General features: G+C 42.2%; 45 protein-coding genes, 13 tRNA genes, 1 rRNA gene and 1 pseudogene (2 of these 60 cut by a window edge). 11 read left to right on the top strand and 49 right to left on the bottom strand.

Annotation, left to right across the window (positions count from 1 at the left end):
- Together psd and EEL30_08865 are read right to left on the bottom strand one after the other, a co-directional pair.
- Positions 1-484, bottom strand: the 5' portion of a protein-coding gene (psd, locus tag EEL30_08870) for a phosphatidylserine decarboxylase (protein QDX92431.1). 365 nt of this gene lie to the left of the window's left edge; only the first 484 of its 849 coding nucleotides appear in the window; it begins with the start codon at positions 482-484; the stop codon falls past the left edge of the window.
- An 89-nt stretch (positions 485-573) separates the two neighbouring features.
- Positions 574-2,067 (bottom strand): methyl-accepting chemotaxis protein, encoded by a 1,494-nt coding sequence (locus tag EEL30_08865; GenBank protein QDX92430.1) that lies wholly within the window; start codon positions 2,065-2,067, stop codon positions 574-576.
- 461 nt (positions 2,068-2,528) lie between these two features.
- On the opposite strand from EEL30_08865, the gene EEL30_08860 reads away from it, so the two are divergent.
- Complete coding sequence (locus EEL30_08860; protein QDX92429.1) at positions 2,529-3,785, top strand: helix-turn-helix domain-containing protein; 1,257 nt, start codon at positions 2,529-2,531, stop codon at positions 3,783-3,785.
- Positions 3,786-3,998: 213 nt separating this feature from the next.
- On the opposite strand, the gene pruA is transcribed toward EEL30_08860, so the two are convergent.
- The 8 genes from pruA to EEL30_08820 form a co-directional block, all read right to left on the bottom strand.
- Positions 3,999-5,546: an L-glutamate gamma-semialdehyde dehydrogenase gene (gene pruA / locus EEL30_08855; protein QDX92428.1), complete on the bottom strand. Its 1,548-nt coding sequence runs from the start codon at positions 5,544-5,546 to the stop codon at positions 3,999-4,001.
- A gap of 162 nt (positions 5,547-5,708) precedes the next feature.
- A complete protein-coding gene (locus tag EEL30_08850; GenBank protein ID QDX92427.1) occupies positions 5,709-6,788 on the bottom strand; it encodes a sex pheromone biosynthesis protein CamS in 1,080 nt (359 codons plus the stop codon).
- A gap of 20 nt (positions 6,789-6,808) precedes the next feature.
- Positions 6,809-7,750, bottom strand: a complete 942-nt coding sequence (locus EEL30_08845) for a hypothetical protein (protein ID QDX92426.1) — start codon at positions 7,748-7,750, stop codon at positions 6,809-6,811.
- Between the two features lie 37 nt (positions 7,751-7,787).
- Positions 7,788-9,794: an NAD-dependent DNA ligase LigA gene (gene ligA, locus EEL30_08840; protein ID QDX92425.1), complete on the bottom strand. Its 2,007-nt coding sequence runs from the start codon at positions 9,792-9,794 to the stop codon at positions 7,788-7,790.
- Positions 9,795-9,824: 30 nt separating this feature from the next.
- Positions 9,825-12,182: a DNA helicase PcrA gene (gene pcrA, locus EEL30_08835; GenBank protein QDX92424.1), complete on the bottom strand. Its 2,358-nt coding sequence runs from the start codon at positions 12,180-12,182 to the stop codon at positions 9,825-9,827.
- A gap of 207 nt (positions 12,183-12,389) precedes the next feature.
- Positions 12,390-13,091: a heptaprenylglyceryl phosphate synthase gene (locus EEL30_08830; protein ID QDX92423.1), complete on the bottom strand. Its 702-nt coding sequence runs from the start codon at positions 13,089-13,091 to the stop codon at positions 12,390-12,392.
- A gap of 15 nt (positions 13,092-13,106) precedes the next feature.
- Complete coding sequence (locus EEL30_08825; protein QDX92422.1) at positions 13,107-13,397, bottom strand: hypothetical protein; 291 nt, start codon at positions 13,395-13,397, stop codon at positions 13,107-13,109.
- Between the two features lie 141 nt (positions 13,398-13,538).
- Positions 13,539-14,582 carry a DUF3048 domain-containing protein gene (locus tag EEL30_08820; protein ID QDX92421.1) on the bottom strand — a complete coding sequence of 348 codons (1,044 nt, stop codon included), beginning with the start codon at positions 14,580-14,582 and terminating at the stop codon, positions 13,539-13,541.
- A gap of 148 nt (positions 14,583-14,730) precedes the next feature.
- Between EEL30_08820 and EEL30_08815 the strand changes: the two genes are divergently transcribed.
- From EEL30_08815 to EEL30_08805, 3 genes are all read left to right on the top strand, one after another.
- Positions 14,731-15,444 carry a DNA-binding response regulator gene (locus EEL30_08815; protein ID QDX92420.1) on the top strand — a complete coding sequence of 238 codons (714 nt, stop codon included), beginning with the start codon at positions 14,731-14,733 and terminating at the stop codon, positions 15,442-15,444.
- The gene (locus tag EEL30_08810) at positions 15,441-16,865 is read left to right on the top strand and encodes a sensor histidine kinase (protein ID QDX92419.1); all 1,425 of its coding nucleotides are present in this window, start codon (positions 15,441-15,443) and stop codon (positions 16,863-16,865) included. The genes EEL30_08815 and EEL30_08810 overlap by 4 nt, the downstream gene beginning before the upstream one ends.
- A 159-nt stretch (positions 16,866-17,024) precedes the next feature.
- The gene (locus tag EEL30_08805) at positions 17,025-18,218 is read left to right on the top strand and encodes a glycoside hydrolase family 18 (protein ID QDX92418.1); all 1,194 of its coding nucleotides are present in this window, start codon (positions 17,025-17,027) and stop codon (positions 18,216-18,218) included.
- A 90-nt stretch (positions 18,219-18,308) separates the two neighbouring features.
- On the opposite strand, the gene EEL30_08800 is transcribed toward EEL30_08805, so the two are convergent.
- The 6 genes from EEL30_08800 to EEL30_08775 all read right to left on the bottom strand — a co-directional run bounded on the left by EEL30_08800 (position 18,309) and on the right by EEL30_08775 (position 25,383).
- Positions 18,309-19,016, bottom strand: a complete 708-nt coding sequence (locus tag EEL30_08800; protein QDX92417.1) for an ABC transporter ATP-binding protein — start codon at positions 19,014-19,016, stop codon at positions 18,309-18,311.
- 13 nt (positions 19,017-19,029) lie between these two features.
- Positions 19,030-19,806, bottom strand: a complete 777-nt coding sequence (locus EEL30_08795) for an ABC transporter ATP-binding protein (GenBank protein ID QDX92416.1) — start codon at positions 19,804-19,806, stop codon at positions 19,030-19,032.
- A gap of 13 nt (positions 19,807-19,819) precedes the next feature.
- The gene (locus tag EEL30_08790) at positions 19,820-21,103 is read right to left on the bottom strand and encodes a branched-chain amino acid ABC transporter permease (GenBank protein QDX95708.1); all 1,284 of its coding nucleotides are present in this window, start codon (positions 21,101-21,103) and stop codon (positions 19,820-19,822) included.
- A 9-nt stretch (positions 21,104-21,112) separates the two neighbouring features.
- Positions 21,113-22,060, bottom strand: a complete 948-nt coding sequence (locus EEL30_08785) for a branched-chain amino acid ABC transporter permease (GenBank protein ID QDX92415.1) — start codon at positions 22,058-22,060, stop codon at positions 21,113-21,115.
- 160 nt (positions 22,061-22,220) lie between these two features.
- Entirely contained in the window at positions 22,221-23,390 is a 1,170-nt protein-coding gene (locus EEL30_08780) for a branched-chain amino acid ABC transporter substrate-binding protein (GenBank protein ID QDX92414.1), read from the bottom strand.
- A 232-nt stretch (positions 23,391-23,622) separates the two neighbouring features.
- On the bottom strand, positions 23,623-25,383 hold the full coding sequence (locus EEL30_08775; GenBank protein ID QDX92413.1) for an adenine deaminase: 1,761 nt from the start codon (positions 25,381-25,383) through the stop codon (positions 23,623-23,625).
- Between the two features lie 136 nt (positions 25,384-25,519).
- Here EEL30_08775 and EEL30_08770 point away from each other — a divergent pair, with 136 nt between their 5' ends.
- Entirely contained in the window at positions 25,520-26,035 is a 516-nt protein-coding gene (locus tag EEL30_08770; protein QDX92412.1) for a DUF2892 domain-containing protein, read from the top strand.
- A gap of 77 nt (positions 26,036-26,112) precedes the next feature.
- Here EEL30_08770 and purD read toward each other — a convergent pair whose 3' ends face one another.
- Together purD and purH are read right to left on the bottom strand one after the other, a co-directional pair.
- Positions 26,113-27,402 carry a phosphoribosylamine--glycine ligase gene (gene purD / locus EEL30_08765; protein QDX92411.1) on the bottom strand — a complete coding sequence of 430 codons (1,290 nt, stop codon included), beginning with the start codon at positions 27,400-27,402 and terminating at the stop codon, positions 26,113-26,115.
- 16 nt (positions 27,403-27,418) lie between these two features.
- A complete protein-coding gene (purH, locus tag EEL30_08760; GenBank protein QDX92410.1) occupies positions 27,419-28,975 on the bottom strand; it encodes a bifunctional phosphoribosylaminoimidazolecarboxamide formyltransferase/IMP cyclohydrolase PurH in 1,557 nt (518 codons plus the stop codon).
- Between the two features lie 219 nt (positions 28,976-29,194).
- On the opposite strand from purH, the gene EEL30_08755 reads away from it, so the two are divergent.
- A complete protein-coding gene (locus EEL30_08755; protein QDX92409.1) occupies positions 29,195-29,878 on the top strand; it encodes an oxidoreductase in 684 nt (227 codons plus the stop codon).
- 249 nt (positions 29,879-30,127) lie between these two features.
- Here EEL30_08755 and EEL30_08750 read toward each other — a convergent pair whose 3' ends face one another.
- Positions 30,128-30,337: a hypothetical protein gene (locus EEL30_08750; protein QDX95707.1), complete on the bottom strand. Its 210-nt coding sequence runs from the start codon at positions 30,335-30,337 to the stop codon at positions 30,128-30,130.
- A gap of 304 nt (positions 30,338-30,641) precedes the next feature.
- Between EEL30_08750 and EEL30_08745 the strand changes: the two genes are divergently transcribed.
- The gene (locus EEL30_08745; protein QDX92408.1) at positions 30,642-31,961 is read left to right on the top strand and encodes a globin-coupled sensor protein; all 1,320 of its coding nucleotides are present in this window, start codon (positions 30,642-30,644) and stop codon (positions 31,959-31,961) included.
- 61 nt (positions 31,962-32,022) lie between these two features.
- On the opposite strand, the pseudogene EEL30_08740 reads toward EEL30_08745, so the two are convergent.
- From EEL30_08740 to EEL30_08705, 8 genes and pseudogenes are all read right to left on the bottom strand, one after another.
- Positions 32,023-32,516 (bottom strand): annotated as a pseudogene (locus EEL30_08740) (hypothetical protein).
- A gap of 216 nt (positions 32,517-32,732) precedes the next feature.
- Positions 32,733-33,335 carry a phosphoribosylglycinamide formyltransferase gene (purN, locus tag EEL30_08735; GenBank protein QDX92407.1) on the bottom strand — a complete coding sequence of 201 codons (603 nt, stop codon included), beginning with the start codon at positions 33,333-33,335 and terminating at the stop codon, positions 32,733-32,735.
- On the bottom strand, positions 33,332-34,375 hold the full coding sequence (locus EEL30_08730) for a phosphoribosylformylglycinamidine cyclo-ligase (protein QDX92406.1): 1,044 nt from the start codon (positions 34,373-34,375) through the stop codon (positions 33,332-33,334). The genes purN and EEL30_08730 overlap by 4 nt, the downstream gene beginning before the upstream one ends.
- A 16-nt stretch (positions 34,376-34,391) precedes the next feature.
- Positions 34,392-35,816, bottom strand: coding sequence for an amidophosphoribosyltransferase (locus EEL30_08725; protein ID QDX92405.1), 1,425 nt, complete (start codon positions 35,814-35,816; stop codon positions 34,392-34,394).
- A complete protein-coding gene (gene purL / locus EEL30_08720) occupies positions 35,801-38,041 on the bottom strand; it encodes a phosphoribosylformylglycinamidine synthase subunit PurL (protein ID QDX92404.1) in 2,241 nt (746 codons plus the stop codon). Before purL ends, EEL30_08725 begins: the two co-directional genes overlap by 16 nt.
- Entirely contained in the window at positions 38,022-38,714 is a 693-nt protein-coding gene (gene purQ / locus EEL30_08715) for a phosphoribosylformylglycinamidine synthase subunit PurQ (GenBank protein ID QDX92403.1), read from the bottom strand. Before purQ ends, purL begins: the two co-directional genes overlap by 20 nt.
- Before the next feature lies 1 nt (position 38,715).
- Positions 38,716-38,973: a phosphoribosylformylglycinamidine synthase subunit PurS gene (gene purS / locus EEL30_08710; protein ID QDX92402.1), complete on the bottom strand. Its 258-nt coding sequence runs from the start codon at positions 38,971-38,973 to the stop codon at positions 38,716-38,718.
- Entirely contained in the window at positions 38,966-39,685 is a 720-nt protein-coding gene (locus EEL30_08705; GenBank protein QDX92401.1) for a phosphoribosylaminoimidazolesuccinocarboxamide synthase, read from the bottom strand. The genes purS and EEL30_08705 overlap by 8 nt, the downstream gene beginning before the upstream one ends.
- A gap of 253 nt (positions 39,686-39,938) precedes the next feature.
- On the opposite strand from EEL30_08705, the gene EEL30_08700 reads away from it, so the two are divergent.
- The 4 genes from EEL30_08700 to EEL30_08685 all read left to right on the top strand — a co-directional run bounded on the left by EEL30_08700 (position 39,939) and on the right by EEL30_08685 (position 43,918).
- Positions 39,939-41,135 (top strand): iron-containing alcohol dehydrogenase, encoded by a 1,197-nt coding sequence (locus tag EEL30_08700; GenBank protein ID QDX92400.1) that lies wholly within the window; start codon positions 39,939-39,941, stop codon positions 41,133-41,135.
- Between the two features lie 61 nt (positions 41,136-41,196).
- The gene (locus EEL30_08695; protein ID QDX92399.1) at positions 41,197-42,309 is read left to right on the top strand and encodes an aminopeptidase; all 1,113 of its coding nucleotides are present in this window, start codon (positions 41,197-41,199) and stop codon (positions 42,307-42,309) included.
- Positions 42,310-42,733: 424 nt separating this feature from the next.
- Positions 42,734-43,288, top strand: coding sequence for a hypothetical protein (locus tag EEL30_08690; GenBank protein ID QDX92398.1), 555 nt, complete (start codon positions 42,734-42,736; stop codon positions 43,286-43,288).
- A 42-nt stretch (positions 43,289-43,330) separates the two neighbouring features.
- Positions 43,331-43,918 carry a hypothetical protein gene (locus EEL30_08685; GenBank protein ID QDX92397.1) on the top strand — a complete coding sequence of 196 codons (588 nt, stop codon included), beginning with the start codon at positions 43,331-43,333 and terminating at the stop codon, positions 43,916-43,918.
- A 181-nt stretch (positions 43,919-44,099) separates the two neighbouring features.
- On the opposite strand, the gene purB is transcribed toward EEL30_08685, so the two are convergent.
- The 22 genes from purB to EEL30_08575 form a co-directional block, all read right to left on the bottom strand.
- Entirely contained in the window at positions 44,100-45,407 is a 1,308-nt protein-coding gene (gene purB / locus EEL30_08680; protein ID QDX92396.1) for an adenylosuccinate lyase, read from the bottom strand.
- Positions 45,407-46,561 (bottom strand): 5-(carboxyamino)imidazole ribonucleotide synthase, encoded by a 1,155-nt coding sequence (gene purK / locus EEL30_08675; GenBank protein QDX92395.1) that lies wholly within the window; start codon positions 46,559-46,561, stop codon positions 45,407-45,409. Before purK ends, purB begins: the two co-directional genes overlap by 1 nt.
- Complete coding sequence (purE, locus tag EEL30_08670; GenBank protein QDX92394.1) at positions 46,554-47,072, bottom strand: 5-(carboxyamino)imidazole ribonucleotide mutase; 519 nt, start codon at positions 47,070-47,072, stop codon at positions 46,554-46,556. The genes purK and purE overlap by 8 nt, the downstream gene beginning before the upstream one ends.
- Positions 47,073-47,293: 221 nt before the next feature.
- Positions 47,294-48,664, bottom strand: a complete 1,371-nt coding sequence (locus EEL30_08665; protein ID QDX92393.1) for an NCS2 family permease — start codon at positions 48,662-48,664, stop codon at positions 47,294-47,296.
- 256 nt (positions 48,665-48,920) lie between these two features.
- Positions 48,921-50,459 (bottom strand): glutamine-hydrolyzing GMP synthase, encoded by a 1,539-nt coding sequence (locus tag EEL30_08660; GenBank protein QDX92392.1) that lies wholly within the window; start codon positions 50,457-50,459, stop codon positions 48,921-48,923.
- Between the two features lie 288 nt (positions 50,460-50,747).
- Entirely contained in the window at positions 50,748-52,991 is a 2,244-nt protein-coding gene (locus EEL30_08655; GenBank protein ID QDX92391.1) for a DUF4129 domain-containing protein, read from the bottom strand.
- A gap of 1 nt (position 52,992) precedes the next feature.
- On the bottom strand, positions 52,993-54,201 hold the full coding sequence (locus EEL30_08650; GenBank protein QDX92390.1) for a DUF58 domain-containing protein: 1,209 nt from the start codon (positions 54,199-54,201) through the stop codon (positions 52,993-52,995).
- 15 nt (positions 54,202-54,216) lie between these two features.
- Positions 54,217-55,170 (bottom strand): MoxR family ATPase, encoded by a 954-nt coding sequence (locus EEL30_08645; GenBank protein QDX92389.1) that lies wholly within the window; start codon positions 55,168-55,170, stop codon positions 54,217-54,219.
- A 481-nt stretch (positions 55,171-55,651) separates the two neighbouring features.
- A tRNA-Leu gene (locus EEL30_08640) sits at positions 55,652-55,734 on the bottom strand.
- Between the two features lie 9 nt (positions 55,735-55,743).
- Positions 55,744-55,819, bottom strand: a tRNA-Lys gene (locus EEL30_08635).
- A gap of 7 nt (positions 55,820-55,826) precedes the next feature.
- Positions 55,827-55,901: transfer RNA gene (locus tag EEL30_08630), tRNA-Gln, on the bottom strand.
- A 7-nt stretch (positions 55,902-55,908) separates the two neighbouring features.
- Positions 55,909-55,984 (bottom strand) — tRNA-Thr (locus EEL30_08625).
- Positions 55,985-55,995: 11 nt separating this feature from the next.
- A tRNA-Phe gene (locus EEL30_08620) sits at positions 55,996-56,071 on the bottom strand.
- 64 nt (positions 56,072-56,135) lie between these two features.
- Positions 56,136-56,212: transfer RNA gene (locus tag EEL30_08615), tRNA-Asp, on the bottom strand.
- A gap of 6 nt (positions 56,213-56,218) precedes the next feature.
- A tRNA-Met gene (locus tag EEL30_08610) sits at positions 56,219-56,295 on the bottom strand.
- A gap of 18 nt (positions 56,296-56,313) precedes the next feature.
- A tRNA-Val gene (locus EEL30_08605) sits at positions 56,314-56,389 on the bottom strand.
- A 9-nt stretch (positions 56,390-56,398) separates the two neighbouring features.
- A tRNA-Glu gene (locus EEL30_08600) sits at positions 56,399-56,475 on the bottom strand.
- 23 nt (positions 56,476-56,498) lie between these two features.
- A tRNA-Leu gene (locus EEL30_08595) sits at positions 56,499-56,583 on the bottom strand.
- A 16-nt stretch (positions 56,584-56,599) separates the two neighbouring features.
- A tRNA-Met gene (locus EEL30_08590) sits at positions 56,600-56,676 on the bottom strand.
- Between the two features lie 20 nt (positions 56,677-56,696).
- Positions 56,697-56,787 (bottom strand) — tRNA-Ser (locus EEL30_08585).
- 6 nt (positions 56,788-56,793) lie between these two features.
- Positions 56,794-56,868: transfer RNA gene (locus tag EEL30_08580), tRNA-Asn, on the bottom strand.
- 59 nt (positions 56,869-56,927) lie between these two features.
- Positions 56,928-57,671: ribosomal RNA gene (locus tag EEL30_08575) — 23S ribosomal RNA — on the bottom strand (it continues 2,189 nt past the right edge of the window).

Here is a 57,671-nt window from a genome sequence, read left to right as displayed (position 1 = left end):
CTGGGTAGAGCTTACCTGGCAGGTAGGAGTATTTAAACAGTTTGCCTTCTACAGGCATATGAATGCGATGATAGTCACGCGGACTTAAATAGATGGTCATAAAGGAGCCACCATAAAAGCGTCCGGCCATATGCTCATCATCACCTAGCAACTGGCTAACCGTATAGGTTTTTCCCTTTGCTTGAATCAGCGTACCTTGTTGGATGCCTCCCATCTGGGACACTTTTCCATCGACAGGGCTCACCACCTCGGCATTCAAATCAACAGGTCTCGCTTCTGACTTCAGGCGACGTGTAAAAAATTCCTTTAACGAGCGATACTCACGAACAGGCTTTTCAATTTCCGACACGTCAATCTGATAATGGTTGATATATTTTTGGATGGCAAAACGGCTGAAACGGGAGCTAGCCACTTTTCCCATTTGTCTCGACATTACGTTTTGCGGAAGTTTATTTATTAGCCCTTGAAACACACGTTTCTTCATAAGACCTCTCCTACTCATGGTATACATTGCTACTCTACCACGACAGGAGGCTCCCCCGCAAACACTAGCAGAAGCCTACTGCATGAGCCTTAATGTAAAGACTGACGTAAAGAGTGGGAAAGCTCGTTTAATTGGTGGATTTCCTCCGTAATACTGGTAATTTTATCACGTTGTGTCTCTGCCGAGGCGAACAGTTCCTCCAAACTAGCTACAGATTCTTCGGTAATCGAAGTAATATTAGAGACTTCATCAGTTACCTCACTAGAACGTTGCTTTACTTGAACCATACTGACCTGAACCAATTCGACCGCCTCCATAAAGCCCTCCATGCCGGTACGTACTTTTTCCATAGAGACAACCGTCCTGTTCGCTAGCTCTTGCCCCTTAGAGACGGAGCTTTCTCCCTCGTTCATATGAACGACAGCGGTTTGGGTTTCCTGATGGAGCGCTTCCAAAATTCTAGCAATTTGTTGTGTAGCCTCTGCACTCTGTTCTGCTAGCTTGCGTACTTCATCTGCCACTACACCAAAGCCTCGACCATGTTCACCCGCACGAGCAGACTCAATGGCAGCGTTTAGAGCTAGAAGATTTGTCTGCGTGGCAATCTGATTAATTGTTCCAACAATTGCTTCTACCTGACCGGCTTGCTGATTTAACTTATGAATGGTGTTTGATGCCATGTTTACTGTACTGACAATATGCTGCATCTGAGCGGTGAGATCGGTCATCATATCGATTCCTTCAGACAGGCGACGATTATTGCGCAATGCTTCGTCTTTCATTTCATTTGCCTGCCCATTTACTTTTTGAATTTCATTATCAATAGACTGGATATCCTCTTCCACTTTAACGGTGGAGTGAGCTTGCTGCTCCATACCCGTTGCCACTTCTTTAAAGGCAACCAGCATTTCATCCGTGTTTTGTTTCGTGATGTCGGCATTTTCATTCACCTGATTAGAGGTAGCATCCAGATTCTCAATCATATTTGAGACATGGGACAACAGCACAGTTAGTTGAACCTCTTTCTCCTCTGCTTCCAGACGTGCTTCTTCTACACGACGCAATGCTGCACGTCCCGATAGGCAAAGATAAATAGAAACGATTGTAGTAAATACCACACCAACAATACGCAGACCCAAGTTAACAAGATCGTGCTCACCCTCAAACAAGTTATACCAATCCGTTTGATAACCAATAAGTATAGTCACTACGTACAAGAAGCCTGTAAATAGCACCACTTTATAATCTAAATAAGCAGACATTAGTGCCAACACTACGATCGGCAAGATGGCCATTTCCGGATACGATGTAAAATGATCAAAGGATAGCGAATAAAAGACAAACCCTACTGCAACCATATAACGCAACCAAATGCTATCTCTCTTGATGAAATACCATGGAGAAACCAGTAATGTCACCAGTAAGCCTACTGAAGTGAGTTTCCAAAAGGATATACCTGTAAACCATGAGTAAATGAGTGACAACCAAAGATGATCCCACAAGATGAAGATCATGAATCCTTCTTTGTTTGTTAACGTATTGCGTACCAAATTAATTGTTCCATTGATCAACCTATTGATCATTCCCGCAGCTCTCCTTTTCCCTACACCACCAGAGGAGTACCATGTAATTTGGACCGTCTCTGATGATAACAAAATAGATAGTACAATCCTAAACAGCCAACGGATATAATAGTTTTGTAGGTCGTGCTGTGCGGAGCAAATCCAGATCGGCTTACCTAGATTCTCTGTTCTCACACTAATGAAAACAGGTAAAAAGTATGATTTTTTATTTCTCTACCAAACTTATCGTACCATAGATGCAATATTTTCATAGTTCTAACGAAAGATATTTGTAAAATTTTTAAAAAAGGAGAAAAACAGCAGTCATATCTCAACCATTTTTTACAAAATCTTACGATTCACCATTTTTGTCGATTAAGTTAACAAAAAGAATATGAAGATCAAGAATAAGAAATGTAAAAATAGTGAAAATTCTTGTATAATAGATAATAAAGAATTCTGACAGAAAAGGGTGAGGTAAGGTGAGCAATCAAATCGGAAAAGGAATACGTGAATATCGTAAGAAGCTAGGCCTAACCCAAGGTGAGCTAGCTGAAGGGATTTGCAACCGTAGTTATATTAGTCAAATAGAAAAAGGAGATGTGGTTCCTTCTCCTGAAATCCTAGAAGAACTAGCCAAGAAGCTACAGACAGATCTCTCCACCATTTTTACTCCTACTACCAAACCAGCCTTTACTAAAATTGAGATTGAAAATAATTTTCGTCACCTTGTACATAGCATAGATACACAAGATTGGGAGATTGCCCAAAAATGGTTCAATAAATTAGAGGGCGCTGAAATGAGCCTTGAGCAAACATGTATGTATCTCTGGTCTAAAGCAGTATTGTCAGAAAATAGGAATCATTTCGATATTGCTGAGTCCCTCTTTCAAGAAAGCATCAAAATGGCCCGTGAGCTAGATAAATACGAATGGCAGGTACGTGTACTTACTTCACTGGGCTTTCATTATTGCAAAGCAAAGAATGCGGACAGAGCACTTCCTTATTTAAACGAAGCCATGCAATTAACCAATCGTTACGAGATTAACGGTCTACTACATATTACCTTATTACATGCTGCTGGCTATATGCACGTCTCCATGGGAGAAATCCATTCGGCGATCGAACATCTTAAGCAAGCAGAACAGATTTGCAAAAGCTTGCGTGCTATCTATCGTATGGAGTCTATTTATTTGTTATTAGGAGTTTGCGAACAAATTTTAAAACAATACGAGGTAGCCCAACGCTACTACGAAAAATCGTTAGACATTCTTAAAATTTCTCCTTCTCCTTCTTTAGAGGCAAACATTTACAACAATTTAGCTGTTATTCATACCGAGCAAAAACAGTATCAACTAGCACATGAATATATTACACGAGCAATGTCTCTTCACTCCCCTCAAGATCATACGAAACAGATTGAGTCTAAAATAGAACTTGCCAATATTTTGAAAGGTTTACAGCGCTATGAAGAAGCTGGCCAGCTATGCCTAGAAATCTTTGAGCAATCGACCAATGAGCATGCGTACGCAGAAGCCAAGTTAGTCTATGCCTCTATCTTGTGTGAAATGGGCAAAGGTGCTGAGGCGCTATCACACTTGGAAGAAGCCTTACATTATTTTAATGAGTATAAATCCCAGCGCTATTTGCTAAAAGGGTTGGCCTTGTTAGCTAAAATAAACTTAAAGTTTGGCAAGATAGACTCCTTTTATTATCTGTACGAACAGTATATATCATAAATCTTCTCTCAGAGAGAGTTCCCAACGCCTTGATTACAGTTGGGGGCTTTCCTTTTGCTTCGCAAAACCGAAATTCACCCTCTACTTATCATTGGGCTACGCACTTCACATGATAATCCGATAGATAAACCTTGTTATTACTCTTATTCATAAAAAAGAGGGTAGCCCCAAGTAGTTGACCTACTCAGGGTTACCCTCTTTGTGTCACAATACCTACAGTAATTCAGATACTAATTTCGCCTGTGTAAACAGCAATAGATAATCAGGACCGCCTGCTTTAGAGTCTGTTCCTGACATGTTGAAACCACCGAATGGATGTACACCAACTAATGCACCTGTACATTTACGGTTGAAATACAGGTTACCAGCATGGAACTCTTCACGTGCACGTTCTAAGTGAGCACGGTTGCGGCTAATAACAGCGCCAGTCAAACCGTATTCTGTATTGTTAGCAATCTCCAAAGCATGATCAAAATCATTAGCTTTGCAGAAAGCAACAAACGGTCCAAAGATCTCCTCTTGCATAATACGAGCATCTGGAGCCACGTCAGCAAATACAGTTGGCATAATAAAGTAGCCTTCTTCTGGTCCTTTTACTCCACCGGCCAACAATTTACCTTCTTGTTTTCCGATCTCGATATATTCCAAAATTTTATTATATGCTTTTTCATCAACCACTGGACCTGTATAGAACTCAGGGTTGCTCACATTTCCTACTGTTAATTCTTTTGTGCGCTCAACAACACGTGCCAAAACCTCGTCGTATACATCTGCATGAATGATTGCACGAGAGCAAGCAGAGCATTTTTGACCAGAGAAGCCAAATGCAGACGCTGTGATTGCTTGTGCTGCTAATTCTAGATCAGAATCACTATCAACTACAATTGAATCCTTACCGCCCATTTCTGCTACCAAACGCTTCATCCATTTTTGACCTGGTCGATGTTTCGCTGCCAATTCGTTAATACGTAGACCTACATCACGAGACCCTGTAAATGAAATGAAACGAGTCAATTTATGTTCTACTAAATAATCACCAATTTCACTGCCGCTACCTGGTACAAAGTTAACAACACCAGCAGGAACCCCTGCTTCATCAAGAATTTCCATAAATTTAGCCGCAATGACTGGCGTAGTAGAAGCTGGCTTCATGACAACGGTATTGCCTGTTACTAGTGCCGCTGTCGTCATCCCTACCATGATAGCAAGCGGGAAGTTCCACGGAGGAATAACGATACCTACACCCAATGGAATGTAATACAACTCATTATCTTCACCAGGAATACGCGGCAAAGAATGACGTTGGCCTAATTGGTCCATTTGTCTTGCATAGTATTCCATGAAATCGATTGCTTCTGCTGTATCCGCATCAGCCTCAGGCCAGCTTTTACCTGATTCTTTTACCAACCAAGCTGAAAATTCATGTTTGCGACGGCGCAGGATAGCCGCTGCCTTGTACAAATAGCGAGTACGAGCAGTAGGAGCAACACACTTCCATGTTTCAAAGGTTTCCGCTGCTACTTGAATCGCTTTCTCTGCCAATGCTTGGTCGGCTTGAGAAACAACCCCAATGCACTCATCTTTTTGAGATGGGTTCATGGAACGGCTTTTCTTTTCCGTCTTGATACGTTCCCCACCAATGATTAGATCATATTCACGTCCAAGTTCGCTCTCAACTTTATCCAAAGCGGCTTGGAAAGCTTGCTTATTTTCGGGCAGATTAAAATTAACGAACGGTTCATTTTTGAATTCTACTTGCACTTAGGTTCGCCTCCTACTTCATCTTCCATGATCAACTTGTTTACACCAAATAATATATGCAAAATGTGTGCCATTCTTTTTAAATATGTAAAATCGTACGAAAAAAGACACCAATTGAACAGTTCTGTCCAATTGGTGTCTTATCTTGTTTATACACATGTGTTAATTTCGGTAGATATGCATATACGACTTTCCATCAGCTGGTCGCACATAAATGGCTAATGGCTGGTTTATAGACTGCACATAAAAATTAACATGAACCTTTTTATCAATATATTGATCTATCGCTTGAGCAATCATTTGTGTAAACTGAATCACTTCTGTTCGAGAATCATACTCTGCTGTTGCATTGATGGTCAATTCCGTCAAATCACCATTTATGAAGCGTGCCGTTCCAGTCATACCAACAAACTCTTCCAAGGAAAAGCTTTGCCCTTGCTTCATCAATTTTTCAAATTGTAGGGCAGCCTGAGGGTATTTATTGTATGCCGCATCTCCTGGTAACAGGAAATATTCTTCATTGATTGGTTGCCATTTCGCCACACTACTATCGTTTGCATTTACGATACCAGACATAATGAAATTACCTGGAACAAGGTTAGAATTGGAGTCTGGCACTTGATACATCGTTACGACAAGCGGAATTTGCGGATTCTCCGATTTTACCTTCATGACAATTTTAGCAGCGATTTGTTGCCCTTTCAAACGTAGCTCATCTACGCTTAACCGTTTTTCCAAACCAGATGGGTCTTGATAAATCGGGGATAAAGATAAACCGAGAACCATACCTGCCAGCTTTTGATCCTTTTTATCCAAATAATTATGCTCCAACACGTTAACGAGCAATTTATTTGCCTTATCGGGATTTAAACCTTCTGGATTCTTCTTTTCCCATTCAATCCAAGTAGACACCTGCTTGCGGGAGATTTGCTGACCCTCCTGAAACAAGTACGTATTCGGAGAGAAGCTCTCTTTGGCAATTTCCATCATGCCGTACTCTAAATGACTAAAATCAATTCGATAGTTAGGATTGGAACTAAGCATCCCACGTGTCTGATTTTTTTTGTAAGTTGTGGCGGCGCTACCGTAGTAATTTTCATCTACCTGTAAAACAGAAGACACAACGGGCGCGACAGGATCAGCGCTATCCTTCTTTCCCGGAAGCAACGAACAGGCTGACAACAGCACTGAGCACGCCACTAGGACGCAAAGATCGCGTACAAGCTTTCTTTTCGTTTTCATATTGCAAACTCCTTACTTGTCTACTCCCACTTTTTCCACTTTTCTTGGCTGTATTTATAAATTTGGGCTGATTCTCCAATTCCGATGATAGGTGTATCGGCTGTACCGTAGGAGATATTAATCAGTTTTTCTGGTAGTTCAGAGGATAGAAGAGTCCATTCCTTGCCATCCTTGAGTAAGATACCTTTATCACTGGCTGCATATAAAGCATCGTTGGATTTATTGGCCGCAATGGAGTAAATATGTGAGTCACCCTCGCGCCATTCATTCTGCCAATCTCCACCATGTATATCTACAGATAACACTTCGTTTTGAGTTAGTACGTACAATTTTTGCTCTCTGGGTACATAATCCAAATCATACCCTTCTACTGTATCGAGCGGAAATTGTAACTGCCAATTAGCTCCAGCATCCTTGGATTCGTATACGCCTTCTCGATTCACAAATGCATAGAGGGATGTACCTTTACTGGTCGGAACCCCGATTAGAGATTGAATGTCATATTCCTTGGGCAACCCTTTATCTATTTTTTTCCAGGTTTTCCCACCATCTTTAGACACCTTGCATACATTTGCTCCAGCTACATAGACCCCTTTTGGCTTCGTAGGATCAAAATAAATGCTCTTTACATTTGCATGTTCCATCTCATCAGTAACTGCTCCCCACAATCCATGGTCAGCAGAAGCATAGAGCCCCGCATGCGTTGCCAGCCAGACTTGCTCCCCACCTTGATCTAAGGCCAGAGAATTTATACTGTCTCCTTTTTGCAACACATCCTGGTACGTCAATTCTCCTGTTATCTGCGCCAGTTTAACCGCTTGCTTCACTTTTGGTTCCTCCGCAGTCTGGCTCATATCTACAACGTCTGGCTCAACTGACTTTTGCGTTGCAGTTGCACAACCGCTGAGCAAAAGGAGCACACCAAAGCTTGCTCCCAGCTGTTTAAGCGTGAATCTCTTCATCACCTTCACACCTTTGCTTAATATCTCCTCAGCCCACCTATGATAATAGCGCTAAAAATGCTTCCTCATCCAGTACAGTTATACCCAACTTTTCTGCTTTTTCCAATTTGGAGCCTGCTTTCTCGCCAGCAATCACTAAATCAGTTTTTTTGCTAACGCTCCCTGTTACTTTACCACCAAGCATAGCAATCTTTTCTTCCGCTTCCTGACGTCCTAATTGTGTCAGTGTACCGGTTAAGACCACTGTCTTACCTGAAAATGGAAGGTCTTCTCCTGCCTGCACACGAACACCTTTATATTGCATGTTCACGCCAGCCACTTTGAGCTTCTCAATCAATTCATGTACTTGGGGCATAGAGAAATAGGTTAAGATGCTCTCAGCCATTTTGGGACCGATCTCGTCAATGGCGATCAATTCTTCTGCTGTCGCCTGCATGATATGATCTATATCGCCAAATTGCTCTGCAAGTACCTTCGCTGCTTTGGCTCCTACCAATCGAATTCCTAATCCGAAAAGCAAACGCTCCACAGAGTTTTCCTTGCTAGCTTCAATCGCTTGTAACATCTTATCGACAGACTTCTCACCCATTCTCTCCAATTGTAACAGCTGTTCCCGCTTATCGTGTAGATAATATAAATCTGCGACACTTGTAATGAGACCTGCGGCAAACAAAGAGGCCACCACTTTCTCTCCAAGCCCATCTAAATTCATTGCTTGTCGAGATACAAAGTGGGACATACCTTCTCGGATAACGGCCGGACACTCTGGATTAATGCAACGCAATGCCACTTCATCCGGTAGACGAACCAATTCGCTCACACATTCCGGGCAATGAGTTGGCATCATAAATGGACGTTCTTCTCCCGTGCGTCGTTCTTTTAACACTTCCACAATCTCAGGAATAATGTCCCCTGCTTTTTTCACAAGTACATAATCACCCAAGAGTAATCCTTTTTTTATAATGATGTCTTCATTGTGCAAAGACGCTCGTTTCACTTCAGTTCCAGCTAGAATAACAGGTTGAAGCAACGCTGTTGGTGTCACCACTCCAGTACGTCCAACCGATACCTCAATGTCCTTCAACTGTGTCACTGCTTCTTCTGCCGGGAACTTATAAGCAATCGCCCAGCGTGGGCTCTTTGCTGTAAAGCCAAGTTCTTGCTGCTGAGCAAAGCTATCTACTTTAATTACCATACCATCAATCTCATAAGAGAGCTCTGGTCGTTTGATTGTCCAGCTTTGCACAAATTGAATTACTTCTTCTATTTCATCAAACGTACGTCGTTCCTGATTTACCGAGAAGCCTAGCTGTTCTAAGAAAGTAAGACCCTCGCTGTGCGAATCAATCTGGCGCCCATCTATCTCACCGATCTGATAAATAAAAGTGGAAAGAGTGCGAGAAGCAGCAATCTTAGGGTCTAGCTGACGTAAGGAACCGGCCGCTGAATTACGTGGATTAGCAAATAAAGCCTCTTCTCGCTCCGCCCGTTCTTTATTCAACCGGTCAAAAGCAAATTTAGACATAAACGCCTCTCCGCGAACCTCCATAGTAATTGGTTCTGGTAAACGTAACGGAATGGAGCGAATCGTCCGCAGGTTTTGGGTGATATCTTCACCAGTAGTCCCGTCTCCACGTGTTGCTCCTTTTACGAAAAGCCCGTTCTCATAGCGAAGAGAAACAGCAAGCCCATCAATTTTTAATTCGCAAACATAGCGAACGGATTGATTCCCTAATCCTTGACGTACACGACGATCAAAATCACGCAAATCATTCTCGTCAAAAGCATTCCCAAGGCTTAACATCGGAGTTGTATGCACGATTTTTTCAAAGAAGGGTAACGGCATACCACCGACACGTTGGGTAGGAGAATCAGGAGAAACCATATCCGGCCATTGGTCCTCCAAATCTTGCAACTCACGCATCATTTGATCATATTCTTGGTCCGTAATCTGCGGATTATCCTCTATATAATAATGACGGCTTTCCTCTTCAATCCGTTTCTTTAATTTTATAATTTGCTGTTCAGCGGCCATACGATCCACGTATCTCTTCATCCTTTCCGTTCTTTCAAATCAACCTTTTTCAATAGGAGCAAACTTAGCGAGCAATTTTTTGATTCCTACTGGGCTTGGAAAAGCAATGTCCAGCTCTGTGTTATCACCGGCACCCTTGACGCTAACCACCGTCCCTGTCCCCCATTTACCGTGCTTAGCCTTGTCTCCTACTTTCCAATCTGCACTAGATGCTGCTCCGTGCGTTGGCAGTTTTGTCGTTTGATGTAACCCACGAAACGCACTTGGTTGCATAGTGACAGTTGATTCTGTTGGTTTAGGCGAACGTCCAAATGTATTGCCTGTACGTGCGCCTGCTCCAAAGCGTCCAGCTTGACCTCCCCGGCTGGCACCAAAGCCTGACCCTGATCCAAAACCACCACTAGAACCAAAACCGCCTTCCGACCCACCAACTGATCCAAGGTCACCATCAAGCAGTTCACTTGGAATTTCGGCAAAAAAGCGAGATTGCATATTCATATTTGTACGTCCGTATAGCGTACGCATTCTTGCTCGTGTCATAAATAATTTTTGCTCTGCACGAGTAATTCCCACATAAGCTAGTCGGCGTTCCTCTTCCATTTCACTCTCATCAAACAAAGCACGACTATGTGGGAAAACCCCTTCCTCCATGCCAACTAAGAAGACAACAGGAAACTCCAAACCTTTGGCGCTGTGCAAAGTCATTAACACTACTTGTCCCTCATCTGGTATGGCTTCTTCTGTTCCATCATTGCCAAGAGAATCAATATCTGCCACCAAAGCTAGATCAGTTAGGAAAGCAAGCAAGGTCTTGTCTTCACTTTTCTTCTCGAACTCTTGGGTAACAGACAGAAACTCATCGATATTCTCTAAGCGGGCTGCTGCTTCTAGCGATTTATCTTCTTTCAGCGATTCACGGTAACCCGATTGTTTTAAGATTTCCTCCACAAGCTCGGTTACACTTAAATAATCAACCATCTGAATTACGTTTTTCATCATATCAGAGAAGGCTAAAATGGCATTGGTTGTCCGGGAGGCAAGTCCCATATATGCTACTTCCTGTACGGATTGAAAGAGCGTCAGTCCATGTGCGCCTGCATAGGCTTGTAGCTTTTCCACCGTAGTATCCCCGATATTACGTTTTGGTACATTAATGATACGCGTCAAGCTGATGTCATCGTCAGGATTGGACACCAGACGTAGATAAGCCAACACATCTTTAATCTCTTTGCGATCGTAGAACTTCGTGCCTCCGACGATTTTATAAGGAATAGTCGATTTAACCAACACATCCTCCATTACACGTGACTGGGCATTCGTACGATATAAAATGGCAAATTTGTCGTATCTTTTATAGGTTTTCAGTTGTTCACGAATCGTATCCACGACAAAGTAAGCTTCGTCATGCTCTGATTCGGCTTGATAGCAATAAATTTTTTCCCCTGCCTCCTGATTAGTCCACAGGTTCTTCTCTTTGCGGTTCTTGTTATTTTTAATAACATGGTTAGCTGCTTCTAGGATGTTTTTAGTGGAACGATAGTTTTGCTCCAGCTTGATTAATTTCGCATTAGAATATTCCTTCTCAAAGTTAAGAATGATAGAAATATCAGCACCACGCCATTTATAAATACTTTGGTCTGCGTCACCTACACAACAAATATTTTTATGCATGTCAGCAAGCATACTAATCAGCATATATTGGGCACGGTTGGTATCCTGATACTCATCTACATGAATGTATTTGAATTTGCGTTGATAGAATTCCAGTACTTCTGGTACTTCCTTAAATAAACGAATCGTCGTCATGATTAGATCATCAAAATCAAGAGACTGATTGCTTTTCAGCTTTTTCATGTATAGTTCATAAACTTGCGAAACAATGCGCTGGAATTGATCTCCCGCCACTTGTTCATAACGTTTAGGATCAAGTAATTCGTTTTTTGCTCCACTAATCGCACCTAAAATGGAACGTGGTTCAAATTTTTTCACATCGATATTTAATTCCTTCATGCACTGCTTCACCACTGTCAACTGATCCCCAGCATCCAATATGGTAAAATTACGGCTAATGTTAATCCGATCTATATCTCTTCGTAAAATACGTACACAAAGAGAATGGAAGGTAGAAATCCAGATGTCATCCGCGCCTGCTTCCCGACCAACCAATCTTTCTACGCGAGCCTTCATCTCACGAGCTGCTTTATTCGTAAAGGTAATCGCTAGAATGCTCCAAGGAAATACCTGTTTATAACCAACTAGATACGAAATTCGTTGGGTAAGGACACGGGTTTTACCACTACCAGCACCAGCCAGAATTAGCACAGGGCCTTCTGTGGTCTCCACCGCTTTTTTCTGTTCAGGATTCAAACCCGTGAAAAAATTATCTTGAGTTACCATGCCGTAAGCCACCTTTCGCTTTGCCTCTTTTTGCTTCGCCCCAAAAGAAAGCATATGTTCCTATTTTGTCATAACTTTACTTGTTACGCTACTCACTCTTTTAGGAAAAAAGACTCCTTTTTTATTCCAAATATATTTGAAAGAAAAGAAACTCCTCGGCTTTGGCTCAAGGAGTTTACTTTAAAGTCATGTGTTAGAAAAGCTGAACTAAAAGCGACGCTCTGTCTCTTTTACCGCAGCTACAGTAGATAGAGCCTTTTCCAGAGAATCATAGATGATATTACCAACAACCACCGTATCAGCAATAGCTGCCATTTCCCGAGCCTTGTCCGTATCTGTAATTCCGCCACCATACATAAGATGCCCCTCGTCCAGAGCGGTTTTGCAGGCTTCAACCATCTGTGGATCGCCATATGTACCGCTGTATTCCACATACACGATTGGCAAACGACATAGTTTCGTAGCCGTCTGCACATAGGCTTTGGCTTCTTCTTTAGACAAAATAGCACGTGCTCTGGTTACCTCAGCAACAGCCGAGTCCTGGTTAAACACCAGATACCCTTCCGCTACAATATCGTCCCAATGTATGTAGCTTCCGTATGAGCTTAATGCCTCAACATGTGGAGCAAAAATCACGTCAGGATTGCTTGCATTTAACACGATAGGTATAAAGTATCCATCAAAGCCTGGAACAATGGCTTGCAAGTTGGAAACCTCCAGCAAACACGGTACAGCATATCGTCTAATGCGCGACATCAAGTCTAGCGTGTTGTCAAATGTGACTCCTAGTGTACCCCCGACAATAATCGCATCTGTACCCGACTCACAGATTTGCTCCAATTGATCATCTTCAATAGGCTTTTCTGGATCAAGTTTAAAAGCATGTCGCCAGTTGCTAAATTCAATCACGTTGATACCTCCGCTTTATTTACCGATCCGATCCAATGCTAGTTGGTAACCATCATTACCGTAGTTGAGGCAACGCTTGACGCGAGAGATCGTCGCCGTGCTCGCACCTGTCTCCGATTCAATGTGGTTATACGTATATCCTTTGCGTAGCATACGCGCTACTTCTAAACGCTGAGCTAGTGACTGCATCTCATTTACCGTGCATAGATCGTCAAAAAATTTATAGCATTCTTCCATGTCTTTTAAAGACAAGATCGCTTCAAACAGTTGTTCAATTCCCTTACCTTTTAATTTCTCCAATTGCATGAAAAATCACCCCGTGATCGTCTTGGGAACTTTTTCTCTCTGTAAAGTTTTTATGTACTAAAGTTCTGCTTTCATGATAGAGCAAAAGGCTTCCCTGTGCAAGACGATGTTTCTCAAATTTGTCTGTTTCCTAAAGTTTGGTTATTGAAAGCTAAGGTGCTGATCCATATTTGGTGTATTAGGCACAATATTTACCCAGGTGTTCCCTGAAAGTAACGGGATTTCCTTGGTTAGAGCAGTATTCTCATATGCTCGAATAATACCATCTTTTCTTACCCATTTGATTGGTTTTGCCCTTCCTTGCTGGAACAAATACCCGTCTCCTGGACCAGTTATATCGACTTCTCGACGCCCTTCGTTATCTAACACCTGATGCTTAGAAGAAATCACTAGTATATTCGTAATTTCTAATTGTTTATCTGTGGTTAAATCCTTATGGACTTCTCCTTGCGTAAAACGTAAATATTTTTCCTTATCAGCATCATACTTGTAGCTGAGTGAATATTGGGGATGCGGTTTAATCTTAATCTCTACCGCAGACTGCCCCTCCTCTATTTTGGCATCCTTGGGCAGGAACGGGAAGAAAGGTAGATCAGAAGTCATACGCATATTTTTCGCCTGCATTGCCTTCTCGATATGGCTCAGGTCAGTGTACACGTTATGGGGGGCAGTACGGAATTTTTCTCGCCAGAAGTATGCACCGTTACTAATTTCATTAATGGCGTCATCTGCGCCTTTAAGGGTATTAAGAGCATCTGGACTTCCGCCAACATGTACAAGAATGGAATCAAATCCTCTACCCAACTTAATAAAGTACGGACGAATACTTCGCACCGGTCCAATCATTTTAGGTGTCTGGCTGTGAAAAATGGCTAGAAATCGCGTCACTTCCCCCTCAGACAGCACTTCGTACACGATATCCGCTTTATCAAGTCCTGATTGAGGTCTTGCTTTCGGATGATTATTAACCATAACCATAACAGGACGGTGATCAATTCGCTCATCCACCCCCATTCCTGTTAATGGAGCCGTATAAGGAAACGTCTTCTCTTGCAAAGGTTCGGATACAGGTGGCGTCACCGGATTTGGCTGCGGTGCTTGTTCTTTATTTGCAAGCGGGTTGCACGATGCCAGTATAGACGATGCTGTAAGAACAACAACCGCATACTTCCAGAACTTTGTCATATGGATGTTTCACTCCTTTCTGTCCCTACTATTTTTCGAGCAACTCCTGCATGATTCCTGCCACAACTTTCCCACATTCCTTCTATCTAGTTCCCACATGTTTTTACGTAAGCTATGTTACTATGATATATAGAAAGGAAGGGTGACCATGACTCAGACCACACCTTATCTTGTTTATCTGGTTGATGATGAAACTAATTTATTAGAACTATTGCGTTCCTACCTCGTACGCGCAGGATTTGAAGTGAAAACCTTCCAAAGCGGTGAGGAGGTATTAGCTGTCCTAGATGATACGAAACCACACTTGTGGATTCTTGATATTATGTTGCCTGATATAGATGGGTACGAGCTTCTTAGACTAATTCGAAATAAGTGGGAAGATGTCCCTATTATGTTCATTTCTGCTCGTGATCAAGATATTGATAAAATTATTGGTCTGGAACTTGGTAGTGACGACTATCTGGCAAAGCCTTTTTTGCCTCGCGAACTAGTTATCCGTGCCCAGCGGTTGCTGCATCGCACCTATGAAAAAACTGTACTCCCTGCAACAGCTACCCAAGCCCCCGTAGTGTATGAAGACTGGATGAATGTCTCCCAGTATTTCATTTCTGAAAAAGGAAGGCTAGTTAAAGAAAACGAGGAAATAATTGATCTGACTACAAAAGAGTTTGATCTGGTGCTTTATTTTATTAAAAATCAAGGTCAAGCCTTACAACGTGAGCAAATCCTTACGGCTGTTTGGGGCGATGATTATATCGGATCAGATCGTGCCGTGGATGATCTGGTGAAACGGATTCGTAAAAAGATGCCTGATTTTCCGTTGGAGACGGTGTATGGCTTTGGCTACCGGATGACCAAATGAGAGGAAGATTTTCTTTACAAAACATGCCGCTAGCAAAGCAGATTTTTTTACTGTTTTTATCTTTGACGATTGTGCTTGGAGCAAGCGTAGCTATTCTATATCCCTATACCTTAAAGCAAATTTTGCTGGATAATACGTATTCTTTACTAGAGGATGAGTTTGAGAAAGTATCTGATCAAATCTCCTTTACACAACAACACGAGCTTGTCCCCTTACCATCATTCACATCACCACGTATGCTGATGTTATTGTTACAAAACTATAACTTTTCTTTTCAGATGATGGTTTTTAGTAAAGATGGACAACTAATTGGCTTTCAACATATGCCGAAAGAAGGCATACCGCTCAAGGTTGCAAATGGGCTTTTCCAAGAAGCTTCTGCACATAAAGGAAAAACCCCTTATAAAGGAAGCACCGAGTGGGAAAATGAAAATTTCCTGATGATAAGTCAAAAAATGGAATATTTTGGATTCCCTTACTACCTTGTGATCTTTACAAAGGAAAAGGAAATCATTCAAATTAATAACATGCTTACTAAGCAGTTTTTCATCATCTTTGCTTTCTTTATCTTTGTCAGCTTGTTGCTGGCTGGTTGGTTTAGTGGTTATTTAAGCACTCCCTTACGCCGTTTGGAGGAATCTTGTCAAAAAATTGCGCGCCGTCAATTTGATATCCCCCTAATGGTTGATCGTAAGGATGAAATCGGTCAGTTAGCTCGCTCTTTTGACATGATGAAAAAACAATTGAAAGATCATGATGAATCCCAGCAACATTTTGTGCAAAATATCTCACATGAATTAAAAACGCCAATCATGGCGATTCAAGGCTACGCACAGGGCTTGATAGATGGAGTTTTTCAGGGTGCTGAGGCACAAAAAGGCTTGTCCATCATTATGGAGGAAAGTAACCGTTTGGAAAATGTGGTAGAGCAACTTCTCTATTTAACAAAAGTTGAATCAGTTGATAGAATGATGACCTTTACTTCGTTAGATTTAACAGAAATGATTGGTCTGCTACATCAACGCTATCATCTTCTTCATCCACATTTAGCATGGCACATCGATATTCCTGATACACTACCGATGGAAGGGGATGGCGAACAGCTTTACAGTGCATTCACTAATATTGTAGAAAATCAGCTACGATACGCCAATTCCACGATTACCATCACTGCCAAAGAGGAAAAAGAGCAGATTGAAATTGCTATTTCCAATGATGGCCCAGCTATTGAGGAAACTATTATGCCATATCTTTTCCAACGTTTCCGCAAAGGTAAAACGGGCAAACATGGTTTAGGCCTTGCTATTGCTCGCGCTGTTCTGGAAGCGCATGAAGGATATATTGCTGCCAAAAATTTATCTGAGCATCAAGGTGTTATGTTTATTGCGACATTGCCACAGAAGCAATCTCATTTGGGATAAGAAAGCGGTAATCTGGAGTACGCTTCCAGATTACCGCTTTTATTATTTTTCAGACGTTATACCTGTCCCCTTACAAAAGCGTATAAGTTTCTGCAATTTACCACATGTTAAAACTAACAATCAGGATAATACTACCTTGAATAAGAAAGGAGAGAAGAAATGCCACGTCTCTTCTCACGCATCTTCATCTTGTTGCTGGTGATTAGCTCTTTGTTGGTAGCTTCTTGTCAATCTGGCCCTACCTACCAAGGTAAGTCTGCCGCCCCCGACAGGAGTACCTCTCCCCATTTTGCGTCCGTTCAGCAGACTACTACCACATTGAAAAATGTAGTACCTACCTCTCGCCCACGAGAAGTTCTTGGTTTTTATACAGAGTCGGAAGATCCTTACCCTGGGTCTCTCCCTACCTTGTCTGCCCAACATGAACAACTTAGCATGATTGCACCTTTTTGGTACAAACTAGATGAAAAAAATCCTGGATATATGCAATCTACTCTTTCCAAAAAAGAACGCCAAAAAATAATTGATCGGGCACACGCCAATCAGGTGCAAGTCTATCTATTAGTTCACAATCTGTTCTATGATTCCATACAAAAGGGAAAAGAAGTTGCACGGGAAATCTTGCGCAAGCCTACGAATCAACGCTATTTTTTGCGTAATTTAGAACGTGAAGTGCTTTCTATGGGCTATGACGGCATTAATTTGGACATCGAAAATTTATATTTGGAAGACAAATTCGCTTTCACACAATTTGTCAAAAACGTAACCCAGCTGATGCACCTCCATGGCAAGACTGTCACAGTAAGCGTTCCTGCTAATACGGGTGATGAACGTGCTAACGTATGGTCACCATGGTTTGATTATAAGCTACTAGGTCGTTACGCCGACCGCTTGGTGATCATGGCCTATGACGAACATAATCCACGGACTGAACCAGGTCCTGTTGCTTCCATTCAATGGACAGAAGATACTGTACGCTATGCACTATCTCAAGGTGTTCCTGCACAAAAAATCTTACTCGGGGTTGCTGGATACGGCTGGAATTGGAACAGCAACGGAGAAAAAGCTGTATATCAATCCTATAAGAGTCTGATGGAGCAAAGCCAAAACAGAGGAGCCACTCTTAATTGGGATCAGGAGCGTCATGCTCCACATATGCAATACATGGATCAAGAAGGAAATATGCATATCGCTTGGTTTGAAAACAATTTTAGCACCCGCTCTAAGCTAGATTTGGTCGAGAAATATGATTTGGCTGGGATAGCTCTTTGGCGCATGGGCTTAGAAGATCCAACCCTTTGGGATAACCTGTCTAGACAGATCAATGTCTGGAAAACAGATACTAGTCAGTAACGTAAGGGGATGTAACCAACAAAACCCTTGAATTCTTGATGAAATTCAAAGGTTTTGTTGGTTTTCTATGAAAATAGGACCAGCCCAAACTTACGCTAAATATGCCTCTCGCACCTGCGGATCTGATAGCAACGTTTTGGCTTCATCCTTTAAAATAATCTCGCCTGTCTGAATGACATATCCGCGATGCGCAACGGAAAGTGCTTGATTCGCATTCTGTTCCACTAACAGGATAGTCATGCCCTCTTGATTTAATTCTGTGACAATCTCGAAGATTTGCTCTACCAAAATGGGAGCTAGACCCATTGAAGGCTCATCTAGCATTAAAATTTTTGGCTTCATCATCAATCCACGAGCGATAGCCAACATTTGTTGCTCACCGCCCGACATTGTACCACCCTTTTGAGATATCCGTTCTTTTAAGCGTGGAAAATAATGAAAGGCTCGTTCGATTCCCTCATCAATCACACTCTTATCCTTTATAGAAAAAGCACCCATCTCCAAGTTTTCTCGGACCGTTAATTTTGGAAATATACGTCTTCCCTCTGGTACATGGGCAATTCCTAATGTAGATATATCATGTGGCTTTTTACCTGTGATATTTTGCCCGTCAAAGAACACCTGGCCTTCTTTTGTCCGTACCTGTCCACAGATGGCTTTTAAGGTAGTTGATTTACCAGCCCCATTTGAACCAATCAGAGTCACTACTTCTCCTTGCTCTACCGAAATACTCAGACCTTTTAACGCATGAATACCCCCGTAATAGGTATGAACTTCTTTTAGTTCCAATAATGCCATCGCTCTTCCCTCCCTACGAAGCTTCCGTTGCGCTTTTGCCCAAGTATGCCTCAATAACTTTTGGATTGGTTCGTATTTCATCTGGGGTACCCTCGGCGATTTTTCTTCCATAATCCAGAACATGAATATATTCTGATAGCCCCATAATAAGCTTCATATCGTGTTCGATTAAAATAATAGTTAAGTCTAATTCACGTTTTAACTGGCGAATAAAATCGGTCATTTCCACTGTCTCTCTTGGGTTCATCCCTGCGGCCGGCTCATCTAGCAAGATAATCTGAGGATTAGTACCCATGGCCCTAGCGATCTCCAACCGGCGTTGCAATCCATAAGGAAGGCTACCAGCGGTTTCGTTAGCAATATGTTCGATTCCCACATATTCAAGGATTTGATAAGCTTCAACACGTGCACGCTCCTCTTCTTCCCGCACCCGTTTCGAATTGAACAGGATGCCAAGAAGCCCTGCTTGTAACCGCCCATGTTGACCAATCATAACGTTCTCCAAAGCCGTCATCTGTTTGAACAGTCTGATATTTTGAAAAGTGCGCGTAATACCCCGTGTTGCTATTTGATCGGGTTGAAGACCTTTAATAGTCTCTCCATTTAGTACGACATCACCCTCGTCTGGCTCATAGAAGCCTGTAACCATGTTAAAGAAAGTGGTTTTACCTGCTCCGTTCGGACCGATGACTGCGGTGATACTGCCTTTTTCAATATCAATCGACACGTCTTCGTTGGCCACAAGACCTCCGAATCTCTTGGTTAAATGTCTCGCTTCTAACAATGCCATACAGCTACCTCCTTTAGCTTACTTTATTACGTCCAGTCAACTTAGCAAGAATGCCCTGTCGTTGTTCCGAATGAGCGTGATTTTTGATATTCTCGATGTTTTCTTTCCTTCTCCTTGCTGGGATTAGTCCATTTGGACGGTATAAAGCGGCTAATACCAGTAGAATTCCAAACACCATACGCTGCAGTTTGGAAGGGTCCAACTGACTTGGTAGGTAAAGGATGCCAGATTGTGATAATTCATGTAGATAATTGGACAGTTCTTTTAATATTTGAACCTGTAACAGTGTAACGAACGTGGCCCCTAGAATAACACCAGGAATACTACCACTTCCACCTAAAATAACCATAACCAATATGCTAAATGATTCCATCAACGTAAAGGATGTAGGGTCAATAAAGGTTTGTTTTGCTGCAAAGATAACTCCCACCACTCCCGCAAAGGACGCTCCTGTAGCAAATGCCGCTAATTTCGTTTTTAACAAAGAAATCCCCATAGACTGTGCTGCCAACTCATCTTCACGAATAGCAATCCAAGCACGCCCTAGTTTAGAATGTTCCAAACGAATATTGGCAAGTACAATCAATAAAATAACTACCAACACAATAAAATAGAAATGAAAGGAATCGGAAAATGATTCTCCTAAAATTTGTGGGGCATTAATAGATGTTATCCCTTGAGGTCCATTTGTTATATTGATTGGCTTATCTAAATTATTAAAGACTATTCTGATAATTTCACCGAAGCCTAATGTAACAATAGCTAGGTAATCTCCTTTTACCCGGAGAACGGGTAGACCTAGCAAAATCCCAAAGACTGCCGCTACCAGCAAACCAACCACTAAAAATGCCCAAAACCACTCTCCGCTTAATGGAAATAAATCGCCTGGAATAAAATGATTAGCCTGTGCTGTAGCAAAGATACCATATGCATAGGCACCAGCCGCAAAAAAAGCAACGTATCCCAAATCTAACAGCCCAGCAAAACCAACCACGATGTTTAAGCCCAACGCCATAGCGACATAAATACCTATGTTGGTCGCCACTTCCATATAATAACTATTATCATAAGCAAGTAATGGAATAAGACCGAATAAAACTAACACCCCTAAAAGTAGCTGCGTCCATTTATTCGTATTGGTATAGTAGATTAGCAATACAGAAAAGATGAGCCCCACAAAGCTTGTTACCGATTGCTGTAAAAAATAGAGTGCTATAGAGCATCCAACAATCCACACCAGCGTAAGAAAAAGTGGGATCGGCTTTTCTTTTGCTAGCACGTTCTTAAAAGTTCCCATTTCTTTCACCTACACTTTCTCTTTTACGGCTTCTCCAAGCAGACCCTCAGGTTTGAACAGAAGCACTAGAATAAGAATGGCAAACCCGATAACATCCTTGTACTCTCCACCGAATGCTCCACCTGTTAGCGGTCCCATATATGCACCCGCCAGTGATTCAATCAGACCAAGTATAATTCCACCAAGCATCGCTCCTCTGAGATTACCAATGCCACCCAAGATAGCAGCAGTAAAAGCTTTCATTCCCAAAATGAAACCAATGTAAGGATCAATCGTTCCATAGTTTTGAGCAAATAGCACACCTGTTGCTCCACCGAGGCTTGAACCAATTAGGAAGGTTAACATAATTACTTTGTCCACATTTATAGTCATCAGTGATGCCGTCGATTGATCTTGGGATACGGCACGCATCGCGATTCCCCATTTTGTTTTGTTAATAAACAATGTCAACGTAATCATCATCACAATAGCTACGATGGCAACAATAACGGCTTTAGATGGAATTTGAGCAATTCCAATATCAATCTTTCCAGGGAATAAAATCGGTCCTGTTAAATAGAATGCGTCTCGATGAAGTGCTTCTGCAAAACGGACCAAATCCTGCAAAAAGAAAGAAACACCAATGGCAGATATCAGCGGAACTAGTCGCGGGGCATTCCGTAAGGGCCGATAAGCAACCCGTTCAATACCTACACCTAATAAACCGGTTAACACCATACTGATGATAAGAGCAAGAATAAGAGCCAAAAACGGATTCATTCCTTGCAATACACCATTAGATTCCATGACAAGGAGCACTTCTGTTCCTACAAAAGCTCCCACCATGAAAATCTCACCATGTGAGAAGTTGATAAATTCCAAAATTCCATAAACCATTGTGTAACCCAGAGCTACAACCGCATACATGAAGCCGAGGGTGAGTCCGTCGACCAACACTTGAGGTAGGATCTGCCACATGTACATTCCCTCATTTCTTAGTTTTTTCATTACACTGTAGATGCAGATCATTTTCCCTAATCAAATAGGGCTTTTCCTCAATCTTTTCATAAAAGAAAAGGGCGACCATCCATGTGCCGCCCCCTTGCTACAAGGGTAGAAAGCGCCTACGTGATAGTTATCAATCTGCTTTGCCTACAAAGGCGGCATTTCCATTTTTAAATTTGTAAACGAATACCTGAGCAAATTCATTGTCCCCCTTTTCTGTAAAGGTGACCTTGGTAAATAGTCCTTGAAAGTTTTTTGTTTTGTGAACAGCTTCTAATACCTGTTCGCGGCTAGGCTTCTTGCCGCCATTTGCTTTAATGGATTCCTTTAAACCATTTAGTAATACTTTCATAGCATCGTAGCCATAGACAGAATAGGTTTCTGGTTTTTTGCTGGTTGCCTTTTCGTAAGCCTCAGCCCATTTTTTCCCTGCATCAGTTTGAGTAACATCCCCTGCTACCGATGTATAGATAACACCATCAGCAGCACTCCCAGCAATCGTTACTAGATCGGAAGAGTCGATTCCGTCCCCACCCATAAAAATTCCCTTAAATCCCTTATCACGTGCCTGTTTAACTAATAGACCACCTTCTGAATAAATACCTCCGAAAAAAATAATATCTGGGTTTTTGGAGACAACCTGATTAACCACTGAGCTATAATCCTTCTCGCCTACAGTAATACCTTCTGAACCAAGTATTGTTACTCCATCTTTTTCAAATTGAGCTTTTACTTGGTCGGTCAATCCTACACCATACGCTGTCTTATCATTAATAATGAATGCTGTTGTTACACCAAGAGTATTTTTGGCATATCTAGCGGCTGATGGACCTTGGGTATCATCGCGTGCACAGATGCGATGGACTGTTTTCTTCCCTTCCTCAGTAAGTGTGACACCTGTGTTGGCTGGGGAGACCATCACCAGCTTGCCATCTTCATACTTGGAAGAGGACGGAACGGCAACACCTGTGTTGTAATGTCCGACTACGCCTAATACATCTTTGTTGGCGACCAGTAGCTGAGCATTGGTAACACCCTGTTTAGGATCAGCCTGGTCATCTTGAGGAAATAGCTGCAAGTCAAATCCCATTTTTGCGAATTCTTCCTTCTCTTCTTGGAGCGCATAACCAGCTCCCTGCTTGATCGCATCGCCAATGTTTGCGTAGGCACCAGATAGTGGGCTCTGCGTAGCCAATTTGATTACCTCTTTCCCCGTGCTTTGGCCTGCTCCTGCACAGCCTGATAAAGCTAATCCAGTTGTCAATAAGGCGGTAAAGAGGCCCATGGTAACTTTCAATTTCATGGAATCAAATCCCCCTTAATCTTACTTGCGCTCAATTCAGCCAGTTAGTTCGCTGATAATCAGGTATTGTTAACAGAAAGTTATTTAACTGATTATTTTTTATTGTAAAATAAATTAGAAAATTTACAAGAAAAAAATATTTTTTATCGAAGCCCTTATACCGCTCTACTGGTACAATTTTACACATTATATCAATAAAAAGAAGGTTTATTGATAACCTATCAGAAGGTTTTTATAGAGGAATAGTAGGATATATCAGTGTACCGCTCTTCACTTCATAGATCCCCGCTTTCGTAAATCGAATGAAGGGTAAATGTGTAGCAGTAAAAAATAACAAGGAATAAATTGGATCATTGAAGCGATACCCACGCTCTTTCATCAAGGTAGTAAAACGCTCACTTTCTTCTATAACCACCTCCATCGGTTCGTCTGTCATTTTCCCCCCTATAGGTAAAGGCATATGAAAAAGCACTTCCCCTTCTTCAATAATCGCCACTCCGCCTTTTGATTTAAGTATCACCTTTAAAGCCTCTTTCATCGCTTGAGGATTACGACCTAGCACTAGAAATTCTGTCGATGCATGAAAACTAGTAGCTAGTGCTTCCAGGTCAACTGCAAAACCGCGTATAATCGCTTTTGTTAGTTTTTTCGTTTTTGGATCAATTAATACCGCAAGCATCGCATCAGGTATTTGGATGAGTTCCTCCCAATTATGCACAACAGTTGTTTCATCTAATTTACTAATGACAGCATTCATCATACAAATAACAGGAAGAGAATCTAGTGGAAAAACTAGCGTCCGCTCTGGAAATTGAAACCACTGGTCAGACACCTTATCTTCAATAGTAGGACCTGCAGAAATATACTCACTCAACTGACTTTTAGGTAAGTCCGTAACAACTTGCCCCTCCCGTACGATTATCAGACCATTTGCTATGACGATTTCTGGAGTTGGATTACTCTTTTCCGAGAGCAACAGAATATCTGCCAGGCGTCCTGGGGCAATTCCGCCTATTTCAGCATCCATACCATAATAAGTAGCAGGATTTAACGTCGCCATCACGTAAGCTTCCTCCAGAGGCATACCTGTTTCTATCGCCACTCGAATGGTATAATCCATCACCCCATTACGAAGCATCGGAGCTGTTGCTCCATCTAATGTCAACATCATACGTGACGACCAGGGTAAGTTTAATTCTAGCCATTCCGTAATCAATTTGGGCAGGTCAGGACGAATGGAGGAGTGACGAAGTGTGGCGTACATCCCCACCTGTAAACGATGCAATAGTTCTTCTGCTTTCATACTTTCATGACAAGCCCCTACCCCATGAGCGGCTGCTAGAGCTAACGTCTGATACGAGGCTCCCGGATGGTGCCCCTCTATTCGTTTGCCCAGATCAAGGGCATACCGCATTCCTTCTACCAGCTCCTCTCGCTCATCCAATATGCCTCTCCAATCCGTTAATTCTCCAGCCTGAATCACTAGCGGATGCTCCAGCATCTTCTTTATACCATCCAGTTGAAAAACACCTTCTGGATCAGGTAACGTCTGCGAATCTAATCGCGCCCAAAAAAATTGCTTCATAGGATGCTTATTTATCTCAAGTAAAAGCGGCGAGAGCTTGTCATACGGCAACAATTGAAAGAAGAACAAGCTATCACTTACCATAGTCGTAGTACCTGTTTGTAAAGCATAATCAGCTAAGGTAAACGGGTTATACCATTGAAAAGGATGGGCATGTGGTTCAATGTATCCGGGAACTACATATTTGTCTTTTGCATCAATACAAATGGTATCTTCATTCACTAGTGGTGCTTTTTCTCCCACATAAGCAATACGTTCACCCGCCAAGACTATATCCGCTTTTCTCCATGATTTTGTATACACATCTAATATTGTACCCCCAGTAATCCACATACTTGCAGCCTCATGTCCTTTTGCAGTGCGAATCATTTGTTTATAAGCCATTTCTGTCAGTTGTCTTACTCTCACTCATTTTTCTCTCCCTTCCTGTCATAGCTTCCATTATTACTTATATGGCATTCCGAATGATCCCTGCTTTCCTGCCATTTTTTCCTTGGGTGGACGATCGCTTCTCAACACAAACTAACACATGGAAGGAGAGTGGATGAGCATGAAAAAGAATGTTGGTACAGTTGATGCCTTTATTCGCATTACCGTGGGTCTAGTGGGCTTTGGATGTGCTATTAGTAAAATGTCAACTTATCGCTATGGCAGAAAACCTTATGGGCTATTATTGCTATTGTCCGCCATGAGGGTAGCAGAGGGAATTACACGCTTCTGTCCGATCCTCTTTGCATTTGGTATCAGCACACGAAAAGAGGATTTGGTGCGTCAAGCCATGGATAAATTTATTCCGACTGGTCTTTCCCTCTACAACAAAACCAGAGAAGCTGCTTCGTCGATGACAAAACGAACAACGAAGCATACCTCTTCAGAGCAAGAACATGTAAATACACAAAATGAGCAATCTCCTAGCCCTCACGCTGAGAATGAACATGAAGAGGAAATCGCTCGTAAAGCATTCGAAAGCTTCGTAAAAAGTGATCAATCAAATCAAAAACAATCTACTCATCAAGAGAAATCTCATCAAAAGAGCTCAGGTAATCATACTACTGAGTAAATACAAACAAAGGGATGAGGCCAGATAAAGGCCCCATCCCTTTTGTTTGTCATTCAGCTAGTGTTATCCTAGCTCGTCTATACTTTTTTAAAAGCTTTATCAGCAATATCTCTTCGATAATGTGCACCTGTAAAAGATATCCTTGAAACAGCTTGATAAGCCTTTTCTTTTGCTTGCTGTAAGGAATCTCCCAAAGCAGTTACCGCAAGTACTCGACCACCGCTTGTTACAAAATGATCATCTTGTTGCTTGGTGCCAGCATGAAACACGATTTCCGATTCTCCAGCTTTTTGTGAAGCCGCTACAGGGGCGTCTACACCATTGATGACAGCCCCTGTAGGATATTCGCCGGGATAACCTGGGGAAGCCATTACAACTGTTACCGCACTCTGCTTGCTCCAGGTGATGTCTAAATCGGCCAAGGTTCCATTGAGGGTAGCCATAATAATATCTATTAAATCCGTTTCCAATAAAGGTAGGACGACTTGCGTTTCTGGATCGCCTAATCTGGCATTAAATTCTACAACCTTAGGACCATCTTCTGTTAGCATTAAGCCCGTGTACAGAACCCCACGAAACGGAATACCTTCCTTTACCATAGCAGATGCCATTGGTTGAACAATGGTATCTATCATGCTTTGTATATCGGTGTCCTTTACTTGAGGAACTGGGGCATACGCACCCATTCCGCCGGTATTAGGCCCTTTATCTCCATCAAATACCGTTTTATGATCTTGAGAAGGAATCATTGGCTTAACGGTCTCTCCATCGATAAATGAGAGCAATGTTAATTCTTCTCCTCGCATGAACTCTTCGATAACGACACGATTTCCGGCTTGGCCAAACATGCTATCCTGCATGATCTGGCGAATTGCTTCTTCCGCTTCCTCTAAGGTGAAAGCCAAAATGACTCCTTTTCCTTGCGCCAAACCGTCCGCTTTAATAACGATAGGCGCTCCCTTTGCTCTTACATAAGCAAGGGCAGATTCGAAATCGAGGAAGGATTCGTATTCCGCAGTTGGAATGTCATATTTTCTCATCAGACATTTGGCAAAAGATTTGCTACCTTCCAGCTTTGCTGCTTTTGCACTGGGACCATAGATGGGCAGATTACGCAGAGAAAAGAAATCTACAATTCCGCCTAAAAGTGGATCTTCAGGGCCTACAATAGTAACATCAATTTCCTCATCTTTCGCAAACTGAGCCAGTGCCGCATAATCTGTCATCTGGATCGGAACGTTTTGCACGAAAGCAGCGGTTCCGCCATTACCCGGAGCACAGAAAATTTTCTCCACTTTTGGGCTTTGTGCCAGTTTCCACACGAGGGTGTGTTCCCTTCCCCCGCTGCCTACTACCAAAACTTTCATCCTGTTTGTCCTCCCCTTAATGTTTAAAATGACGGACACCTGTGAAAATCATGGCAATGCCATGACGATTGCACGCGTCGATCGATTCTTGGTCTCGAATAGAGCCGCCAGGTTGAATAATGGCTGTAATTCCTGCTTGAGCTGCTGCTTCAACAGTATCAGACATTGGAAAAAAAGCATCGGAAGCAAGTACCGCTCCCTTGCCTTCTTCTCCGGCTTGCGTGATGGCAATCTGAGCTGAACCTACTCGGTTCATTTGCCCAGCGCCAACACCGATCGTTTTATCTGATTTAGCTAGAACGATTGCATTAGACTTAACGTGTTTGACCACCTTCCAAGCAAACTCTAATTGAGTCAGCTCTTCTTCACTTGGTGTACGTTCAGTTACGACCATTATAGCAGTAGGGTCAAGCGCTTTGCGATCCCATTCTTGCACAAGTGCTCCACCATGCACGGAAGTGATTTGATAGGCTTGGCCTAATGCACTTTTATTCTCAGGAGAAGCTACCTCATCCATTTGAAGCAGACGCACATTTTTCTTTTCTTGTAAAATAATTAATGCTTCAGGTTCAAAACCAGGCGCCACAATTATTTCTAAAAAAACTTCTTTTAGTAAAAAAGCTGTCTCATGATCAATCGGACGATTCGCTGCCACGATCCCTCCAAAGATAGAGATAGGATCGGCATCATACGCTTTTCGATAAGCCTCGTGAATCGTTACTCCCATACCCACTCCACACGGATTGGTATGTTTGACAGCAACTACCGTTGGCTGACTAAACTCAGCTAAAATAGCTAGTGCGGCATTAGCATCGTTAATATTATTATAGGAAAGTTCTTTTCCGTGAAGTTGTTTGCAAGTAGCGATATGGCCACTAGTAGCCAAAGCCTCTCGATAAAATGCTGCTGTCTGATGCGGGTTCTCTCCATAGCGTAGTTCCTGAGTCTTTTCATACGTAACGGTAAAGCTCTCTGGCAATGGCTCGCCTGTTTGTTCACTTAAATACCGTGAAATGAGAGAATCATAGGCTGCTGTATGACGAAATACTTTTGCTGCTAGACGTTTACGGGTCTCTAGACTGGTTGCCTGTTTCTCCCGAATCTCAGTCAAAACTAGCTCATAATCATTGACGTCAACGATTACAGTAACGTATGCATGATTCTTTGCAGCAGAGCGCAGCATAGTTGGTCCACCAATATCAATGTTCTCAATCGCATCCTCATAGCTGACATCTGCTTTGGAGATCGTCTCTTTAAACGGATACAGATTAACAGCCACAATATCAATATATTCAAAACCTTGTGCCGCCATTTGCTCCACGTGCTCTTTATTATCACGAACAGCTAACAAACCGCTGTGAATGGCTGGATGCAAGGTTTTTACCCGTCCGTCCATCATTTCTGGAAACTGAGTTACTTCCGATATACCTGTTACCTTCACACCTGCATCAGCTAATAGGGTAGCTGTACCCCCAGTTGAAATGACCTCAAAACCTAGCTCGACAAGCTGGCTTGCAAATTCCACCACACCTGTTTTGTTAGATACGCTAATCAGTGCTCTCTTTTTCCCCACGGAAAGAACCTCCTGACATGTAATTGACTTGCTTAACACGAACATTTCAAGCTAATCATATTATAAACGTACGTTTTTATCAATGTTTTTACTGCTATGCTGGGCAAATTCTTTTTATTTACTTTGTAATTACTTTACTAGATGATGTTCTTTTTTTTCTGTCAAAAATAGGAGATAATAGAAACTAGGTAATAGGTCAAAAATGAAAGGATCCTTGACATGCTACAAAAGAAAACAGCCCTACTTGCAGGCGCAAGCGGACTGGTAGGAGGACATTTACTCTCTTTTTTATTAAAAGCCCCAGAGTATGAGCGCATTTATGTGATTGTACGTAAAGCCCTGCCCATCGATCATCCTAAACTAGAGCATGTTGTTCTTTCTTTTGAAAATCTTACTCAACACCGTTCTCTGTTCTCTTGTACGCATATTTATTGCTGTCTTGGCACCACTAGAAAAAAAGCAAAAAGTAAAGAACAGTTTCAGCGTGTTGATTATGAATATCCATTAACTATGGCCCGACTCGCTAAAGAACAAGGCGCTGAGAAATTCCTATTGGTTTCCGCTATTGGTGCTAATGCCAACTCTCTGTTCTTCTACAACCAAATAAAAGGTAAGATTGAACAAGACATTAAAACACTTCAACTACCTACTACCTTGTTCTTTCGCCCCTCCTTACTCCTAGGTAACCGTCATGAACATCGATTTGCCGAACATTGGGCAAGCAAGCTTTTTCCCTTGCTCTCCCCCTTTTTGATAGGTCCCTTGACTACCTATCGTGCCATTCCTGCTGAAGAGGTTGCTTATAGCATGTACCAAGCTGCTCAACAACCCGTCACGGGAAGTTATGTGTATAAATCATCTCTTATTCATGATATGGCCCAATCTCGTTACCCTAAATCGTGACAAACACCGCGTATACATGCCTAGTCCCCCATGTTGTATCCAAACATAAACTGATTAAGGTTAACAGAGAGGGGGAAGTGTTATGGCAATTACGTTTGATTTACTGGAAGGTCTTGATATTTCATCAGAAGATTTAGCTATTTGGGCTGCTGTACTTTCCATTATTAGTTCTTTACTAGCCTTCCTTGCCCTTTTAAAGGAGAAACATGATAAGGAGTCAAAAAAATGCTAACAGGTTTTTTCTTACCATCAGAAGATCATTGTTATCGCCTTTGTTTTCCATTCAAACAGATGAATGGTTGCATAAATACTCAGCCATCCGAGAAACAGATAAAGGATTCGTTGGTTTCTTGGATATGTGTTTTTTACATTCATGATAAAAATAGCCCCACCTACAACACCGATGGTAAACCAGGCCACTTGAATAGAAGGTATCATTCCCCCAGCTTTATTCCACATCAGCATCCATATCAGTGTGGCAACAAAATAGGAAGTTACAAATCGCCAAAATGAGTTCACTATTCTCACCTCACGACTACTTGACATTCTTATTATCAAAAAAAATACTGAAACTGTATAAACACCTTACTTTTTACAAAAAAGGTACCGATATAACTAGGGAATATGTTCTTTTTATATAGGTACTTCTAAAAATCAGCATGATAGGAGTCACCTATTTTACAATATGTGTATTACAATAAAAAGAGATTGCAACGGACAATCAAATCAAAAACTGCTGTCTCATTATTCCGGGGGGTATTTCATGTGTGCAAAGCCTTTTTCCGCATTTTTTGGTTCTAGCCATAATAAGAAAGCGTTCTCACTAGATGAGCGCGCGCAAGCTGAACATGTATCTCTAACCGTGTCAAAACATTCCGATGTCATGAAACAATTGGAAATGATTCAACTTTCCGAAACTGATCTTCGCATTGCCCGATGTCTCCAGCCACTTATCGAACAGCACATTGATGAAATGGTTAATCAATTTTATAAAAATCTGAATCACGAACCTTCCTTGATAGTCATCATCGAACGCCACAGTTCCATTGACCGCTTAAAATCAACACTGCGTACTCATATTTTACAATTGTTTAACGGTATCATTGATGAAAATTTCATACAACAACGTAAGAGAATTGCCTTAGCTCACGTAAAAATCGGTCTTTTACCGAAATGGTATCTATGCGCTTTTCAAGATTTATCAATCTCGTTGTTCAATATATTAGACACTCATTTGGAAAGTAAATCTGATTATCATCAATCCGTAATAGCGATTACTAAATTGTTAAATATTGAGCAACAAATTGTATTGGAAGCTTACCAAGATGAAATAAACCGTCTACGTGGTTTAGAAGAGGACAAAAAAGTAATTGTTCGTGAAAAAGTCAACCAATCTGCTCAGGAGCTAGCTGCTATCTCTGAAGAAACCAGTGCTGCTATCCAAGAGCTAAGTGCTCAAGCTGGTGAATTCGTAGTTCACGCCAAAAAAGGGACAGCTTCCTCCAACGAGGCACAAAACTTGTCTGTAGAGGGTACTGACAAGCTTGACGAGCAAGTTCATCAATTTGACCAGCTTCAGTCTAGTATGCAAGAAATCTCAGTTGAAATGAAATCGCTAGAAGATACCTCAAATCAGATTCGTGGAATCGTCAGTGTAGTAACTGGTATTGCTGAACAAACCAACCTCCTTGCTTTAAACGCAGCCATCGAGGCAGCTCGTGCTGGTGAACAAGGGAGAGGCTTCGCCGTAGTTGCAGATGAAGTGCGTAAACTTGCTGAGCAAACAAAAAAGTCCGTCTCTGGTGTGACTCAATTAATTGAAAAAACAAATAATCAAACATCCAGAGTTTCTTCGCTACTCGACCGTGTAGAAGAATTGATTACTTCCTCTACGTCTTCGATGAGCGAAATTACCTGCTTTTTTGCTAACATCCAAAAAGCTGTTAGTATCAGCAAGGAACGTAGTAATCTCATTGAACAAGAGCTTGTCACTTTTTCACGCGTAATTGAAGAAATGAATCAGGCTGTTTCTCATGTAGCACATTCAGCAGAGAACCTATCTGAGGTAATGGATACGTTATAGGTCCCTTATTTCTATGAATAAACCGTACCTCCCCTAAAGTGGGCTGTACGGTTTTCTTATGTTAGACACGCTTCTTTTTTCGCTTTTTGCTACTTAGCCTTTTTATACTATTATAGAGGCTACCTGACCTTTCCCTTCCACTTTTATGCAAAGAAACCTTAACAGCCCCCCTTTGTTTTTTTTACTCGCTTTATTCACTTTGCCTGTTTTACTTTTTTTACTCGTTTTATTCACTTTGCCTGTTTTACTTTTTTTACTCGTTTTGTTTGTTTTGTTAGGTCTACTACATTCAGCAGGTTCTTCTTCCACAGGTTGTTGTAGCACTTGATTTTTAATTCCCGTATAATCCTTGTTTTTCACCTTATTCATGACCTGATCCCGTGCCTCTTGGGACACGTTCAAGCCCATGTCAGATATCTCATTTAGCACTGAATTTATATTTTGACTATTTACTTCAGGTAGCTTTTGCGCCAAACGATATATGTCATGAATGCTCCACTCTCTGCCTGTTCGCTCACTAAGCTTGCTCAGCAAATTGGATACGATATCCGCCATTTTCAGTCGTTCGCCTCCTTGTGTGCGTGCCCACTTGCTTTATCGTATGAAAAAAGCAAGCAGTTGGTGAGTGGGAAACTCGTGAAAAGAATCTTTTGAGTGGCTTGTTTAGGTGTTGCTAAAAACAACACTATACGAGGTTAATGCAAAAAAGCGCTTCCTCCATTCTGAAGGAGAACGCTATAAATATGTTGACATACCGAGATGCTCCGCTAGCTAGATTAGATGTCCGTTGCCTTCCACATCTATCTGTGCTGTTTTGCTAATATGTTGTAGTACACGAATTAACAGCTGGTGCTCTACTGCGTGTATCTTTTGTTCCAAGCTCTCTTTCGTATCTTTCTCATGAACAAAGACGACTTCCTGGTCAATGATGGGACCTGTGTCCATCCCTTCATCCACATAATGAACAGTAACGCCCATCACTTTTACCCCATACTCCCAAGCTTGCCTAATAGCGTTTTTACCTGGGAATGCTGGTAATAGAGATGGATGCAGGTTAATCATGCGACCCTGATAACCTGTAAGCAACACGTTCCCTATCAAGCGCATGTAACCAGCTAGTACAATAAAATCAATTTTTAGGTGCTTCAATTGAGCTAGAATCTCTTGTTCAAATGCATCCTTAGACGAATACTCTTTGGCTGAAAACAAGAAAACAGGGATTCCTAAACGCTCTGCTCGCTCAATCGCATATGCTTTAGCCTGATCGCACACTAGCAAGGCTACCTCTAATGAAGGAAGACGTCCATCTCGAGTTGCTTGCACGATTGTTTCAAAATTAGAACCACTCCCCGAAGCAAACACCGCTATCCTCATCGGTGCGCCTCCTCCACATACACAACCCCTCGATCTCCTTGTTGCACAACACCAATCGGGTAGGCTTTTTCTCCTGCCACCTGGAGCATTTCTAATACGTTCCTAGCATCTTTCTTAGCCACTGCAAGCACCATTCCAATCCCCATGTTAAAGGTAAGGAACATATCCTGCTGACTGATATTTCCTGTCTTTTCAATCAATTCGAAAATCGGTAATACAGGCCAACTGCCTAACGTAATAGAAGCTTGCATCCCCTCAGGAAGCATCCGCGGAATGTTCTCCGTGAATCCACCCCCTGTAATATGTGCCATTCCTTTTACTTCTATCTGTTTTAACAAGGATATAATCGGTTTGACATAAATCTTTGTGGGAGTGAGTAATTCTTCACCCAGCTTTTTTTCAAGGCCTTCTACATGTTCATGCAAAGAGAAGCCAGCATCTTGCAACAATACTTTTCGTACCAAAGAAAATCCATTGCTGTGAACACCACTAGAAGAAATACCGATCAGAACGTCTCCCGCTTGGATCTTACTGCCGTCAATCATTTTCGATTCCTCAACAACACCTACCGTAAAGCCCGCGATATCATACTCGCCATCTGCATACATACCAGGCATTTCTGCCGTTTCGCCACCAATAAGGGCACAGCCTGCTTGCTCACAGCCGTCCGCAATCCCCTTAATAATGGATTCCATCTTAGTAGGGATTACCTTGTCACACGCAACATAATCCAGGAAAAATAAAGGCTCTGCACCCTGCACCACAACATCATTGACACACATTGCTACTGCATCAACACCGATTGTATCATGTTGATCCATATGAAAAGCGAGCTTTAACTTAGTCCCAACTCCATCAGTTCCAGATACGAGCACGGGCTGTTTGTACTCTGCTACATTTAAGCGAAACAAGGCACCAAATCCACCTAGTCCACTCATCACTTCAGGTCGAAGCGTACGTGTAACATGCTTTTTCATTCGCTCAACCGCTTCATTACCGGCAGCGATGTCGACACCAGCTTCTTTATATGCTTGACTCATCTGCAATCGCTCCCTTCTAGCATTTCGTGATTGGTAAGGCTTCTTCAAAGTTAACCTCTGTCGGGTAATTCCCTGTAAAGCAAGCCAGACAGTGCCCTCGATCTGGTGCGTTATTACTGTCTATACGCCCAATTGCATCAATCATGCCTTGTGGTGTCATGAAGATAAGAGAATCAGCACCAATGTAGCTACGAATCTCTTCAACCGATTTATTAGAAGCGATTAATTCATCAAAAGATGATGTATCGATTCCATAAAAACACGGATTTTTCACTGGTGGAGAACTGATTCGAACATGTACTTCAGTAGCTCCCGCATCTCGTAGCATTTGTACAATGCGGCTACTAGTCGTTCCTCGCACGATTGAATCATCAATCATGATCACACGCTTACCTTCTACAACTTTGCGAACTACCGACAGTTTCATGTGTACTCCGCGCTCGCGCAATTCTTGAGAAGGCTGAATGAAGGTGCGACCAACATATCGGTTTTTAATAAAACCAATCTCATATGGAATACCTGTCGCTTCAGCAAAACCAATCGCTGCTGACGTACTTGAATCTGGCACACCAATTACTACATCGCCTTCTGCTGGCGCTTCATAAGCCAATTGTATTCCTAGTCGTTTACGAGCCATGTGTACATTAATACCATCAATGTCGCTATCCGGTCGAGCAAAGTAAATATATTCAAAAGTACAAAGCGTACGATTTATTTTCGGTGCAAATCGGTGGGATTGGATACCATGCTGATCAATAACCAATAACTCACCTGGTTCGATCTCACGCCAGTAAGAACCTCCCACGATATCAAAGGCACAGGTTTCTGAAGCAACCACGATTGCATCCCCCAATGTGCCAAGCGATAGTGGTCGTAATCCATTCGGATCAAGTGCCACGATTAACTGGTCCTCGTTCATTACCAAGAGGGCATATGCACCTTTAATCTCTTGCAAGGCTTCCTTGACAGCGGAAGGTAAATCCTTTTTCGATGAACGGGCAATAAGATGCGCAATCACTTCTGTATCGCTGGTTGTTTGAAAAATAGAGCCTTTTTTCTCCAGCTCTTTGCGGATAACACCTGCGTTTACTAGATTCCCATTGTGAGCTACTGCCATACTACCTTGTGCATAATTAAAAAACAGCGGTTGTGCATTCTCAATCTTACTTGATCCTTGTGTAGTATAACGTGTGTGTCCAATGGCTAGATGCCCTTGAAACTTAGCTAGTTCTCCTTTGCCAAATGCTTCACTTACCAATCCCATCCCACGATGCTTATACCATTTTTCTCCATCAGAGGAACAAATCCCAGCGCTTTCCTGGCCACGGTGCTGGAGAGCATGCAGCCCCATATATGTAAGCGGGGCTGCCTCCTTGTGATTGTATATTCCAAAAACACCGCACTCTTCATTTAGCTTATCCCAGATTATTGGATCAAACATGGTATCGCATCCTTCCATGCTGATTTTAGGCGAGTAAGTGGTGCGTTCACGATTTCTTTGCCTTGATGTGTGATAACCAATTGATCCAATCCTGTTGTACCAAGTACTTGGCAGGCTACTCCCTGTTCTTCTGCTAACCGTTTAATCTGGTTAACATGGTCTTGAGTTGTACTTACTAGAATACGTGATTGTGACTCACTAAATAGTGCTAGATCAGCACGTAAGTCATCAGATAGTTCAATCGTTGCGCCAATCGCTTTCCCAAAACAACTCTCAGCAATAGCTACAGCCAATCCACCCTCTGCCAAGTCATGAGCCGATTGTACATATCCTGCGCGAATCGCAGACAGAACTACTTTTTGAACACTTGCTTCTTTTTCCAAATTAATTTGTGGAGGACGACCAGAGATTGTACCTGTCAGTAGCTTTTGATACTCAGATCCACCTACTTCTGCACAAGTTTCTCCTATCAACAGAATGATGTCTCCCTCTTGTTTAAAATCTTGTGTCGTAATATGGTCCACATCCGTAATGAGACCAACCATTCCTACTACCGGTGTTGGATAAATTGCCTCACCACTACGTTCGTTATAGAGCGAAACATTTCCCCCAATAACAGGTGTAGACAGTGCGTTACAGGCAGCACTCATACCGTCTACCGCTTTTTCAAATTGCCAGAAGACCTCTGGTTTTTCTGGATTCCCAAAGTTCAAACAATCAGTGATAGCTAATGGCTCAGCTCCCGAACAAACCACATTACGTGCAGACTCGGCAACCGCTATTGCTCCACCAACTTCTGGGTCAAGGTAAACATACCGGCCATTGCAATCCGTACTCATAGCCAAAGCCTTACGAGTTCCGCGAATCATCACGACCGCCGCGTCAGAACCTGGTGTTACAGCAGTTGAAGCACGAACAATGTGATCATATTGTTCATATACCCACGCTTTGTTGGCAATCGTCGGCTGTGACAGCAATTCAACAAGTGTCTGATTTAGATCAGCAGGAATATCCAAGTCTGTAGAATCTACATTTGCATTCTGTTCATAATAAGCAGGTACCTTTGATGGCTTATGATATACAGGTGCATCTTCTGCCAAGCTATCTACTGGAACATTTGCAACTAATTCCCCATGATGCAGCAAGCGCAACATGCCATCATCAGTTACACGCCCAATTTCTGCGGAATAGAGACCCCATTTTTCAAAAATGGCCTGAACTTCTGATTCTCTGCCTTTTTCTACTACTACCAACATGCGCTCTTGTGATTCAGACAGCATCATTTCATAAGCACTCATGCCTTTTTCACGTTGAGGTACTAAATCTAAATTCATTTCAATCCCGTTACCCGCTTTGGAAGCCATTTCTGCGCTCGATGAGGTAAGTCCCGCTGCTCCCATATCTTGAATGCCTGTTACCGCACCTGTCTCAATTAACTCTAAGCATGCTTCTAATAACAATTTTTCCATAAAAGGATCGCCAACTTGCACGGCAGGACGTTTTTTCTCTGACTCTTCACTCAGCTCTTCCGATGCAAATGTAGCTCCATGAATGCCATCTCGACCAGTGCTCGCTCCCACATAAATGACAGGGTTACCAATTCCTTTAGCTACACCTTTTTGAATCTTGTCATGATCAATCAATCCCACACACATGGCATTTACAAGTGGATTACCTTCATAGGTCGGATCAAAACTGATCTCGCCCCCTACAGTAGGAATTCCAATACAGTTTCCGTAACCTGCGATTCCAGCCACAACATTTTTAAACAAATAAGTAACCCGAGGTGTTTTTAATTCCCCGAAACGTAAGGAGTTCAACAACGCTACCGGACGAGCTCCCATCGAGAATACGTCTCGAATAATACCACCTACACCCGTTGCTGCCCCTTGATAAGGCTCAATAGCTGATGGATGATTATGACTCTCGATTTTAAAAACAACGGCTTGATTATCACCGATATCAACAATACCCGCACCTTCACCTGGTCCCTGCAATACACGTGGGCCTTTGGTCGGAAAACGGCGAAGCACCGGTTTGGAATTTTTATAAGAACAATGCTCAGACCACATTACGCTATACAGACCAATCTCTGTCCAGTTCGGCTGTCTCTCTAGCAAGCGGACGACGCTTTGATATTCTCCATCGGTTAAACCTAGTTCACGGTATAGACGCTCTTCTGCAATACGGGTAGCTGATGGTTCGTTATGCGTAAGTTGTGACACCGTTTTTTTCCCTCCAGGCAGTCAGAATTGAGGTAAACATGGTACGACCGTCGGCTGATGTCATCCAGCTATGCACGGCACGTTCTGGATGTGGCATCATGCCAAGTACATTTCCGCGTTCATTCGTAATCCCTGCAATATCATCCAAGGAGCCGTTTGGATTCTCTCCATCGTAGCGAAATACAATCTGTCCGTTCTGTTGCATGTTTCGTAACGTTTTCTCCTCACAGAAATAGTTACCCTCTCCGTGAGCAATCGGGATTTCAATTCGTTCCCCTTTGGCAAACGCGTTTGTAAAAGGAGTCTGATTATTTTCCACACGTAATGTGGACAATTTACAGCGATAAGTAAGTGACGTATTACGCAACATAGCTCCCGGTAACAATCCTGTTTCTAGCAGGATTTGAAAACCGTTGCATACCCCCATAATTAATTTACCTTCCTGTGCCGCTTTGACCACTTGCTCCATAACCGGGGAGAAACGAGCTACTGCACCACAGCGCAAGTAATCCCCGTAGGAGAATCCTCCTGGTAAAAGAATTACGTCGTAAGCTGACAAATCTGTTTCTGAGTGCCACACGTAATCAACAGGCACCTGCATGCAATCTTCTACGGCGTTATACATATCCACATCTGCATTGGAACCGGGAAATACGATAACAGCTACTCTCATCTTATCCCTCCACCAGTTCTACTAGCTCGTAGCGGTATTCTTCAATGACGGTATTAGCCAACAGCTTTTCGCACATTTCTTTCACTTGCTCTTCAGCTACTTGTCGATCTTTTGTATCTAGCGTTAATTCGATATATTTTCCGATGCGAGCATCTTTTACTTGTTGAAAGCCTAATGTGTGAAGAGCTCCCTGTACCGCATGACCTTGAGGGTCCAGTACGCTCTCACGCAAGGTGACATAGATAACAGCTTTACACATGAACTTCTCCTCCCAATCGTTTCAGCATTTCTTGATAGGCCTCTTCTACGTTTCCTAAGTTACGGCGAAAACGATCCTTGTCCAGCTTTTCCATCGTCTCTGCATCCCAGAAACGGCAGGTATCCGGCGATATCTCGTCTGCTAACAGTACCTCTCCATCCGATGTACGACCGAATTCTAATTTAAAATCAACGACAAGCACATCTCTTGCACGCATATATGCTTGTAAAAAATCATTCACTTGCAAAGCCGTATCTCGAATTACCGCTACTTCTTGTTCTGTGGCAATTTTTAAAATGGCAATGTGATCGTTGTTAATGAGCGGATCTCCCAGTTCATCACTTTTGTAATAAAATTCTATGATGGGTTCATCTAATTCTACGCCCTCAGCCCAACCCAAACGCTTGGCTAAGGACCCGGCAGCAATGTTACGCACAACCACTTCTAACGGGATAATGTCGACCTTTTTAACCAATTGCTCCGTTTCAGATAACAGGCGGATAAAATGATTGGCAATGCCTTTTTCAGTTAACGCCTTAAACAAAATCGCGCTAATCTGATTATTCCATCTACCCTTATTAAAAATTGTCCCCTTCTTCTCGCCATTAAAGGCAGTGGCGTCATCCTTGTAAGCCACCCAATACACATCTGGTTCTGAAGTAAGATAAACCTGCTTTGCTTTTCCTTCATATAGCTGCTCGCGCTTTTCCAAGAAAAATTCTCCTCCCGCTACAAGCTTTATGCGTGTTTTAGTCAACAAATCATCTTCACTTTGATTAAAACATAAATTAAACGGATAATCAACGAATATTATACAGTATATATTCGACAATTGTTCGTATTTTAATGATTACACTTCTTCTTCGATTGCAAAAAAGCCATTGTGGTACAATATAGACACGATTTATGTTCGGATTTTCTTTCGGACACGAAACTGTTTTCTAATGAAAAGAGGCGATGGTACCATGTACCCTTTCCAGGTTCAATTTCCTACTCACATCTACTTCGGAGTTGGTGAGCTTGCGCGTGTTGGTACAGAGGCACGAGCATTGGGAACAAAAGCTTTGTTGGTAACAGGCGGACAATCAGCCAAAACAACAGGACTATTAACAAAGGTAGAAAAGTTACTACAAGATGCAAAGCTACCTTACCAATTATTTGATCAGGTGGAACCAAATCCACGCACTTGCACGGTAGACCGCGGTGGACAGCTTGCCCGCGAAACGAAATGTGATTTTGTCATTGCGCTTGGTGGAGGTTCTGTCATGGATGCAGCTAAAGCAATCGCTACCGTAGCTCTGTCGGGTCGATCTAGTTATGAATATTTGCGTGGTAATCCTCAGAACACAGCAAAAGAACTGGTCCCTGTAATTGAAGCTTTGCCATTAATGACGATTCCCACAGTAGCTGCTACAGGTTCTGAAGCTAACAATATCACCGTGCTAACTCATTGGGAGACCCATGAAAAAAGCTCCTTCTCAGGCCCAGCCCTATTTCCTAAAGTAGCTATCCTTGATCCATCTCTAACCTACACGGTGCCGGCGCGGGTTACAGCTGAGTCTTCCGCAGATATCTTTTCGCATTTATTTGAAGAGTATTTGGTCGGTCCTAATAACGCTCATGTACAAGATGGTGTCACAGAAGCATTAATTCGTTTAGTCGTTCAGTATTCAACTGTTGCTATAGATGAACCCCATAACGAAGAAGCGCGCTCCACGTTATTGTGGGCAAGCACGCTTGGTATTTCCCCGTTTGCACGTGCGGGCAGAAATGCAGGGTATCCACTACACAAGATCGAACATTCTTTAAGCGGACATTTCGATATCTCCCATGGTCGTGGACTTGCTATCCTCTCCTTGCCATATTTCGAACAGTTTGTAGCGATAGATCGCCCTGAGAGACTGGCACGCTTAGGACGTCAGTGTTTCCAAGTGACAGCCGAATCTGATCACGAGGCCGCACAAGCTACCATTCAATCCGTTGCTAATTGGTATCAACAGATGGGAATTACTCAGCGCCTGTCCGACTTTGGTATTTCTCGTGAGGATCTGCCACGTCTGGCTCACGAAGCGATTCGTACCGGTGGGGGCGTAGACCACATTCCAAGTACAAGAGCGTTATCAGTTGATGACGTCCTTCACATCTATGAGGCTTGCTTCTAGGAATGACTCATCTTTGATTATATATTCATGTCATACATATTATACAAAGAGGTGTTGAAGCATGGATTCACGCATTAATGAACTTGCAAGCCGATTAATACACTACTCTCTGAATTTACAAAAAGGGGAAAAAGTCTTAATCGAAAATATCGGGTTACAACCCGCTTTGGTAAAAGCACTGGTTCGTGAAGCTTTTGCAGTAGGGGCTCTTCCTGTTGTCACTGTAAAAGATCAGGAAATCATGCGCTCCATGATTATGGGCTCTAGCGAAGAACACATGGCGCTCTTTGCTAAACATGAACTAGCTCGCATGGAAGATATGGACGCGTACATTGGAGTGCGCGCCTATGAAAATGTAAACGAGTACTCTGATATTCCAGAAGAAAAAATGGGGCTTTATTCTCGTGTATATTACAGTACCGTTCATCTCAAAGAGCGTGTTCCTAACAAACGTTGGGTCGTGCTTCGTTATCCAAACAAAGCAATGGCACAAGCTGCTAATATGAGCTTAGAAGGTTTTGAAGACTTCTACTTCTCAGTCTGCAACCTGGACTATGCCAAAATGTCTAAAGCAATGGACCCGCTAGTTGAATTGATGAACAAAACAGATCGTGTACGCATTGTAGGTCCACAAACTGATCTACGATTCTCTATTAAAGGAATACCAACTATCAAATGCGATGGTAAAGCAAATATTCCTGATGGCGAGTGCTACACTTCTCCTGTGCGTGATTCCGTAGAAGGTACTGTCTATTACAATGCAAAAACCAACTACCATAGTACAACCTTTACAGACGTGAAGCTTACGTTTAAAGAAGGTAAAATTGTTGAAGCTACAAGTAGTAATACAGCATTGCTAAATACGATTTTAGATACAGATGAAGGTGCCCGTTATATCGGTGAATTTGCAATTGGATTTAACCCGCATATCTTACAGCCAATGGGCGACATCTTATTCGATGAAAAAATCGCAGGAAGCTTCCACTTTACACCTGGTAATGCCTACGATATCGCTGACAATGGTAACCGCTCTTCTATCCACTGGGATTTGGTGCAAATCCAACGTCCTGAATATGGTGGCGGCGAAATCTGGTTCGATGATGTATTGATCCGTAAAGATGGTATATTCGTCTTGCCAGAACTAAAAGGATTGAATCCTGAGAATTTGGTGTAATGACAAGCTTAATAGATATATAACATGCAAAATGGCGTGTAAACTGACATCAGTTTTTACACGCCATTTTGCATGTTATATCCACTGGAAAGTGATTACATGGAAAGTATTTTTTAAAGAACTTCCATAGCTAGATTTTTCTGACCAATAGACTTTCATAGAATGTGTTAATAAACAGGCTTTCTATGATAACTCCCATAAAAGATTAATCAAGTTTACCGATGAGAGATGTTTTTACAAAAAAATCTTGTTATTCAATTTATTGTATTTTATAATATGTGTATATTTTGAAATTTACATATATTTATTTAAACGGTTATTCTATAAATAAAAATTCATTAATTCATGATGTCTTGAAAAAGGATTAGGGGGTTTTAATATTTTAAAATTGTATTAAGTTAGATTTTCCAAAGTTAATTACAAGATCGTAGGAGGATATTTAACTGTGAACATTCATAAAATTACATTTGGATCTCTAGTTCTATTGGTTAGTTTAACTATTGCAAATACAGCCTTTGCTTACGAAACCACAGGATATGAGTGGGAAAGTGATCTAGTTAGATACAATTATGCCAATGATTTAGGATCTGACTATGTAGATGGTCTTAAAGGTGCTCTCTCATCATGGAATAATGCTGTAGAAAAATATATTGCATTCGGGAAAGATACAAAAAAGAGTAGAACCTTCATATATGGTGAGGAGAACTATGGTAAAACGGGTTGGAACGCAGAAACATCTGTGACTCCTTATAAGGGATCTTATTACATTCAGACAGCTTCTATTAATCCAAACTCTTACTATATGGATAGTATGAGCGCTTTTGATATTCAAGGTGTTTTAGGTCATGAATTGGGTCATGTCCTTGGATTAGACCATGTAACTAATAAAAAACAAATAATGTGCACAAGTGCTGGTGGCAGAAAAGTAAACGAGCCAGGTTCTGATGACATAGCTGGTATTAAATCTATTTATAAGTAACAGACTTTATTACAATAAAAGTTTGAGAGGAATGAAATTTTGATGGATAAAAGAAAAATTATTCTTCCCTTCATTACAACAGCCATATTATTTTCGGGTGGATATCTGCTATATAGTTCAAATCATACAGAAACAGCTCAATCTAACCAATCACATAAAATTTCTCAAGTAACTACTAATACTAGCAAGAAAGTGGTTAACCTTAGTGGTGATGTTCAAGAGAATTTTGATAGTATTGATGATCTGAAAGAAAGTTCTGAAGTAATTGCAGAAGTCGAAATAATGAAAGATGAAGGTTTTGAATACCGTAATGTGATATTTACCCTTAGTGAAAGTAAATTACAAAAGGTTTACAAAGGGGACTTCAAAGAAGGAGACACTTTAGAGATTCTCGAAACTGGAGGATTTAAAGATGGTGTAGAATATACTTTCGAAGGAAATGAAGTATTAAAAGAAAAAGACACAGCTATTGTCTTCTTAGAAAAGTATGAAGGACCAGTTGCTGAAAATGCCTATGTAATTAAAGGAGTCTATCAAGGGAAATTTATTAAAAATAACGATAAGTTAAAAACTGCTAACGGGGTTAGTCAAGGTTTAAAGGTAAACAACATTCAGGAATTAGGTTTCTAATACATGTTTCATTTCAATTATTCACCAAGAAAAAACACATTCCTGAAATGATACAAAATACAAGTTTTGGAGCGGGAGCGCTCCTTTTTTTATTATGTTCTCAGATTAAAAAAAGGAGTATAGGGGCAGAGCCCCTATACTGCCTATATTACCTATCAAGCGGGCAAAACTAATTTTTCATTCACTTACCCTCAACTAATCCCAAACGCACAAAAATAGTATCCACATGCTTTAAATGATAACGATAGTCGAAGCAAGCTTCTAGCTCTTCTGAGGTCAGCAATTGCTTCACTGTTTCATCCTCGCTGATAATCTCTTTAAATGAACGTTGCTCTTCCCATGCTTGCATCGCACGTGGTTGTACGGTGTCATATGCTTTTTCACGGCTCAAGCCTTTATCAATTAATTTGAGTAGCACTTGTTGAGAATAAATCAGTCCAAACGTACGCTCCATGTTGCGCTTCATGTTCTCAGGGAACACCGTTAGGTTCTTCACGATGTTCATGAAGCGACGCAACATATAGTTAAGCAGCTGTGTCGCATCCGGTAAAATAACACGTTCTACAGAAGAATGCGAGATATCGCGCTCATGCCAAAGTGGTACATTCTCATAAGCAGACATCATATGACCACGGATAACACGTGAAAGACCAGAGATATTCTCAGAACCAATCGGGTTACGTTTATGTGGCATCGCCGACGAACCCTTCTGCCCTTTTGCAAATGCCTCTTCCACTTCCCGAATCTCACTCTTTTGTAATCCCCGGATTTCAGTAGCAAATTTGTCCAAAGAAGTAGCGATCAACGCAAGCGTAGCCATGTACTCTGCATGACGATCACGTTGCAACGTTTGTGTCGAGATAGGAGCCGCTGTCAGACCAAGCTTTTTACATACATGTTGCTCTACATATGGATCAATGTTAGCATACGTCCCAACTGCCCCTGACATTTTACCCGCTTCCACTTCTACACGTGCAGAACGGAATCTTGCCAGGTTACGTTTCATCTCTTCATACCATAGTGCTACTTTCAGACCAAAAGTAGTTGGCTCAGCATGCACACCATGTGTCCGACCCATCATGACCGTATTTTTATGTTCAATAGCCTTCTCCTTTAAGACTTCAATAAAATCAACAATATCCTTTTCAATAATTTCGTTTGCTTGGCGAATAAGGTAACCAAGTGCTGTATCTACTACATCAGTAGATGTTAAGCCATAGTGTACCCATTTTTTTTCATCGCCCTCCATAGTTTCCGATACGGCACGCGTAAAAGCTACCACGTCATGACGCGTCTCTTGTTCTATTTCATAGATACGGTTTACATCAAAACTAGCATTCTTCCATAGCTTTTCAACATCCTCTTTTGGAATAACGCCTAACTCCGCCCATGCTTCACAAGCTAGAATTTCTACTTCCAACCATGCCTTATATTTATTTTCTTCTGTCCAGATTTCGCGCATTTCTGGCCTTGTATAACGTTCAATCATTACTTCATTCCTCCATTTATTGACCATATTCCAAGTTTATCTGCCTGCTGTAGTGCTTCTTCTACGGATTCGGAAACAAGATTTATATGACCCATTTTGCGTTTTTCTTTTGCCTCTTGTTTCCCGTACAAATGCAATTTAGCTTTCTTGGGTAGTTGATCTATCTTTTTGAGTAAAGGTGCGACATGCCCACCTAAAATATTAACCATAACGACCGGACTAAGCAACTTCGTAGATCCAAGTGGTAAGTTACTGATCGCTCGAACGTGCTGCTCAAATTGCGAGGTCAAACAGGCATCCATTGTATAATGACCAGAATTGTGCGGCCGCGGAGCCATTTCATTTATATAAAGCTCCCCATCTTCCGTAAGAAACATTTCCACAGCAAGTAACCCAACCATTTCTAGCTTTTCTGCCAACGTAATGGCCAATCTCTCTGCTCGCTGTTGAATCTCTATCTCAATCCGAGCTGGAACAATACTTTGGTGCAAAATGTTTTCTAGATGAATATTTTCAGCTATAGGAAAGGCAGCGACTTCCCCTGATAAATTACGAGCTACTATTACAGATAGCTCCTTAGTAAAGGGAACAAACTTTTCTACGATTAGCTCAGTCTTAGCTTTAGCAAGACACGCAAACGCTTCTTCTATTTCTTCAAGCGAGCGTAATACCCATTGTCCCTTTCCGTCGTAGCCTCCTGTTGCTGTTTTCATAACAGCAGGCAAGCCTAACTCCACAGCAGCCGCTCTCACCTCTTCTGCTGAAGCTACAACCCTAAATGGCGCTACGGGCAAGCCACATGCTTGAATCGCAGTCTTTTCACGAATGCGATGTTGTGTGATGCTTAGTAGCTTACTTCCTTGTGGAACAAAAGCTTCCTTTTCTAAAATCGCTGCTACACCAGCATCTACATTCTCAAATTCATACGTAATCACATCACTGAGCCGTGCCAATTGTCGAGCCGCCTGTTGATCGTCGTAGCTGGCAACTATCTGCTGATCGCTGACTTGACCGCATGGTGAATCTTCTGTAGGATCCAGCACCACAAACCGATACCCCATTGCTCTTCCAGCAAGTGCAATCATTCTCCCTAGTTGTCCCCCGCCTAATAGACCAATGGTACCTCCTGGTTTGATCTGCTTTTTTTTATTCATGAGGCAAATCGCTCTCTTCCATAACCTTTTTTCGAGTTGCTTCTCTTCGTTCTGTTAAGCGCTGACTTATCTTTTCGTCATACGTCCCAATGATTTGGGCGGCTAACAAACCAGCATTCGTAGCCCCAGCCTTACCAATTGCTACGGTAGCAACCGGAACACCACCCGGCATCTGCACGATAGACAACAGAGAATCTAACCCGTTTAAAGCAGCTGATTTCACTGGTACACCGATGACAGGAAGAATTGTCTTAGCCGCTATCATGCCCGGAAGATGAGCCGCTCCACCTGCTCCAGCAATAATCACCTTCAGACCTCTTTCTTTAGCGGTCTCAGCATACTCAAACATGAGATCAGGCGTTCGATGAGCAGAAACTACCTGCTTTTCATACGGAATTCGTATCTCCTCTAGAATTTGGCAGGCTTCTTTCATCGTTTCCCAATCAGAAGTACTTCCCATGATAACTCCCACAACCGGTGCAACCACGCAACTTCCCCCTTGATCTTCCATTTTCGTTATTTTCCGTCTTTCATATCATTCCAGGTTCAGTTTAACAAAATAAAACATAAAACGTCAATAAAACACGAACATTTTAGTTTCAATATTAGATTTTCATTCCCCTTTACCTTACTATCATATATAAAAAGAAAAAGCCTTCTGACCTGTCTCAAAAGAAGACAGATCAAGATGACCTTTTCATGGTGATAATCTAGTGATATTCCAAAAACAACCTATTCACGGAACCAAATGAAGTAAACCAGAAAAACGACGAATAGTACATACATTGCTGGGTGTACTTCACGTGCTTGACCTTTAAATGCTTTTGTGACTGGATAGAAAATGAATCCACAAGCAATACCAGCTGCAATGCTAGAAGATAGAGGCATCATCAGCATCGTAAGGAAGGCTGGCAAGGATTCTTCTAATTTATCCCATTCAATGTTACGCAAGCTACTAGCCATCAACACACCAACAATAATCAAAGCGGGTGCTGTAACAGCGGGAGTAATAACAGCCAGCAGTGGGAAGAAGAACAGCGACAGCAGGAACATAAATCCAATGACAACCGCTGTAAAACCAGTTCTACCGCCTGCAGCAACACCTGCTGTAGATTCAATATAGCTTGTTGTTGTAGAAGTACCTAACAGCGCACCAGCCATACCAGCAACAGCATCAGAAGCAAGCGCTGATCCAGGACGCTCCAGTTTACCGTCTTTTAACAATCCTGCTTGATTACATACTCCAAGCAATGTACCCGTTGTATCAAAGAAATCCACAAATAGGAATGTGAAAACAACAATGAACATGCCTTGAGAAAAAATAACACTTGGGTCTAATAGATAAGGTAAGGCAACGCCAAGAGTCGGAGCCAAACTAGGAGGAGAAGATATCACTTGTGTAGGTAGTTCTACCACTCCAAAAATCATCCCCGCAACCGCTGTAATCAACATTCCGAAAAATACCCCAGCGTGAATGCGTCTTGCTAATAAAATCCCCGTAACCAACAATCCAAAGACAGCTAATAATGCATTTTTTACTGTAAGAATTTGTACAGCATCCATACCTTCTTTAAAGCTTAAGTGCCCCATTGTTACCATGGTAGCTGGAGAATCTACGATAATACCTGCATTTTTCAGACCCATAAAAGCAATAAACAAACCGATCCCCGCTGTCGTAGCATTCTTTAAATTTTGCGGGATCGCATCAATTATCTGCGAACGAATACCCGTTAAAGACAAGATCAGGAACAAGGTACAAGAAACAAATACACCAGCCAAGGCTTGTTGCCAAGGAATCTGCATGGTCAGAACTGCTGTAAAGGCGAAGAATGCATTCAATCCCATACCTGGTGCTTGACCTATCGGTAACTTCCCGACAACACCCATGATAAGTGTACCAATAGCCGCAGCAAGTGCAGTAGCAGTAAACACGGCATCATGCGGAGGGAATTTTGCCTGTAGTTCTGGTGGCAAACCTGCCCCACTTAAAATGTTTGGATTTACGGCCAAAATATATGCCATTGCCAAGAAGGTTGTTAGACCAGCAATAATCTCTCGACGATACGTGGTGCCATGTCGATCAAACTCAAAATACTTACGCACCCTTTGTCCCTCCTAATAGTAACCTGTATCAAGTAATATTTGCTGAAAAGACAAGTTTTGTTCGAATAATGACAAATAACATTCGGTAAAAACATAAAAACGTGCGATAATTCCCGCCAAACAAGTCGTTATCAGTCGAAAATCCGAATAAAAACTCGAACTTCAGCCACACAACGAAAGTTTAACAAGAACATCGCACGCTGTCAATACAAAACACGAACGTTTATACTAATTTAACATAAATTATACGTATTTATTATTCCCACTCAATAGTTGCTGGTGGTTTGGAAGTAACATCGTACACAATACGGTTTACATTGTCTACTTCATTAACAATACGTACAGAAATTTTCTCCAATACATCCCATGGAATACGAGCCCAGTCGGCTGTCATTCCATCGATGGAAGTTACTGCACGAATTCCTACTGTGTAAGAGTACGTACGAGCATCACCCATTACCCCCACGCTCTTCATGTCAGGCAAAGCAGTGAAGTATTGCCAAATTTCGCGATCCAATCCAGCTTTTTGAATCTCTTCACGCAAGATAGCATCAGATTCACGAACAATTTCTAACTTATCTTCTGTAATCTCACCTAAAACACGAATACCAAGACCAGGACCTGGGAAAGGCTGTCTCCAAACGATTGCATCAGGAAGACCTAGCTCTTTACCTAGTTTACGTACTTCATCTTTGAACAATGTATCTAAAGGCTCGATTAGCTTAAAGTTCATGTCTTCTGGTAGACCGCCTACATTGTGGTGAGATTTAATAGTTTGAGCCGTAGCTGTTCCACTCTCAACAATGTCCGTATAAAGTGTACCTTGAGCTAGGAAGTCCATATCCGTAAGCTTAGCAGCCTCTTCATCAAACACGTAAATGAATTCGTTACCAATGATCTTACGTTTTTGTTCTGGATCAGTTACACCTTTTAATTTGTTCAAGAAGCGTTCACGCGCATCAATTTTGATTACTTTCATATCAAATTTGCCTACGAACGTTTCCATTACACTTTCCGCTTCACCTTTACGCAACAAACCATGATCAACAAACATACAAGTTAATTGATCACCAATCGCGCGATGAATTAGAGCTGCTACTACAGAGGAATCAACCCCACCGCTCAATGCACACAATACGTTTTTATTTCCAACGGTTTCGCGAATCTCTCTGATTTCGTCCTCAATAAATGTAGTCATGCTCCAGTCGCCCGTGCATTTGCAAATATTAAACAAGAAGTTACTTACAAATTCATGTCCTTTTACGGTATGACGAACTTCTGGATGGAACTGCACACCATATAGATTGCGCTCTGGATGACTGATAGCAGCAATCGGGCAAGAGTCGCTCACTGCGTCAATAACGAATCCTTCTGGTAGTTCTACTACTTTATCTGTATGGCTCATCCATACTACTTCAGAAGATTCCCAGTTACTGTACAAACCATGTTGGTTTTCAAGACGTATTTCCGCTTTTCCGTATTCACGTTTACCAGCGCGTTCTACTTTACCCTTCAATGTTTGGGACATTAATTGCATCCCATAGCAAATACCCAAGATAGGCACACCTAGGTCAAAAATCGCTGGGTCAATTTGTGGTGCCCCTTCTTCATATACACTAGCTGGTCCACCAGAGAAAATAATCCCTTTTGGATTCAGCTCCTTAATTTTTTCCACAGGCGTATTGAAAGGCATCAACTCACTGTATACGCCCAAATCACGTACACGTCTTGCGATCAATTGGTTATATTGCCCCCCAAAGTCTATTACTACCACTAATTCCAACGGCTTTTCCACGGAAAGATCCTCCCTTAACCTTGTATACTTGTACACTCAGTAGACATGTCCAAAACGTTCCTTGAAGATATTATCTCCCTTTCTCTTTTTTGGTATGAAGAATAAAATTCTCCAAATCCATCAAAAAGACAGGCCACATACCCGTAGATGAAATCGTCTGACATCTTCTATGGGCAAATGTCCCTGTCTTTAACGTTGTCATTCAAAAAAGAGGCAGTGGCGTTTCTCCTGCTTACTGCTATCAAAGTATCATATTGTCAAAAATTCTAGCAGATGATGGGGAAATGATCAAGGTTTCATTTGGCGTATTAATCGCTCAATGGTCTGCTGCCATAACGATTTTGCTTTCTCTTCCATTTCCTTCAAGCCATAAAGCGTTTTTTCATAGATAGTTGTTAAATAAAGTAGATCTTGGCGCTTATCTCCGCTAATTTGCAAACGATTCACATATTCTCGCAATGTTTCACCAGAATGTCGAGGCGAAACCATTTTTTCAAATATCGTTAGAACTAACGTAAATCTACGTGGAAAATCATCCTGAGCGTATTGTGTCATTTTGCGTTGTAGCCACCACAAATACATCTGTTGACGTTTTTTCCACAAAAACCATGCTCCCACTATGATAAAAAAACCAATCGGCAATAACCATACCCATGAGAATGCTACACTCTTTTTAGCTACAGGAACGTCCTCATCCTCAAGTCGATCAAGTTGTTTGGGTTTGTTCACTTCTTTATCCTCTGTGGAAGCAGGTATATTTACCTCACTTGACTCATTAGAAAAACGATCGTAATTTACACGCAAAGGAGAGGTAAAAGAAGCTGTTGCTTCAAACGGAATCCAACCGCTACCTGGGAAGTAGACTTCTACCCAAGAATGAGCATCCCTATTTCTTACTTCCATCGTAATGTTGTTGTTGGCGTCCCGGCTAATTTCTTGGCCTGGAGCAAACCCTTTTACCCAACGTGCAGGGATATCAATTGATCGGAGCATTACCACCATAGAAGTCGAAAAATGATCGCAATATCCCTTCATTGTTTCAAATAGAAATTGATCTACAAAATCTTGTCCTTCCCTAGGCATCGTGACATCTTTCGTTTCATAGCGATATCTTCCTTCTGTACGCAAATAATTTTCTATCGCTCTTGCCTTGTCGTAAGGATTTGTTGACGTTTCCGTAATTTTTTCAGCTAGATTCTTTATGCGATCAGGGAGAGCATTAGGCAGCTGCAAATACCGTTCTTGAATATCTCTAGGATAATCGGTACCCGCCATAATAATTTTCTTTTCACTAATCACTGGAATCTCTGCTTGTAGCTGATAATGATCCATGTACTGTTCAACTGGGGTCGGAATCAAGATGCTATCGTCTCTTTCAATAAACGTGCGACTATTTGAATCCTTTTGCATAGCCCCATTAAAGGTTAAAACACCTTGAGAAATCGTGTCATAAGTTAACGTCACATTTCCTGGATTTAACTCTTCAATACCCTTAAGCTGTCCTGGATAAAAAATAGCTGGTAGCTGTTCTCCCTCAGCTTGCATAACAGCCATGACCTTTTTTGTTTCCAAGCCTGAAAACAGCGTATCACTCCACATGTAATTTTTAGGGTGTACGATTGATTCCAGTTGTTTATCACTTTTGATCCAACCTTTACCCGTATAAACATCCTTTGCATCGCCACGCAAATAGTATTTATCATTTGTTGTTACCGTAAATACCTTGGTGTCATCCTGCTGAAAGGGTCCACCCAACGTCTTATCATTGGTGTCGTAACCCACTTTACGGATCACGTCGCTCTTACCTTTTCCAGCCTTTCCTTGCAAAAAACCAATCGGATCGGGCCAAGTGGGATCTGCCTTCGGTGCTGAGTATCCTACACCTATTGCGAGCGAAATGATCATCAGTGGAACCACCAGCGTTTTCCAGATAGCAGACTGAGGTCCTCTATATGTAAAACCCTTTTGAATAGATGATAGATGTAGAGTCGTAATTAGCATAAAGCCAATTAGCAAGGTCCGCATAATCGCACCACTACCATTAAACGGCATAAAGGTATCTAACACAGCAAGATAGGAAATGGTGATAAAGACAAACCATAAGCCTTGTCTTTGTTCTAACACGAGATTATTTAGCAAGGTAACCAATATCAAAATCATGCTTAAAAACAGCAGATTTCTTGAAATAATACTCATATTTGCCCAATCTTGACTAAATATCTTAGTAAAATCTTCACTAACCGCTCGCAACGTTTCCAACAGCCACTCTGGATTAAAAAAAGAAAGCTCTACAAACTCGGCATGAAATATCACAAGGGCAAGGATACCTTTAATCAATAATCCCAGCAAATGACTACGGAAGGTCATATCAACCAATACGATCCCCACCAGCAGATAGAGAAAGCTACTGATATTTCCAGTATCAGAAAGAGTAGGTAGAGGCGACAACCACTCGCGTAACAACAAAAACAAAAACAGGGCAGCTAGCCACTCCAGCCCTTTTTTTTGCTTCCAAAAGGATGCTCCTGACATCTTAGGCACCCCCTATCTGTTTTAACTCTTCATATTCATCCACATGAATTGGTTTACACATTACTTTCACAGCACTTAATCGCTTTAGTGCTTCCTTTTCCTCCACAGTCGGAATCACATGATCGTGCACCCAGAACAACTGAATGTTACGTCCAGACCTAGCTAAATTCCCCAAATGTACCACTAGGTCTTTCGTCAACGAAGAGGTAATCATCACTAGAGTATATCCTTTGGGAAATTCCAATGTTTCTCTTCCTATAACACGTGCAAAGGAATCTTCTCCATCAGAGTGAATCCTCCCCAATTGATCAAATACCCGAAAAAAGTGTTCTTGTGAAATAGCTGGCGGAATAACTATTCGCTCTTTTCCACGTGCTACGAACCCATAGGAATGCAAATTAATGTTCGAATAGTAAATGAGGCTGGCAGCTAGTTTTACACTGGTTTCAAAAATATGGTGATGAATTTGAGTTGAGACAGGCTTTTGCACATCCAGAAAGAAGATCAATTGATTCATCGCCTGATGTTCAAACTCTTTTGTTTTAAGCCCGTGGCCCCTAGCAGATGCTCTCCAATGAATCTGGCTTAACCGATCCCCTCTCTGGTAATCGCGGACGCCTCTCACAGCTGCTACATCGTCTGAACGCAGATGTGCAACATGGACATTACCACTGATACGTCCGTCTCCTGCTGACCAATGGCTAATTTGCTTATAGCTAGGGTAAACTAAAAAATCATTAAATAACTCAATCTTTTTCTGCCGATGTAAGAAACCAAAAAAGTCACCACCAACCAAAATGCATTCTTTCAGCTGATAATGTCCACGAGGGACTGCTGGAATTAAATAATGAATCACTTGTTCCTTTTTAAATCCTGGAAAAATAACTTGTTGATGTGGTTCAAAGTAACCAGCTAATTTATCGGGAAGTGGCTCAACAATTAAGTTCCAGCCAAGTGGGAACCAGAAACGTCGACGGAAAGTTAATGTAACAACAACATCATCGCCATCTTTTAGCCTTTGGCGATCCACCTCCCGCGTAACCTCTAGGGTTGCAAACATCAACAAATATGTTAACCCTTCATAAATACCGAGTATACAAATGCTATAAAACAAAAACCAACTGACGAATCCACCTTGAAACTGTGCATATATATAGCATATCAGCACCAATAGCGCTAACAGAGCTTTATTAAATTTTCGCTGTTTCATTTAGACACCGTCCTCTCAATGTACAGGGACTCGTGTCTCCTGCAACAACCGGTTGATAAAACGTTCCGGCGTTTCCCCGTCCATACGTGCCTCTGGCTTCATGATTAGGCGATGTCTAAAGATAGGAGGTACTAGCTCCTTCACATCGTCTGGAATAACGTAATCACGTCCTTGAATAAACGCATAGGCTTGGGCAGCACGACAAAGAGCCAATGTTCCTCGAGGGCTAATACCCAGATAGACACTTGGGGTGTTCCGTGTTTTTTGACAGAGCCTCACGATATACTCTTTCAATGATTCCGTTACTTTGATTTGAGTGATCATAGATTGTAATTGAGCAATTTCTTGTACACTAATAACAGCCGTTAAACTTTCTATAGGATGAACCGCTCCCATACGAGTTAAAATAGCCATTTCTTCTTTTTCTGTAGGATACCCTAGATGAAGTTGCAGCAAAAAGCGATCCAACTGTGCTTCTGGCAGTGGGAACGTTCCTTCATACTCCAGAGGATTCTGAGTAGCCATAACAAAGAATGGTTGATTTAGTGCATATGTATAGCCATCAATCGTCACAGAATGCTCCTCCATCGCTTCTAGTAGGGCAGATTGCGTCTTTGGCGAGGTACGGTTAATTTCATCAGCTAGCACTACATTTGCAAACAAGGGCCCTTTACGGAATTCAAACTCCATTGTTTTTTGATTATAAATAGAAACACCAGTCACATCAGTTGGAAGTAGGTCAGGCGTAAACTGAATCCTTTTAAATTCTCCACCAATTGATTTTGCTAATGCACGAACAAACATTGTTTTTCCTACACCCGGAACATCCTCTAGCAAAACATGACCTTTTGCCAATAAAGCAACCAAGCCTAGTTCTATCATCTTTCTTTTACCGATTAGGACTTTTTCAATATTCAGTATTAGATTCTCTATAGAATGATGGGGACGATCCACCTGGATCATACTCATATTTACAACCCCTTTGGTTACAATTTAATCTCTTTAGTATAAAAACTATTTTACTCCTATTAACTTACTGGAAGATATATGGAAGGACAAGTGTTAAGTTTTAGCAGATACTGTGAGATATAGGTATTTACTTACATTGTTATTGATTAAAACATTCGGTTCCCACTATGAAATTTCCTGCGCCAAATATAATCTTAAGGCAGACAATGGTGTTCTTTATAATAAGGAAGCGGAACGATTAGCAACGTTATCAGTTTTGATAAAAACATAGTTGTGCTTATAGGATATTTAATAAGACCGCATATATCCTGATAGTACAAAAAAGCTTCATCAAAAATGTTGACGAAGCTTCTATACGCTTGTAATAGTTATTTTATAGGTAACTCTATATATGACGCTTATCTCATAGTTTACGTGACAATAATTTATGTATAAAACAAAAAAAGCCTGCAATCTCTGCGGCTTCTTGCTTAAAAAAATGTGGTGCGGGTGGAGGGACTTGAACCCCCACGGTCGCCCGCCAGAACCTAAATCTGGTGCGTCTGCCAATTCCGCCACACCCGCATATGAAACTGGTGAGCCATGAAGGACTCGAACCTTCGACCCTCTGATTAAAAGTCAGATGCTCTACCAACTGAGCTAATGGCTCATACTAATGGCTGGGGTACCAGGATTTGAACCTGGGAGTGACGGAGTCAAAGTCCGTTGCCTTACCGCTTGGCTATACCCCACCAAAAATGGTGCCGGCGATAGGACTTGAACCCACAACCCCCTGATTACAAGTCAGGTGCTCTACCAATTGAGCTACACCGGCATTATGTATAATGGTGGCTCGGGACGGAATCGAACCGCCGACACGAGGATTTTCAGTCCTCTGCTCTACCGACTGAGCTACCGAGCCTTATTATATCTCTAATTATGATCCTTAATACATAAAAGAATCCTGATTCCACCAAGTAATTAAATGGCGGAGCTGACGGGACTCGAACCCGCGACCTCCGGTGTGACAGACCGGCGTGAACTCCAACTTCACCACAGCTCCAAAATTTGGTTGCGGGGACAGGATTTGAACCTGCGACCTTCGGGTTATGAGCCCGACGAGCTACCGAGCTGCTCCACCCCGCGACAATATGAAAATAAAAATGGTGGAGGATGACGGGATCGAACCGCCGACCCTCTGCTTGTAAGGCAGATGCTCTCCCAGCTGAGCTAATCCTCCGAAGTACTATGGTGACCCGTAGGGGATTCGAACCCCTGTATGACAGCGTGAAAGGCTGCTGTGTTAAACCGCTTCACCAACGGGCCAATATAATTAATTGTTCTCAAGATGGTGCGGTCGGCGAGACTCGAACTCGCACGGGTCGCCCCGCCACCCCCTCAAGATGGTGTGTCTGCCAATTCCACCACGACCGCAGGAGTTATGAAAGACTGGTAGCGGCGGAGGGGGTCGAACCCCCGACCTTTCGGGTATGAACCGAACGCTCTAGCCATCTGAGCTACACCGCCAGGATCTAGATAAAACAATATGGCGGAGAGTGAGGGATTCGAACCCTCGCTACGCTTACGCATACTAACGGTTTAGCAAACCGTCCCCTTCGGCCTCTTGGGTAACTCTCCGTATAATGGCTCCTCAGGACGGACTCGAACCGCCAACCTACCGGTTAACAGCCGGTTGCTCCACCATTGAGCTACTGAGGAACATTCTGAAAGAAACTTGTTCCTTCAAAACTAGATAATGAAAGTCAGCATACAGGCAATGTGGATAAGTCCTCGACCGATTAGTATTCGTCAGCTCCATGCATTACTGCACTTCCACACCGAACCTATCAACCTCATCGTCTATGAGGGGTCTTACTAGCTTGCGCTATGGGAAGTCTCATCTTGAAGGGGGCTTCACGCTTAGATGCTTTCAGCGCTTATCCCGTCCGCACATAGCTACCCAGCTGTGCCACTGGCGTGACAACTGGTGCACCAGGGGTGCGTCCATCCCGGTCCTCTCGTACTAAGGACAGCTCTCCTCAAACTTCCTACGCCCGCGACAGATAGGGACCGAACTGTCTCACGACGTTCTGAACCCAGCTCGCGTACCGCTTTAATGGGCGAACAGCCCAACCCTTGGGACCTACTTCAGCCCCAGGATGCGATGAGCCGACATCGAGGTGCCAAACCTCCCCGTCGATGTGGACTCTTGGGGGAGATAAGCCTGTTATCCCCAGGGTAGCTTTTATCCGTTGAGCGATGGCCCTTCCATGCGGAACCACCGGATCACTAAGCCCGACTTTCGTCCCTGCTCGACTTGTAGGTCTCGCAGTCAAGCTCCCTTGTGCCTTTACACTCTACGAATGATTTCCGACCATTCTGAGGGAACCTTTGGGCGCCTCCGTTACTCTTTAGGAGGCGACCGCCCCAGTCAAACTGCCCACCTGGCATGGTCCTTCCACCCGATAAGGGCGGCAAGTTAGAAACTCCGTACATCAAGGGTGGTATCCCAACGACAGCTC

The organism is Brevibacillus laterosporus, assembly GCA_007833815.1.
GTDB classification, from domain to species: Bacteria; Bacillota; Bacilli; order Brevibacillales; family Brevibacillaceae; genus Brevibacillus_B; species Brevibacillus_B laterosporus_D.
This window is presented reverse-complemented; position numbering and strand designations above follow the sequence as displayed.

Bases quoted from the DNA above. Each gene is read 5' to 3' on its own strand.
- EEL30_08865 (QDX92430.1), bottom strand. From the start codon at position 2,067: ATGATCAATAGGTTGATCAATGGAACAATTAATTTGGTACGCAATACG.
- EEL30_08850 (QDX92427.1), bottom strand. From the start codon at position 6,788: ATGAAAACGAAAAGAAAGCTTGTACGCGATCTTTGCGTCCTAGTGGCG.
- EEL30_08845 (QDX92426.1), bottom strand. From the start codon at position 7,750: ATGAAGAGATTCACGCTTAAACAGCTGGGAGCAAGCTTTGGTGTGCTC.
- pcrA (QDX92424.1), bottom strand. From the start codon at position 12,182: ATGGTAACTCAAGATAATTTTTTCACGGGTTTGAATCCTGAACAGAAA.
- EEL30_08825 (QDX92422.1), bottom strand. From the start codon at position 13,397: ATGCAATTGGAGAAATTAAAAGGTAAGGGAATTGAACAACTGTTTGAA.
- EEL30_08820 (QDX92421.1), bottom strand. From the start codon at position 14,582: ATGACAAAGTTCTGGAAGTATGCGGTTGTTGTTCTTACAGCATCGTCT.
- EEL30_08815 (QDX92420.1), top strand. From the start codon at position 14,731: ATGACTCAGACCACACCTTATCTTGTTTATCTGGTTGATGATGAAACT.
- EEL30_08810 (QDX92419.1), top strand. From the start codon at position 15,441: ATGAGAGGAAGATTTTCTTTACAAAACATGCCGCTAGCAAAGCAGATT.
- EEL30_08805 (QDX92418.1), top strand. From the start codon at position 17,025: ATGCCACGTCTCTTCTCACGCATCTTCATCTTGTTGCTGGTGATTAGC.
- EEL30_08800 (QDX92417.1), bottom strand. From the start codon at position 19,016: ATGGCATTATTGGAACTAAAAGAAGTTCATACCTATTACGGGGGTATT.
- EEL30_08795 (QDX92416.1), bottom strand. From the start codon at position 19,806: ATGGCATTGTTAGAAGCGAGACATTTAACCAAGAGATTCGGAGGTCTT.
- EEL30_08790 (QDX95708.1), bottom strand. From the start codon at position 21,103: ATGGGAACTTTTAAGAACGTGCTAGCAAAAGAAAAGCCGATCCCACTT.
- EEL30_08785 (QDX92415.1), bottom strand. From the start codon at position 22,060: ATGTGGCAGATCCTACCTCAAGTGTTGGTCGACGGACTCACCCTCGGC.
- EEL30_08780 (QDX92414.1), bottom strand. From the start codon at position 23,390: ATGAAATTGAAAGTTACCATGGGCCTCTTTACCGCCTTATTGACAACT.
- EEL30_08770 (QDX92412.1), top strand. From the start codon at position 25,520: ATGAGCATGAAAAAGAATGTTGGTACAGTTGATGCCTTTATTCGCATT.
- purD (QDX92411.1), bottom strand. From the start codon at position 27,402: ATGAAAGTTTTGGTAGTAGGCAGCGGGGGAAGGGAACACACCCTCGTG.
- EEL30_08755 (QDX92409.1), top strand. From the start codon at position 29,195: ATGCTACAAAAGAAAACAGCCCTACTTGCAGGCGCAAGCGGACTGGTA.
- EEL30_08750 (QDX95707.1), bottom strand. From the start codon at position 30,337: ATGTGGAATAAAGCTGGGGGAATGATACCTTCTATTCAAGTGGCCTGG.
- EEL30_08745 (QDX92408.1), top strand. From the start codon at position 30,642: ATGTGTGCAAAGCCTTTTTCCGCATTTTTTGGTTCTAGCCATAATAAG.
- purN (QDX92407.1), bottom strand. From the start codon at position 33,335: ATGAGGATAGCGGTGTTTGCTTCGGGGAGTGGTTCTAATTTTGAAACA.
- EEL30_08730 (QDX92406.1), bottom strand. From the start codon at position 34,375: ATGAGTCAAGCATATAAAGAAGCTGGTGTCGACATCGCTGCCGGTAAT.
- EEL30_08725 (QDX92405.1), bottom strand. From the start codon at position 35,816: ATGTTTGATCCAATAATCTGGGATAAGCTAAATGAAGAGTGCGGTGTT.
- purQ (QDX92403.1), bottom strand. From the start codon at position 38,714: ATGAGAGTAGCTGTTATCGTATTTCCCGGTTCCAATGCAGATGTGGAT.
- purS (QDX92402.1), bottom strand. From the start codon at position 38,973: ATGTGTAAAGCTGTTATCTATGTCACCTTGCGTGAGAGCGTACTGGAC.
- EEL30_08700 (QDX92400.1), top strand. From the start codon at position 39,939: ATGTACCCTTTCCAGGTTCAATTTCCTACTCACATCTACTTCGGAGTT.
- EEL30_08695 (QDX92399.1), top strand. From the start codon at position 41,197: ATGGATTCACGCATTAATGAACTTGCAAGCCGATTAATACACTACTCT.
- EEL30_08685 (QDX92397.1), top strand. From the start codon at position 43,331: ATGGATAAAAGAAAAATTATTCTTCCCTTCATTACAACAGCCATATTA.
- purB (QDX92396.1), bottom strand. From the start codon at position 45,407: ATGATTGAACGTTATACAAGGCCAGAAATGCGCGAAATCTGGACAGAA.
- purK (QDX92395.1), bottom strand. From the start codon at position 46,561: ATGAATAAAAAAAAGCAGATCAAACCAGGAGGTACCATTGGTCTATTA.
- purE (QDX92394.1), bottom strand. From the start codon at position 47,072: ATGGAAGATCAAGGGGGAAGTTGCGTGGTTGCACCGGTTGTGGGAGTT.
- EEL30_08655 (QDX92391.1), bottom strand. From the start codon at position 52,991: ATGTCAGGAGCATCCTTTTGGAAGCAAAAAAAAGGGCTGGAGTGGCTA.
- EEL30_08650 (QDX92390.1), bottom strand. From the start codon at position 54,201: ATGAAACAGCGAAAATTTAATAAAGCTCTGTTAGCGCTATTGGTGCTG.
- EEL30_08645 (QDX92389.1), bottom strand. From the start codon at position 55,170: ATGAGTATGATCCAGGTGGATCGTCCCCATCATTCTATAGAGAATCTA.